The 57,200-nt window shown below is 64.1% G+C and carries 51 protein-coding genes, 2 tRNA genes and 1 other RNA gene (1 of these 54 only partly in view); 30 read left to right on the forward strand and 24 right to left on the reverse strand.

Going from position 1 to position 57,200, the window contains the following annotated elements; all coding sequences use genetic code 11:
- On the forward strand, positions 1–714 hold a 714-nt coding region (locus tag BUA41_RS11425; protein ID WP_072822918.1), incomplete at its 5' end, for a DUF6708 domain-containing protein.
- Positions 715–939: 225 nt separating this feature from the next.
- Here BUA41_RS11425 and ybiO read toward each other — a convergent pair.
- From ybiO to smpB, 3 genes are all read right to left on the reverse strand, one after another.
- Positions 940–3,291: a mechanosensitive channel protein gene (ybiO, locus tag BUA41_RS11430; RefSeq protein WP_072823034.1), complete on the reverse strand. Its 2,352-nt coding sequence runs from the start codon at positions 3,289–3,291 to the stop codon at positions 940–942.
- Positions 3,292–3,955: 664 nt separating this feature from the next.
- Positions 3,956–4,335, reverse strand: a transfer-messenger RNA (tmRNA) gene (gene ssrA / locus BUA41_RS11435).
- A 57-nt stretch (positions 4,336–4,392) separates the two neighbouring features.
- Positions 4,393–4,872 carry an SsrA-binding protein SmpB gene (gene smpB / locus BUA41_RS11440; protein ID WP_072822919.1) on the reverse strand — a complete coding sequence of 160 codons (480 nt, stop codon included), beginning with the start codon at positions 4,870–4,872 and terminating at the stop codon, positions 4,393–4,395.
- A gap of 155 nt (positions 4,873–5,027) precedes the next feature.
- Between smpB and BUA41_RS11445 the strand changes: the two genes are divergently transcribed.
- Both BUA41_RS11445 and BUA41_RS11450 read left to right on the forward strand, forming a co-directional pair.
- Positions 5,028–5,465, forward strand: coding sequence for a type II toxin-antitoxin system RatA family toxin (locus BUA41_RS11445; RefSeq protein WP_072822921.1), 438 nt, complete (start codon positions 5,028–5,030; stop codon positions 5,463–5,465).
- Positions 5,452–5,787 (forward strand): RnfH family protein, encoded by a 336-nt coding sequence (locus tag BUA41_RS11450; RefSeq protein WP_072822923.1) that lies wholly within the window; start codon positions 5,452–5,454, stop codon positions 5,785–5,787. Before BUA41_RS11445 ends, BUA41_RS11450 begins: the two co-directional genes overlap by 14 nt.
- A gap of 29 nt (positions 5,788–5,816) precedes the next feature.
- Here BUA41_RS11450 and BUA41_RS11455 read toward each other — a convergent pair whose 3' ends face one another.
- The gene (locus BUA41_RS11455) at positions 5,817–6,272 is read right to left on the reverse strand and encodes an outer membrane protein assembly factor BamE (RefSeq protein WP_072822925.1); all 456 of its coding nucleotides are present in this window, start codon (positions 6,270–6,272) and stop codon (positions 5,817–5,819) included.
- Positions 6,273–6,344: 72 nt separating this feature from the next.
- Here BUA41_RS11455 and fur point away from each other — a divergent pair, with 72 nt between their 5' ends.
- Positions 6,345–6,791 carry a ferric iron uptake transcriptional regulator gene (gene fur, locus BUA41_RS11460; RefSeq protein WP_072822927.1) on the forward strand — a complete coding sequence of 149 codons (447 nt, stop codon included), beginning with the start codon at positions 6,345–6,347 and terminating at the stop codon, positions 6,789–6,791.
- A 79-nt stretch (positions 6,792–6,870) separates the two neighbouring features.
- Here the strand turns inward: fur and recN are convergent, their stop codons facing one another.
- Entirely contained in the window at positions 6,871–8,544 is a 1,674-nt protein-coding gene (recN, locus tag BUA41_RS11465; protein WP_072822929.1) for a DNA repair protein RecN, read from the reverse strand.
- A gap of 192 nt (positions 8,545–8,736) precedes the next feature.
- Here recN and grpE point away from each other — a divergent pair, with 192 nt between their 5' ends.
- From grpE to dnaJ, 3 genes are all read left to right on the forward strand, one after another.
- Positions 8,737–9,375 carry a nucleotide exchange factor GrpE gene (gene grpE / locus BUA41_RS11470; RefSeq protein WP_072822931.1) on the forward strand — a complete coding sequence of 213 codons (639 nt, stop codon included), beginning with the start codon at positions 8,737–8,739 and terminating at the stop codon, positions 9,373–9,375.
- A 146-nt stretch (positions 9,376–9,521) separates the two neighbouring features.
- Positions 9,522–11,444, forward strand: coding sequence for a molecular chaperone DnaK (gene dnaK / locus BUA41_RS11475; RefSeq protein WP_072822933.1), 1,923 nt, complete (start codon positions 9,522–9,524; stop codon positions 11,442–11,444).
- 89 nt (positions 11,445–11,533) lie between these two features.
- Positions 11,534–12,679, forward strand: a complete 1,146-nt coding sequence (dnaJ, locus tag BUA41_RS11480) for a molecular chaperone DnaJ (RefSeq protein WP_072822935.1) — start codon at positions 11,534–11,536, stop codon at positions 12,677–12,679.
- A gap of 80 nt (positions 12,680–12,759) precedes the next feature.
- Here the strand turns inward: dnaJ and lhpI are convergent, their stop codons facing one another.
- Positions 12,760–13,692 carry a bifunctional Delta(1)-pyrroline-2-carboxylate/Delta(1)-piperideine-2-carboxylate reductase gene (gene lhpI / locus BUA41_RS11485; RefSeq protein ID WP_072822937.1) on the reverse strand — a complete coding sequence of 311 codons (933 nt, stop codon included), beginning with the start codon at positions 13,690–13,692 and terminating at the stop codon, positions 12,760–12,762.
- 137 nt (positions 13,693–13,829) lie between these two features.
- Here lhpI and BUA41_RS11490 point away from each other — a divergent pair, with 137 nt between their 5' ends.
- Entirely contained in the window at positions 13,830–15,071 is a 1,242-nt protein-coding gene (locus BUA41_RS11490) for an NAD(P)/FAD-dependent oxidoreductase (protein WP_072822939.1), read from the forward strand.
- A 5-nt stretch (positions 15,072–15,076) separates the two neighbouring features.
- Here BUA41_RS11490 and BUA41_RS11495 read toward each other — a convergent pair whose 3' ends face one another.
- On the reverse strand, positions 15,077–16,042 hold the full coding sequence (locus BUA41_RS11495; RefSeq protein ID WP_072822941.1) for an esterase-like activity of phytase family protein: 966 nt from the start codon (positions 16,040–16,042) through the stop codon (positions 15,077–15,079).
- Between the two features lie 121 nt (positions 16,043–16,163).
- Here BUA41_RS11495 and dapB point away from each other — a divergent pair, with 121 nt between their 5' ends.
- The 4 genes from dapB to greA all read left to right on the forward strand — a co-directional run bounded on the left by dapB (position 16,164) and on the right by greA (position 22,078).
- Entirely contained in the window at positions 16,164–16,994 is an 831-nt protein-coding gene (gene dapB, locus BUA41_RS11500; RefSeq protein WP_072822943.1) for a 4-hydroxy-tetrahydrodipicolinate reductase, read from the forward strand.
- Positions 16,995–17,179: 185 nt separating this feature from the next.
- Positions 17,180–18,325: a glutamine-hydrolyzing carbamoyl-phosphate synthase small subunit gene (gene carA, locus BUA41_RS11505; RefSeq protein ID WP_072822945.1), complete on the forward strand. Its 1,146-nt coding sequence runs from the start codon at positions 17,180–17,182 to the stop codon at positions 18,323–18,325.
- A 49-nt stretch (positions 18,326–18,374) separates the two neighbouring features.
- Positions 18,375–21,605 (forward strand): carbamoyl-phosphate synthase large subunit, encoded by a 3,231-nt coding sequence (gene carB / locus BUA41_RS11510; RefSeq protein WP_072822947.1) that lies wholly within the window; start codon positions 18,375–18,377, stop codon positions 21,603–21,605.
- The gene (gene greA / locus BUA41_RS11515; RefSeq protein ID WP_072822949.1) at positions 21,602–22,078 is read left to right on the forward strand and encodes a transcription elongation factor GreA; all 477 of its coding nucleotides are present in this window, start codon (positions 21,602–21,604) and stop codon (positions 22,076–22,078) included. Before carB ends, greA begins: the two co-directional genes overlap by 4 nt.
- A 90-nt stretch (positions 22,079–22,168) precedes the next feature.
- Here the strand turns inward: greA and yhbY are convergent, their stop codons facing one another.
- Positions 22,169–22,495, reverse strand: a complete 327-nt coding sequence (gene yhbY / locus BUA41_RS11520; RefSeq protein ID WP_072822951.1) for a ribosome assembly RNA-binding protein YhbY — start codon at positions 22,493–22,495, stop codon at positions 22,169–22,171.
- A gap of 192 nt (positions 22,496–22,687) precedes the next feature.
- On the opposite strand from yhbY, the gene rlmE reads away from it, so the two are divergent.
- The 15 genes from rlmE to pnp all read left to right on the forward strand — a co-directional run bounded on the left by rlmE (position 22,688) and on the right by pnp (position 37,973).
- A complete protein-coding gene (gene rlmE / locus BUA41_RS11525) occupies positions 22,688–23,317 on the forward strand; it encodes a 23S rRNA (uridine(2552)-2'-O)-methyltransferase RlmE (protein WP_072822953.1) in 630 nt (209 codons plus the stop codon).
- A gap of 90 nt (positions 23,318–23,407) precedes the next feature.
- The gene (ftsH, locus tag BUA41_RS11530) at positions 23,408–25,387 is read left to right on the forward strand and encodes an ATP-dependent zinc metalloprotease FtsH (RefSeq protein WP_072822955.1); all 1,980 of its coding nucleotides are present in this window, start codon (positions 23,408–23,410) and stop codon (positions 25,385–25,387) included.
- A gap of 82 nt (positions 25,388–25,469) precedes the next feature.
- Positions 25,470–26,330: a dihydropteroate synthase gene (folP, locus tag BUA41_RS11535; RefSeq protein ID WP_444939606.1), complete on the forward strand. Its 861-nt coding sequence runs from the start codon at positions 25,470–25,472 to the stop codon at positions 26,328–26,330.
- On the forward strand, positions 26,327–27,673 hold the full coding sequence (gene glmM / locus BUA41_RS11540; RefSeq protein WP_072822959.1) for a phosphoglucosamine mutase: 1,347 nt from the start codon (positions 26,327–26,329) through the stop codon (positions 27,671–27,673). Before folP ends, glmM begins: the two co-directional genes overlap by 4 nt.
- Before the next feature lie 73 nt (positions 27,674–27,746).
- Entirely contained in the window at positions 27,747–28,496 is a 750-nt protein-coding gene (gene tpiA / locus BUA41_RS11545; protein WP_072822961.1) for a triose-phosphate isomerase, read from the forward strand.
- A 4-nt stretch (positions 28,497–28,500) separates the two neighbouring features.
- Positions 28,501–28,875, forward strand: coding sequence for a preprotein translocase subunit SecG (gene secG / locus BUA41_RS11550; protein WP_072822963.1), 375 nt, complete (start codon positions 28,501–28,503; stop codon positions 28,873–28,875).
- Between the two features lie 96 nt (positions 28,876–28,971).
- A tRNA-Leu gene (locus BUA41_RS11555) sits at positions 28,972–29,058 on the forward strand.
- Between the two features lie 109 nt (positions 29,059–29,167).
- A tRNA-Met gene (locus BUA41_RS11560) sits at positions 29,168–29,244 on the forward strand.
- A gap of 140 nt (positions 29,245–29,384) precedes the next feature.
- Positions 29,385–29,846, forward strand: coding sequence for a ribosome maturation factor RimP (rimP, locus tag BUA41_RS11565; RefSeq protein WP_072823037.1), 462 nt, complete (start codon positions 29,385–29,387; stop codon positions 29,844–29,846).
- A 26-nt stretch (positions 29,847–29,872) separates the two neighbouring features.
- A complete protein-coding gene (nusA, locus tag BUA41_RS11570; protein ID WP_072822966.1) occupies positions 29,873–31,366 on the forward strand; it encodes a transcription termination factor NusA in 1,494 nt (497 codons plus the stop codon).
- A 27-nt stretch (positions 31,367–31,393) separates the two neighbouring features.
- Positions 31,394–33,946 carry a translation initiation factor IF-2 gene (gene infB, locus BUA41_RS11575; protein ID WP_072822968.1) on the forward strand — a complete coding sequence of 851 codons (2,553 nt, stop codon included), beginning with the start codon at positions 31,394–31,396 and terminating at the stop codon, positions 33,944–33,946.
- A 20-nt stretch (positions 33,947–33,966) separates the two neighbouring features.
- The gene (rbfA, locus tag BUA41_RS11580) at positions 33,967–34,383 is read left to right on the forward strand and encodes a 30S ribosome-binding factor RbfA (protein WP_072822970.1); all 417 of its coding nucleotides are present in this window, start codon (positions 33,967–33,969) and stop codon (positions 34,381–34,383) included.
- On the forward strand, positions 34,383–35,297 hold the full coding sequence (truB, locus tag BUA41_RS11585) for a tRNA pseudouridine(55) synthase TruB (protein WP_072822972.1): 915 nt from the start codon (positions 34,383–34,385) through the stop codon (positions 35,295–35,297). The genes rbfA and truB overlap by 1 nt, the downstream gene beginning before the upstream one ends.
- A gap of 106 nt (positions 35,298–35,403) precedes the next feature.
- On the forward strand, positions 35,404–35,673 hold the full coding sequence (gene rpsO / locus BUA41_RS11590; protein WP_072822974.1) for a 30S ribosomal protein S15: 270 nt from the start codon (positions 35,404–35,406) through the stop codon (positions 35,671–35,673).
- Between the two features lie 176 nt (positions 35,674–35,849).
- The gene (gene pnp, locus BUA41_RS11595) at positions 35,850–37,973 is read left to right on the forward strand and encodes a polyribonucleotide nucleotidyltransferase (RefSeq protein ID WP_072822976.1); all 2,124 of its coding nucleotides are present in this window, start codon (positions 35,850–35,852) and stop codon (positions 37,971–37,973) included.
- Between the two features lie 114 nt (positions 37,974–38,087).
- Here the strand turns inward: pnp and BUA41_RS11600 are convergent, their stop codons facing one another.
- From BUA41_RS11600 to dksA, 10 genes are all read right to left on the reverse strand, one after another.
- Positions 38,088–39,266 carry an acetyl-CoA C-acetyltransferase gene (locus BUA41_RS11600; RefSeq protein ID WP_072822978.1) on the reverse strand — a complete coding sequence of 393 codons (1,179 nt, stop codon included), beginning with the start codon at positions 39,264–39,266 and terminating at the stop codon, positions 38,088–38,090.
- Positions 39,267–39,430: 164 nt separating this feature from the next.
- On the reverse strand, positions 39,431–40,282 hold the full coding sequence (gene panC, locus BUA41_RS11605; protein WP_072822980.1) for a pantoate--beta-alanine ligase: 852 nt from the start codon (positions 40,280–40,282) through the stop codon (positions 39,431–39,433).
- Positions 40,282–41,073, reverse strand: a complete 792-nt coding sequence (gene panB, locus BUA41_RS11610) for a 3-methyl-2-oxobutanoate hydroxymethyltransferase (RefSeq protein WP_072822982.1) — start codon at positions 41,071–41,073, stop codon at positions 40,282–40,284. The genes panC and panB overlap by 1 nt, the downstream gene beginning before the upstream one ends.
- Positions 41,074–41,197: 124 nt before the next feature.
- Positions 41,198–41,695, reverse strand: a complete 498-nt coding sequence (gene folK, locus BUA41_RS11615; RefSeq protein WP_072822984.1) for a 2-amino-4-hydroxy-6-hydroxymethyldihydropteridine diphosphokinase — start codon at positions 41,693–41,695, stop codon at positions 41,198–41,200.
- Positions 41,688–43,100, reverse strand: a complete 1,413-nt coding sequence (pcnB, locus tag BUA41_RS11620) for a polynucleotide adenylyltransferase PcnB (RefSeq protein ID WP_072822986.1) — start codon at positions 43,098–43,100, stop codon at positions 41,688–41,690. Before pcnB ends, folK begins: the two co-directional genes overlap by 8 nt.
- Positions 43,101–43,973: 873 nt before the next feature.
- Positions 43,974–45,347, reverse strand: a complete 1,374-nt coding sequence (locus BUA41_RS11625) for a sigma-54-dependent transcriptional regulator (protein ID WP_072822988.1) — start codon at positions 45,345–45,347, stop codon at positions 43,974–43,976.
- Entirely contained in the window at positions 45,325–48,282 is a 2,958-nt protein-coding gene (locus BUA41_RS11630) for an ATP-binding protein (RefSeq protein ID WP_072822990.1), read from the reverse strand. The genes BUA41_RS11625 and BUA41_RS11630 overlap by 23 nt, the downstream gene beginning before the upstream one ends.
- Complete coding sequence (locus tag BUA41_RS19270) at positions 48,272–48,448, reverse strand: hypothetical protein (RefSeq protein ID WP_175546961.1); 177 nt, start codon at positions 48,446–48,448, stop codon at positions 48,272–48,274. The genes BUA41_RS11630 and BUA41_RS19270 overlap by 11 nt, the downstream gene beginning before the upstream one ends.
- Positions 48,449–48,515: 67 nt before the next feature.
- Positions 48,516–49,418, reverse strand: coding sequence for a tRNA glutamyl-Q(34) synthetase GluQRS (gene gluQRS, locus BUA41_RS11635; RefSeq protein WP_072822992.1), 903 nt, complete (start codon positions 49,416–49,418; stop codon positions 48,516–48,518).
- 154 nt (positions 49,419–49,572) lie between these two features.
- Positions 49,573–50,010, reverse strand: a complete 438-nt coding sequence (dksA, locus tag BUA41_RS11640) for an RNA polymerase-binding protein DksA (protein ID WP_072822994.1) — start codon at positions 50,008–50,010, stop codon at positions 49,573–49,575.
- A gap of 237 nt (positions 50,011–50,247) precedes the next feature.
- Between dksA and BUA41_RS11645 the strand changes: the two genes are divergently transcribed.
- From BUA41_RS11645 to BUA41_RS11655, 3 genes are all read left to right on the forward strand, one after another.
- Positions 50,248–51,408 carry an aminotransferase class I/II-fold pyridoxal phosphate-dependent enzyme gene (locus tag BUA41_RS11645; protein ID WP_072822996.1) on the forward strand — a complete coding sequence of 387 codons (1,161 nt, stop codon included), beginning with the start codon at positions 50,248–50,250 and terminating at the stop codon, positions 51,406–51,408.
- Between the two features lie 7 nt (positions 51,409–51,415).
- Positions 51,416–52,165 (forward strand): DNA/RNA nuclease SfsA, encoded by a 750-nt coding sequence (gene sfsA, locus BUA41_RS11650; protein WP_072822998.1) that lies wholly within the window; start codon positions 51,416–51,418, stop codon positions 52,163–52,165.
- 109 nt (positions 52,166–52,274) lie between these two features.
- A complete protein-coding gene (locus BUA41_RS11655; protein ID WP_072823000.1) occupies positions 52,275–53,162 on the forward strand; it encodes a ChaN family lipoprotein in 888 nt (295 codons plus the stop codon).
- A gap of 11 nt (positions 53,163–53,173) precedes the next feature.
- Here the strand turns inward: BUA41_RS11655 and BUA41_RS11660 are convergent, their stop codons facing one another.
- The 6 genes in view from BUA41_RS11660 to BUA41_RS11685 are tightly spaced (at most 48 nt apart) and all read right to left on the reverse strand, a layout consistent with a single transcriptional unit that may run on beyond the window.
- Entirely contained in the window at positions 53,174–53,620 is a 447-nt protein-coding gene (locus BUA41_RS11660) for a DUF4426 domain-containing protein (RefSeq protein WP_072823038.1), read from the reverse strand.
- Between the two features lie 24 nt (positions 53,621–53,644).
- Positions 53,645–54,256 carry a methionine biosynthesis protein MetW gene (metW, locus tag BUA41_RS11665; RefSeq protein ID WP_072823002.1) on the reverse strand — a complete coding sequence of 204 codons (612 nt, stop codon included), beginning with the start codon at positions 54,254–54,256 and terminating at the stop codon, positions 53,645–53,647.
- Positions 54,256–55,413, reverse strand: coding sequence for a homoserine O-succinyltransferase MetX (gene metX, locus BUA41_RS11670; RefSeq protein ID WP_139249112.1), 1,158 nt, complete (start codon positions 55,411–55,413; stop codon positions 54,256–54,258). Before metX ends, metW begins: the two co-directional genes overlap by 1 nt.
- Positions 55,414–55,461: 48 nt before the next feature.
- Positions 55,462–56,052 carry a YggT family protein gene (locus BUA41_RS11675; protein WP_072823006.1) on the reverse strand — a complete coding sequence of 197 codons (591 nt, stop codon included), beginning with the start codon at positions 56,050–56,052 and terminating at the stop codon, positions 55,462–55,464.
- A gap of 27 nt (positions 56,053–56,079) precedes the next feature.
- Entirely contained in the window at positions 56,080–56,907 is an 828-nt protein-coding gene (gene proC / locus BUA41_RS11680; protein WP_072823040.1) for a pyrroline-5-carboxylate reductase, read from the reverse strand.
- A gap of 46 nt (positions 56,908–56,953) precedes the next feature.
- Positions 56,954–57,200, reverse strand: partial view of a YggS family pyridoxal phosphate-dependent enzyme gene (locus BUA41_RS11685; protein ID WP_072823008.1) — the end only. The gene runs 461 nt beyond the window's last position; the window shows 247 of its 708 coding nt (coding positions 462–708); the start codon falls outside the window, past its right edge — the gene reads right to left on this strand; its stop codon occupies positions 56,954–56,956.

The raw sequence follows: 57,200 nt of genomic DNA on the forward strand, positions 1-57,200 counted from the left end.
GGTGCCCTATACGGGATCGCCTTTGTCACCTTCTTGATCGAGGTGTTTTTACCCTTTCCCCTGCCGGTGCGCTTCAACCGGCGTACCCGGGAGGTCTACTTCCAGGACAAGGGCAAGCTCTACCACGTGCCCTGGGACGAGGCGGTGGCCTGGCTGCAGCAGACCCGCCAGGTGACCCAGTACACCGGCAGCACCCGCATGACCTTCTTGCAATTGGCGCTGCAGCGCTTTCGCCAGCCGGAGGAAGTGATCGCCCTGCAATTGTCGCTGCCGATGGGCAAGACCCCGGAGATCCAGGGCATGCTCTGGGAATACCTGCGCTGCTACATGGAGAAGGGGCCCTGGTTCGACGAGCACGGCGAACCGCTGGCAGATTCCAATCGCGCCGAGGTGCTCGCCCGGCGTCGGGGGAAAAAGGCGAATCTCAGAGGCATGTGGCGTAATTATCGGGATGGCATAAGAAAGGGGATCGACAGCAAAGGGTCCGTCGCGGTCATGATGGCTGTGCTTATTCTTTTTCAATCCGCCTCCCTCGTCCAGGACTGGACCACCGCCGTCGCCCGCCGCCGCGCCCACAGAAACCAGTGGGACACGTTGGTGCTCGAGCGCAGCCGCCCGGACGGGCCGACGACCCGGCTCTACGACCTGGAAGTGGCGGAAGGGCTGCACGAGGCGACGGAAGTCCAGACTGCGCCGACCGAGGGCTCCGCCTGATCATGCACGGCATCCGCAGTTTCTTCGACAAAGTGGCCTGGAAAGCGGGCCTTGCCGACTTCACCAAGGTGGAGCTGAGGGCACCATGGTGATGATCTTTTCCTATATGGCATTGTCGGTTCTGCTGTAGGTCGAACAGCGCGGTAGCTGCCTCATGCAAAAGGGCCTCTCCTCCTCGGAGGCGGCCCTTCGTGCTGGTGTGTCCTTCTGAAAGAACATGGAGCGTCAGGTGTTTTCGTCGTTGTCGCGGTCCGGCTGGGTATGCTCCTTGGGAGGCATCGACGACGCGGGACGCGAGGGCTGCTCTGAAGAGGAGGGCAGCGAATCCTGCGTCGGCTGGCCCGCCGGGGTGCCGTCCACGGAGAAGTCCTGCTGCATGATGCGCAGGTTGGCGGGCGGAGCCGAGCCGTTCTTGTCCTGTCCGAAGTACAGGGTGGTGTGGGGAAACGGGATCTCGATGCCCGCCGCGTCGAAGTACTTCTTGACCAGCCGGTTGTAGGCGCGTCCCACGGCCCACTGATCCCCCGGGGTCGTCTTGATGATCACGCGGATGTTGACCGAGCTGTCGGCCAGGGCGATGACGCCGGCGACGCTCAGCGGCTCCAGCAGCTTGTGGCCATGCTCCTCGCTGGCCTTGAGTTCCTCGAAGGCCTGTTCGAGCTGGACGATGGCGTCATCGATGCTCTCGCGATAGGCGATGCCGTACTCGCCGACATGATTGCCGAACTCGCGCATGTAGTTGGACACGGTGTCCACGCTCGAGAAGGGCACGATGTGATAGGTGCCGGAGAGGTCACGGATGCCCACCGAACGGATGCTCAAGCGCTCCGCGGTACCGGTGATGCCGCCCACGGTGACCACGTCGCCGGTGTTCATGGCATTCTCCACCTGGATGAACACCCCGGTGATGATGTCCTGGACGAGCTTCTGGGCACCGAAGCCGATGGCCAGGCCCAGCACGCCGGCGCCGGCGATCAGCGGACCGATGTTGATGCCGATCTCTGCCAGCACGATCATGCCGGTCATGGTGATCAGGGCGATGGCCAGGGCGTTGCGGAAGAGGCTCAGCAGCGTCTTCGCGCGGGCGGTGGGCTCGCCCCGCCCTGTCTCGGCATTCAGGCGATGCTCGATGAGGCTGGCCAGGACGATCCACAGGGCGGCCGCCACGACGAGAATGACGATCACGTCGATCAGCTTGCTGATCGTGCTGTAGCCGGCTTCGGTGGCATACCAGGCCGCCAGGTCGAACACGCTCCAGGCGTTGAGCACCAGCATCACCACGGCGATCAGGATGAGGGTGCGGATCACCTTGAGGAAGGTGGGGATGTAGGCGTTGAGGCGCGACTCCAGCTTGGGCAGCTTGCGCCGCCAGTCGCCGGAGAGGGTGATGCGCTTGCCGATGATCTGGGTCAGCATTCCCGAAAGCAGCAACCCCACGCCGACAATGGCTAGGGTCTGCAGGGTGGCCAGCATGACGCTGGGCAGGGCATCCTCGGGCCGCAGGATGCTGATCAGCAGGACCACCAGGAAGTAGGCGATGGCCAGCCAGTGCCAGACTCTGGCAATCAGTCGGAGCATGAATTGGGAAGCGCCCATTGAGGCGTTTGCCGCCTTGTTTTCCAGTGCCCCACGCAGCTTGAGCCGGTTCCTCAGTACGAAGGCGGTCGCATAGAAGAAGGCCAGCAGCATGATGATCAGCCCGGTGCCACGTCCCAGGGCCGGCGACACGTTGGCATTGATCAGCGGGACCGCGACCAGCATGCCATAGCCCACGAAGCCGGTCAGTATTGCCAGCCAGCGATTCCAGTGGGCGGCCTCCTGGGCATCGATGGGCAGTAGGCGCAACCCCTCGTGACGCGAGGCAAAGAGCACGCGAATGGCGGCCTTGACCAGCTCGATGACCAGGAAGGCATTCAGGAACAGGGAGGCCTGGGTCGAAAGCTCGCCGCTCTTGCCGATGGCGAAGGTGGCGATCAGGTTGCCACCGGTGTAGGAGAGGGCGACGACGACGACATCCACGATCGCCGCCATTGCTACCGCCGCCGTCGTTCTGATCAAGGTGCTGCGATCTCCCCCGTGTCGGGTCCAGCTGCTCACCCGGTTGAACACGGGGTGGGCCAGGCCGCGCAGGAGGAAAAACAGCGCGAAGGTCGCCACGATCACCAGCGCCATGTTCATGGCCGTGCGGGTGATATCCGCGATGTCGATGCCCGACACCAGACTCGCTCCTCCGGGCGTAAACAGACCGCCGAGAGCGGCGGTGAGGCTCTTGAGCTGGCCGCTCAGCTCCCCGGCAATCGCACTGGTGGTGTCGGCGAGTCGGCGTGCCAGCGAAAGGTCCCGGGCACTTTGCTGATCGGGTGCCTCCTCGGCGGTTCCCGTCGGGGAGGGCTCCCCGGCAGGCCCCGCCTCGTCTGGCTGGGCCGAGGCCAGGGAGCGCAGCTCCTCGATCAGACGTTGACGGGACTGCTCGTTCTCGAGCATATCGGCGAGGGTGGCATAGGCTGGCCCTCGACTATTGGTCTCCTGGGGAGCGGGCTCGCCCTGCTGGGCGAAGGCGGGTAACACGATCAGCATCAGCGCGGCGGCAAGCCAGCGCACCAAGCGGACGTTCAAGCGAGGTATCGACACGCTAAAAGCCTCCTTCCATGGCTGCGGCACGCGCTTGTCCCGGACAGCGCGCGTTGAAGATGGGATGAAGCAATGATTCGGTGGGTCAGTGCCTGGCAGTGCAACACTGGCTACACTGACGGCTTGGGAGTGTATCAACCCCCTTCGGGCTCTGGCGATAGCTGGCCCTGCATGAGGGCTGAAATTGTACTTTTATTGTACGCCTACTGGTTTTGTGACAACTTGTTCGTGTATCTGCCGCGAGCGGAGGGAGCGGGGAGGTGCCCGGCCGGTCTCTTGCGTGGCTCTGATGATCAAAGTGACTTGAAAATCCCTTGAACCGAAACAGGTATCAGGATGAGCACACGACAGCACGCGTTGTACAAGTGCCTTCACTGCAACCTGATGGTCTATATCCAGGCAGCCTCGCCAGACAAGCCACCCTGCCCCCAGTGCCTGCACACGGATTACGAACGTGTGGAGGTGCCCTCTCCGGCTCCTCGAGACGAGCCCGTTGACGGGGTCAGTATCCGGTACCTGCCTCCGAAGGAGGACAAGTGAGGGAGCGGTCCAGCCGGCCTTGTTCGCAAAACGAAAAACCCCAACCGACAAGGGGTTGGGGTTCGGGTATTGGTGGAGGCGGGGGGAATTGAACCCCCGTCCGCCGATACTCGCTCTTCGGCTCTACATGCTTAGGTCCGTCTTTTAATTTAGCACCATGAACTCCGACGGGCAGGATTCCATGGCGCGATTCTTCTGAAGTTTAACGATTGACGAGAAGACGCCGCCAATCGCGATCCTGTCAGCTTTAGCTCGTATCCCCGCAGCGATGAACAGGCACATCGCCTTGGGGCCAGGCTAACAACTAGCAGTTTTTACGCTGCCAGTGCACCTTGAGCATAGTTTTCGTCGTTTGCGACTATTTAGTCGTGATGTTGGATTTACGAGATACATCACGCTCTCGGCATGCACCTAGGAGGTTGTCATCGGCGTCGAAGCCATGTCGCCCCCGGAACGTTGTCATCTTAACAGGTGGGGATGCGCCGAGGCTAGTTCAAGCCCCAGCGCCTATCTATTTTCGCGCATGATACGGGCCTTCTGCCGGTCCCAGTCCCGAGCCTTCTCGGTGGCGCGCTTGTCATGCAGCTTCTTGCCGGTCACCAGCGCCAGCTCGCACTTGATCAGGTTCTTCTTCCAGTAGAGCCGGAGCGGCACGCAGGTGTGCCCCTTGTCCTGGGTGCGCGAGAAGATCCTGGCGATTTCCTTGCGATGCAACAGCAGCTTGCGAGTACGCGTGGGGTCGGCGACGACATGCGTACTGGCCGTATTGAGCGGCATGACATGACTGCCCAGCAACCAGGCCTCGCCATCCTTGACCAGGATGTAGGTGTCGGTGAGCTGTGCCTTGCCCGCGCGCATGCTCTTGACCTCCCAGCCAGCCAGGGCCAGGCCGGCTTCGAAGGTCTCTTCGATATGGTATTCGAAGCGGGCCTTCTTGTTCAGCGCGATGACATTGTCGCCTGCCTTCTTGGCTTTCTTCGTGGCCATGAATCCTCGTGTCTCGATAATGCCGTGTTCGCCAGCCCTCCGATATGGGGCAAAGCGTGATACCATTCAAGGTCTTGGCGTGATGAGTGTCATGATACGCCCTGGCGGGGATTCATGCAGCATTGCCCAGTCCAGTGACGTCAGCGGAGAGGTATATGCCTACGGTCAATCGATCTGCTTTGGTGCGGCATTCACCGCAAGCCATGTTCGATCTGGTCAACGATTTCGAACGCTATCCCGAGTTCCTGCCCGGGTGTCGTCGCGCGCGGCTGATCGAGTACGACAAGGATCACCTGATCGGCGAGCTGACCCTGGCCAAGGCCGGTGTCGAGCAGAGCTTCACCACACGCAACGATCTCTACGAACCCGAACGCATCGAGCTGTCCCTGGTCAATGGCCCCTTCAAGCATCTGCGAGGGCGCTGGCTCTTCACGCCGGTGGGACAGGAGGCGTGCAAGGTCAGTCTGGAAATGAACTTCGAATTCTCCAATCGACTGCTGAGCATGGCCTTCGGCAAGCTGTTCAGCCAGATGGCCAAGCAGCAGGTCGAGGCGTTCACGCGCCGTGCCGATGTCGTCTATGGACGCCGCTAGACCCGCGCCCGACACCCCGGGTGAGGCAGCGCATCTGACCGTCGAGGTCGCCTTCGCGCTTCCCGAACGCCAGAAGATCGTCACGCTTTCCGTGCCTCCCGGCACCACCGCCCGGGGAGCTGTCGAGCTCGCGAACCTGCCGCACTATTTTCCGGAGGTACCGGCGACGACCTTTACTCAGGGTGAACTGGGTATCTTCGGCAAGTTGCTGCGCGATCCCGAGCGGCATGTCCTGCAGGCCGGCGATCGGGTCGAGATCTACCGGCCACTACTCATCGATCCCAAGCAGGCCCGCGCGAAGCGGGCGGCACGGGCAAGGTAGCTCGTCCCGGGCCGGAAACATGCATGTCGCTATATCTGCTCGCCACTGGCGTCCGGCTCGCTGCCTGGGGCTGGGGTGGGCGAGACGCCCGGTAGCGTCTCGGCGCCGGCGGGCTCGACCCCGGGACCAGGATCGAGGTCCGGCGACAGCTCCATGTCGGCCTCCATGTCCCCTGACGCTTCGATATTCACGAGGCGGTCGTTGGCGAAGGTCAAGGTTACCCGACGCTGCTTCACGCCGGCGTAGGCCTCGTCCAGGCGAAACACGTAGTCCCACTGATCGTCGTCGAAGGGGCCCCTGAGCAGCGGGTTGCCCATGACATACTGTACCTGGTCGCGACTCATGCCGGGCCGAAGTTGCTCGACCATCTCCTGAGTGACCAGGTTGCCCTGAGGCAGATCGCGCTTGTAGACACTGAAGTAGCTGCAGCCCCCGACCAGGGTGAGGGCGAGGGAAAAGGTGACTGTTTTGATCAGGTTTTGCATTTGGCCCCATTCTTCACTATCGTTGCTTTGGCCGATCATACCCGACCCACCACGATACTGCGAAGAGCTGCCATGGCCGATCAGAACCACGAACTACGCAGGGCGGGACTCAAGGTCACGTTGCCCCGTGTCAAGATCCTGCAAATTCTCGAGAGTTCCGCAGGCGAGCACCTCAGTGCCGAAGATGTCTACAAGGCGCTGCTGGATGCCGGCGAGGACGTAGGGCTGGCGACCGTCTATCGTGTCCTGACCCAGTTTGAATCGGCCGGCCTGGTGATGCGCCACAACTTCGACGGTGGTCACGCGGTCTTCGAGATGTCCCACGACGAGCACCACGATCACATGGTGTGTCTGGAGAGTGGTCAGATCATCGAATTCTATGACGAGCAGATCGAGCGCCGTCAGCAGGAAATCGTCGAGGAACATGGCTACGAACTCGTCGACCATGCCCTGGTACTGTATGTGCGCCCCAAGGGCTCCCGGGCGACGCGTCAGGAAGGCATCAAGAAATCATCGTAGCGATCTTCAGGATGCTTCTTCGCCACGAATAGCGAAACGCCAGCCCCTGCTCGGGCTGGCGTTTCGCTGTCAGACCACGTCAATGGCGGGCATGCTGGCTGGCGTCCAGCATCTCCCGGGCGTGGGCCAGGGTGCGATCCGACAGATGCACGCCGCCCAGCATGCGCGCCAGCTCCTTGACGCGGCCGGCCTCGTCGAGCAGTGCCATCCGGGTCAGGGTCATCTCCTCGCCGGCCTGTTTCTCGATATGCAGGTGCTGGTGGGCCTGGGCTGCTACCTGGGGCAGGTGCGTCACGGTCATCACCTGACCGGACTGGCCGAGGCGCCGCAGCAACTGGCCGACGATCTCGGCGGTCGCACCGGAGACCCCCACGTCCACTTCATCGAAGACCAGGGTGGCGATGGTACTGTGGCTGGCGGCAACCACCTGGATCGCCAGGCTGATGCGCGACAGCTCGCCGCCCGAGGCGACCTTGGCCAGCGGGCGCGCCGGCTGGCCCGGGTTGGCACTGATCAAGAAGCGTACGGTGTCCAGGCCATTGGGTTGCGGCGTGTCGCGATCCGCCACCTCCACCTCGAACCGGGCCTTGCCCATGGCCAGAAAGCCCAGCTGGTCCTGCACTTCCCTGCCGAAGGCGGTGGCCGCCTTGCGGCGCTTGTCGCTGATGGCCCGGGCCCGGGAGCGATAGCGTTCCCGGGTCGCCTCGACCTCGGTGGCAAGCGCTTCCAGGTCGTGCTCGTCCCCCTCCAGGGAGTCGAGCTCGTCACGCAGTCGCTGGTGCAGCCCGGCCAGTTCCTCGGGCATGACATGGTGCTTGCGCGCGATGCGATGCACTTCGCCAAGACGCGCCTCGACCTGGGCGAGCCTCTCGGGATCGAGCTCGGTGTGATCGATGAAATGGTGCAGCTCCCGGGCGGCTTCCTCTATCTGTATCTGGGCATCGCCCAGCATGCCGCGCGCTTCGGCCAGAGGCCCGCGTTCTGCACCGGGCAGGCTGCCGAGGCGTGACAGGGCCTGGTGGAGCAACGTCAGGGCGCCGCTCTCATCATGATCGCAGCACTCCACGGCGAACTGGGTCTCGCGCAGGGTCTCCTCGACATGAGCCAGGGCCTCCTGTTCCTGTTCCAGGGTGTCGAGCTCGCCCTCGGCCAGTGCCAGCTGGTCAAGTTCCTCGACCTGGTAGCGCAGGAGTTGACGGCGTGCCTGTATCTCGTCGCCGCCGTCGGTCAGGCGCTTGAGCCGGCGGCGCAGCTCCTGCCAGTGCTGGAAGGTGGTACCGAGCTCGGTCACGGCGTCGGCCTGATCGGCGAAATCGTCGAGCAGGCGCAGATGGGTCTCTTCGCGCAACAGCGCCTGGTGAGCATGCTGACCATGAATCTCGATCAGATGCTCGCCCAGCGCCTTGAGATCCCCCACGGTGCACGGCTGGCCATTGATCCAGGCCTTGGAGCGGCCGTTGGCGGCGACGACCCGGCGCAGCAGGCAGTCGTCCGTGGACAGCTCGCGGGATTCCAGCCACGCCTGGGCGGCGGGGAGCTGCACGATGTCGAAGCGTGCACTGAGATCGGCCCGCTTGGTGCCGTGGCGCACGCTGGCAGCATCGCCGCGTTCTCCCAGGCAGAGGCCCAGGGCATCGAGCAGGATCGACTTGCCGGCGCCGGTCTCGCCGGTGATGGCGGTCATGCCGCCGTGCAGGTCGAGATCGAGACGATCGACAATGGCGAAATCGCGGATCGCAAGCTGTACAAGCATGGCCACCTCCGGGCGCAACGAGACGTCGTCTGGCTAGGTTCTGTGTGTTTATACAGTAGTCGGGGTCTCGACTTCAATCCTTCGGGTCAACGTGCTACCCATGCCTTGAGATCGCGTGTGACACCCCCATATAGGGGGCAAATCGTCAACCATCACGGCCGCAGGGCCGTTCAATGATGTCAGGAGAGGGACATGGCCAAAGATCCGCAGACGCCCATCGATGAAGAGATGCAACGAGCCGAACGCGATGCCGAGCCTCAGGACGATCCCGTGGAGGGACAGCTCGACGACGCCGACGCCGGCGAGGAAGTCCTGGCGGAAGACGAGTCGTTGAGTGGCACCGATTTCATCGAGGATCCTGAAGCCGATGTCCTGGCGGCCCGGGTCGAGGAACTCGAGCAGTCTCTTGCCGAGGCCAAGGATCAGGCACTGCGTGCCGCGGCCGAGGCCCAGAATGTGCGGCGCCGCGCCGACCAGGATGTGGAAAAGGCGCGCAAGTTCGCCCTCGAGAAATTCGTCAAGGAGCTGCTGCCGGTGGTCGACAGCCTGGAGAAGGCGCTCGATGCCATGAACGAGGGGGCCAGTGAAGCCCATCGTGAAGGGGTCTCGATGACCCTGAAGCTGCAGCTCGACGTGCTGGCCAAGTTCGGTGTCGAGGCCGTCGACCCAGCGGGCGAACCCTTCGACCCCCAGTACCACGAGGCTATGACCATGGTGCCCAGTGGCGAGGTCGAGCCCAACACCGTCATGGATGTGGTCCAGAAAGGTTATCTGCTCAACGGTCGGCTGGTACGCCCGGCCATGGTCGTGGTCAGCAAGTCGGCGGAATGAACTAAATGGCGGCGAATGGCAGTGCAAGCCCTTGAAAGGCGCATTCGAGCCCCCAAATAGACGACAAAGACAGATCGGCTAGGCAGTCAAGAATCGCCGGAAGCCACAATGCAAATAGTCAAGCAACGATTTTTCGAGGTATTGATATGGGACGCATAATCGGTATTGACCTGGGGACCACCAACTCCTGCGTGGCCGTGCTCGACGGCGACAAGCCCAAGGTGATCGAGAACGCCGAAGGCGCTCGCACCACGCCCTCCATCATCGCCTACACCGATGACGGTGAAACCCTGGTGGGCCAGGCAGCCAAGCGTCAGGCGGTCACCAACCCGAGCAACACGCTATATGCGATCAAGCGTCTGATCGGGCGGCGTTTCCAGGACGATGTCGTGCAGAAGGACATCAAGATGGTGCCCTACACCATCACCAGTGCCGACAACGGCGATGCCTGGGTGGAGGTCAAGGGCAAGAAGATGGCGCCGCCGCAGGTCAGCGCCGAAGTGCTGAAGAAGATGAAGAAGACCGCCGAGGACTATCTCGGTGAAACCGTCACCGAGGCGGTCATCACCGTGCCGGCCTACTTCAACGATTCTCAGCGCCAGGCGACCAAGGATGCCGGCCGCATCGCCGGGCTGGATGTCAAGCGCATCATCAACGAACCCACCGCGGCGGCCCTGGCCTACGGCATGGACAAGTCGCGCGGCGACAAGACCATCGCGGTCTACGACCTGGGCGGCGGCACCTTCGACATCTCGATCATCGAGGTGGCGGATGTCGATGGCGAAACCCAGTTCGAGGTGCTGGCCACCAATGGCGACACCTTCCTGGGCGGCGAGGACTTCGATCTCAAGCTGATCGACTACCTGGTCAGCCAGTTCAAGTCCGACAGCGGTATCGACCTGTCCGGCGACTCCCTGGCCATGCAGCGCCTCAAGGAAGCCGCCGAGAAGGCCAAGATCGAGCTGTCCAGCGCCCAGCAGACCGAAGTCAACCTGCCGTACATCACGGCAGACAACACCGGGCCCAAGCACCTCAATGTCAAGATCACCCGCGCCAAGCTCGAGTCGCTGGTCGAGGACCTGGTCAAGCAGTCGCTGGGTCCGTGCAAGACGGCCCTGGCCGATGCCGGTCTCTCCAGCTCCGAGATCGACGACGTGATCCTGGTCGGTGGTCAGACACGCATGCCGCTGGTGCAGGCCAAGGTGGCCGAGTTCTTCGGCAAGGACGCGCGCAAGGACGTCAACCCGGATGAAGCCGTGGCCGTGGGTGCCGCGATCCAGGGCGGCGTGCTGGGCGGTGACGTCAAGGACGTGCTGCTGCTCGATGTCACCCCGCTGACGCTGGGCATCGAGACCCTGGGCGGCGTGATGACGCCGCTGATCGAGAAGAACACCACCATCCCGACCAAGAAGACCCAGACCTTCTCGACCGCGGATGACAACCAGACCGCCGTGACCATTCACGTGCTGCAGGGCGAGCGCAAGCAGTCCAGCCAGAACAAGTCCCTGGGACGCTTCGACCTGGCCGACATTCCGCCGGCGCCGCGCGGGGTACCGCAGATCGAGGTCGCCTTCGATCTCGATGCCAACGGCATCCTCAACGTGTCCGCCAAGGACAAGGCTACCGGCAAGGAGCAGTCCATCGTCATCAAGGCCTCCAGCGGCCTGACTGACGAAGAGATCGAGCAGATGGTCCGTGACGCCGAGGCACATGCCGACGAGGACAAGAAGTTCGAGGAACTGGTGCAGTTGCGCAACCAGGCGGACGGCATGATCCATGCGGCTCGCAAGACCCTCGAGGAGGCAGGCGACAAGGCCTCCGAGGACGAGAAGCAGAAGATCGAGAGTGCCATCGGCGAGCTCGAGGAAGCGCTCAAGGGCGACGACCAGCAGGCCATCCAGACCAAGCTGGATGCCCTGACGGAAGCCTCTGGCAGCCTCGCCCAGAAGATGTACGCCGAGCAGGCCGATGCCGCCCAGGGTGGCGAGCAGGCCGAAGGCACCAAGCAGGAAGACGATGTGGTTGACGCCGAATATGAAGAAGTCAACGACGACCAGAAGAAGCAGTAACCACGACGTCTGACACGGACGGCGGCGGCGCGGGGGCGTGACTCCCGCGTCGTTGTTTCCGTGGACCCGACACGGAGGCGGACAGATCCATGTCCAAGCGTGACTACTACGAAGTACTGGGCGTCGAGCGCGGGGCCGATCAGAAAGAGATCAAGAAGGCCTATCGTCGCCTTGCCCAGAAGTACCACCCGGATCGCAACCCGGACGACGCGTCCGCGGAAGCGAAATTTCGCGAGGTGTCAGAAGCCTACGAGATCCTGACCGACGACGAGAAGCGGGCGGCCTACGATCAGTTCGGCCACGCCGGTGTCGACGGCCAGGCTGGCGGGTTCGGCGGCGGTGGTTTCGGCGGTGCCGGAGCTGGCGGCTTCAGCGACATCTTCGGCGATGTCTTCGGCGACATCTTCGGTGGCGGTGGCGCCCGGCGCAATCCCAACGCCCCGCAGCGGGGCGCCGACCTGCGCTACAACCTCGAGCTCGACCTCGAGGATGCCGTGGCCGGCACCACCGTGGACATCCGCGTGCCGCGCCATGTGCCCTGCGGTCACTGTGACGGCAACGGTGCCGAGCCCGGTTCCAGCAAGGAGACCTGCCCGACCTGTCACGGCATGGGGCAGGTGCGCATGCAGCAGGGCTTCTTCGCCGTGCAGCAGACCTGCCCGACCTGTCATGGCCGGGGCGAGTCGATCAAGGTGCCCTGCCGGGAATGCCATGGCGAGGGCCGGGTGCGAGAGACCCGTACGTTGTCGGTGAAGATACCCGCCGGCGTGGATACCGGCGATCGCATTCGTCTCAACAACGAGGGCGAAACCGGCATCAATGGCGGCCCCCCGGGCGATCTGTACGTCCAGGTGGCCATCAAGCCGCACCCGATCTTCGAGCGCGACGGCCGCAACCTGCACTGCGAGATGCCGATCAATTTCATCGACGCGGCGCTGGGCGGCGAGCTGGAAGTGCCGACCCTGGAAGGCCGGGTGAAGCTCAAGATCCCCGCCGAGACCCAGACCGGCAAGCTCTTCCGGCTGCGTGGCAAGGGTGTCAAGCCGGTGCGTGGCGGCCCGGCCGGTGACCTGCTGTGCAAGGTGGTGGTGGAGACGCCGGTCCATCTGACCGAACAGCAGAAGGATCTGCTGCGTCAGTTCGAGGCCAGCCTGGGCAACAGCAACCACCATTCGCCGAAGAAGGATGGCTGGTTCGACGGCGTGAAGCGCTTCTTCGAGGACATGAAGCCGTAAGCAGGCCTTCTGGCGCGCTCAGGCAAGACCCCGGCATGGTCGACATGCCGGGGTCTCTGTCGTCTGGCGGGTGACGGGCATTACCCGAGGCGTTCCCACACCTCGATGGCGGCGGCCAGGTCCTCGAGCGATGCCCCCACCGACTTGAAGACGGTAATCGCGGAGACGTCGCTGCGGCCGGGCTTCTCGCCCCTCAAGAGCTCGGCCAGATCGGCCCGGAGGGCGTCGAAGACGAAGGCGCCTTCGTCGATGGCCTGCAGGATGTCGCCGGCCTCGCCCTTCGCGCCGGCATAGGTGTCCACGAACACCTCGCCTCGGGAGAGGCATTCGCCGTCGCTCTCGCGCATGTTGGGGCGAAAGGCGCCGACCAGGTCCAGGTGCGTCCCCGGCTTGAGCCAGGCGCCATGCACGAGCGGCTGGGTGGCCAGGGTCGCACAGCTGACGATGTCCGCCTCGCCGACGGCGGTTTCGAGATCATCCACGGCTGTGCAGTCGAAGCGCTCGGCGTATTCGGTGGCCAGCCGTGCTGCCTTGTCGGCATGGCGCCCCCAGACGCGCACCTTCTCGATCGGTCGCACTGTGGCATGGGCCTCGATCAGCATCGGTGCCAGCTTGCCGGTGCCCACCACCAGCAGCGAACCGGCATCCTCCCGGGCCAGCTCCCGGGCGGCCAGGCCTGACGCGGCGGCGGTGCGGCGGCGCGTCAGTTCGCTGCCGTCCAGGCAGGCCAGGGGGCGGCCGTGATCGCCCTCGCACAGCAGGTAGACGCCGGAGATGGCCGGCAGGCCATGCTCGGCGTTCTGTGGGAAGACGTTGACCATCTTCATGCCGATATAGCCCTCGGGCTGCCAGGCCGGCATCAGCAGCATGGTGGCCTCGCCGTCCTGTCGATGCATGGCGTGGTGATGGCGTGGCGGTGCCTCGACGCCTTCGCGGAAGGCGTGGGCCAGTCGCTCTATCAAGGCGTCCCAGGCCAGGGAGCGGGCAACATCTTCCGGGCTGATCATGCGCATGGTGGGTCTCCAGAGGGGCGTTGACGATGAGCGCGACCTGCGCGCTTGGCGCTCATCCGACGGGATGCCTTAGACTGTAGGATATTTTGCCGCGGGTCGGGCAGCGCTCGGGCGAGTCACAACGAAGAGGGGTCAGGATGCCACGCGAAACCATCGTTCTGGGCGCCGGTATGGTCGGCGTCTGCATTGCCTATCATCTGGCCCGGCGCGGGCGCTCGGTGGTGCTGGTGGATCGTCAGCCGCCGGGGCGTGAAACCTCCTTCGGCAATGCCGGGCTCATCCAGCGCGAGGCGGTGCGTCCGCACCCTTTCCCCCGCGACCTGGCCAGCCTGTGGCGTGTGCTTCCCAACCGTAGCATCGACATTCGCTATCACCTGCGCGGGATGCTGGCTGCCGCCGGGCCGCTCTGGCAGTTCTGGCGTCACTCCGCCCCTGGCAACTACGCGCGTATCGTGCCGGAATACGCCTCCTTGATCATGCACTGTACCGATGAGCATGCGAAGATGATCGAGGCGGCCGATGCCGAGTCCCTGGTGAAGAGGGAAGGGTGGCTTGATGCCTATCGCTCGCCTCGGGTGTTCGGCGAGCAGATCGCGATGGCTGCCGACATGAAGGAGCGTTTCGGCGTGGCGTTCGAGGTGCTCGATCGTACGCTGCTGCAGGCCCGCGAACCCTCGATATCCGGTGTCCTCACCGGTGCCATCCACTGGGCCAACACCTGGTCGGTGATCGAGCCCGGGGCGTTGGTGCAGGCCTATGCCCGGGCGTTCGAGAAGCTGGGCGGGCGCATCGAGCAGGCCGAGGCGAAGAGTTTTTCACATATCCGCAAAAGCTGGAATGTGGCGACCAACAAGGGCAATCTCGAGGCGGAAGAGCTGGTGGTGGCCATGGGGCCCTGGTCGGCCGGATGGCTGCAGCAGCTGGACTATCGGCTGCCGATGTTTCCCATGCGCGGCTACCACATGCACTACGCCACCCAGGACGATGCCAAGCTCCATCACTGGTTGATGGACCACGAGACGGGCTACCTGCTGACACCGATGCGCGCCGGTATTCGCCTGACCACCGGCGCGGAGCTGGACCTGCTCGAGGCGCCGCCGCATTCTGCTCAGCTTGACGCCGCGGAGGCCGAGGCACGCAAGGTCTTCCCGCTCGGCGAACGCCTCGATCCAGCGCCCTGGAAGGGTGCTCGCCCCTGCATGCCGGACATGAAGCCGGTCATCGGCCCGGCGCCGGCACACCCGGGATTGTGGTTCGCCTTCGGGCACGGCCACCAGGGCTTCACGCTGGGGGCGATCACCGGACGCCTGCTGGGCGAGATGATGGACGGCGAGACACCGGCGGTGGACATGCGGCCGTTCAGCGCCGACAGGTTCTGACCCTGTCAATCGCCGGTCGAAGGCGGCAGCTCGAAGCAGCTCAGCAGTGTTTCCTGCACCAGGCTGAAATTGTCGTCGCTGACCATCAGGTAGCGATTGCCGGCGAGCCGCGTCAGGCCCTCGAAGTTGTCAAGCCGCCAGCCATCGCCGCTGGAGAGCTGGGCCAGGGTCTCTACCTCGATTCGGGCGTTGCTGTCGAGGGTCACCCGGCGCAGGCTGATGACCAGCGGTGCCGGCGGGGCGAAGGCGCGCTCCAGCGCAAGCAGGCCGTCTCCGTAGGCCTCCAGGGCGGTCAGGGCGCTGCCGGGAATGTCGATCAGCGGGTAGCGCCACTCGGCTTCGGTGTCCAGGGAAAACAGCCGGGTGGTGCCCTCGGGGGTACCGATGGGGGCGCTTTCCAGGCCGACGATGACGCCTTCCCGGGCATGGCGGGCCATGGCCTCGGCCCCGGCATTGGGCCTGGCGTCGCGCAGCCCATTGGGTTTGAGCGGCTTGCCCACGGATCTGCCATTGGGATAGAAGCGCTGGAGGCGATGGTCGCGTTCGAAGCCGATCAGCAAGGTGGTGTCGCCACGCACGCCGTTGGCACTGCGTTGCAGGATCAGCGACTCCGCGTCGGCGGCGTCCTCGTCCAGCGCCTCACCCTGACGATTGCGCAGTACATAGGTCTTGAGGGGGTCGAGCCCGACCAGTTCGCCAGCCGAGAAGCGCAGCCGCACCCGGTGCAGCCAGCCCCGATCCGAGATCAGGTAGAGCAGGGATTCGTCCGCATCCCAGGCCAGGTCGGAGAGCCCGCCAGTCGGTGTGTCGTCCTGCCATTTCCCGGGCAGGCGCAGCGTGCCGCACCAGGAGACGTCAGCGGGAATGTTGACCGTGTTGGGTGTCGTCAACTGGGTCTGACGAGCTTCCCGGGCGCAGCCGCCCGCCAACGCAAGCACCCCCAGCAGGCATGACAGGATCAATCGGGACATGATGTCTCCTTCGCAGCGGGCGCTCCTGTGAGCCTACGCCATTGCGGCCTCGTCTGCATGACAGACGTGCCCGAAGCGCTTTGCTATGCTGGCGCCATTCGATCATCACGCAGGAGTCGCCATGTCTTCCAATGCTCCCCGCATCGCCATCGTCGGCGTGGCCGGCCGAATGGGTCGCAACCTGGTCGCCGCCGTGGAACAGGACGCCCAGGCCCAGCTTGCCGCCGGGATCGTCACGCCGGGCAGTTCGCTGAAGGGCGCGGACATCGGCGAGCTGGCCGGGCTGGGCAGGCTGGGCATCCCGGCCGCAGACTCGCTGGCCAGCGTGGCCGATGAGTTCGATGTGCTGATCGACTTCACCATGCCTCGCGCCACCCTCGACAACCTGGCCTTCTGCGCCGAGCACGGCAAGCGCGTGGTGATCGGCACCACCGGCCTCTCCGACGACGAACTGGCCGAGCTCGACGGCTATCGCGACCGGGTGCCCTTCGTCTTCGCCCCCAACATGAGCGTGGGGGTGAACCTGACCCTCAGGCTCCTGGAAACCGCGGCCCGGGCGCTGGGCGACGAAGGCTACGACATCGAGGTGATCGAGGCGCACCATCGCCACAAGGTCGACGCGCCCTCCGGCACCGCCCTGAGGATGGGTGAGGTGGTTGCCGGTGTCCTGGGACGCAGCCTCAAGGAGCATGGCGTGTTCGAGCGCGTCGGCCAGTGCGGCCCACGCTCGGCGAGCGAGATCGGTTTCGCCACGCTGCGCGCCGGCGACATCGTCGGTGAGCATACGGTGCTGTTCGCCACCGAGGGCGAGCGCATCGAGATCACCCACAAGGCCTCGAGCCGCATGACCTTCGCCAAGGGGGCGGTACGCGCGGCGCGCTGGGTCAGCGAACGACCGGCGGGGCGCTATGACATGCAGGATGTGTTGGGCCTCACTGAACAGGGAGGGTAGTCCTGTTCCGGCGAATCCTGTAATATCCCGTCGATTTGGCCGGACATCGGGAGTCGGCTCTTAAGGAGTTCGGTGGGGCCATGGTGCCGAGTGAACACAATCAAGCGGGGTGAAACCGGGCTTCATCGGGTTTCGTCCCGCTTTTTTACGACCCCACTGCTTGACGAATAGCGGAGGAGATTGCGTTGAACAGACCCGCAATACTGGCCCTGGAAGACGGCAGCCTGTTTCGTGGCAGCGCCATCGGCGCCGATGGGCAGACCCGTGGCGAAGTGGTGTTCAACACCGCCATGACAGGCTATCAGGAGATCCTCACCGACCCTTCCTATACCCGTCAGATCGTCACCCTGACCTACCCGCATATCGGCAATACCGGCGTCAACGACGAGGACATCGAGTCCGAGCAGATCCGCGCCGCGGGCCTGGTGATCCGTGACCTCCCCTTGCTGGCCAGCAGCTTTCGCAGCCAGCAGCGCCTGGACGACTATCTGCGGGAAAACGGCGTGCTGGGGATCGCCGATATCGATACCCGTCGCCTGACCCGTATCCTGCGCGACAAGGGCGCCCAGAACGGCGCCATCCTGGCCGGGCCCGAGGCGGAAGGAGAAGACGTCGCCGAGCGGGCACTGGCAGCAGCTCGTGGTTTTCCCGGTCTTGCCGGCATGGACCTGGCCAAGGTCGTCTCCTGCGAGCACGCCTATGCATGGAATCAAGGGGATTGGACCCTGGGGGCGGGCTACGGGAACGCCGCCGCGGGCGACACCGCCTTTCACGTGGTCGCCTACGACTACGGGGTCAAGTACAACATCCTGCGTCTGCTGGCCTCGCGGGGTTGCCGGCTGACGGTGGTGCCGGCCCAGACGCCTGCCGCCGAGGTGCTGGCCCTGAGGCCGGACGGCATCTTCCTCTCCAACGGCCCCGGCGACCCGGAACCCTGCGACTATGCCATCACCGCGGTTCGCGAACTGCTCGAAAGCGATATTCCGCTGTTCGGCATCTGCCTGGGACACCAGTTGCTGGCCCTGGCCTCCGGTGCCCGCACGGTAAAGATGAACCACGGCCACCACGGCGCCAACCACCCGGTACAGGATCTCGACACGAACCAGGTGATGATCACCAGTCAGAATCACGGCTTCGCCGTCGACGAGACCAGCCTGCCGACGACGCTGCGTGCCACCCATCGCTCGCTGTTCGACGGCACCCTGCAAGGGGTCGAGCGTACCGACTGTCCGGCCTTCAGCTTCCAGGGGCATCCCGAGGCGAGCCCCGGGCCACGCGACGTGGCGCCACTGTTCGATCGCTTTGTCAGGATGATGCAGGAACGTCGCTGAGCCGAGCCCGTTTGCATCACCCTCCGTCACTTTTCTAGCGGGAACCGTCATGCCTAAACGTACCGACATCCAGAGCATCCTGATCATCGGCGCCGGCCCCATCGTCATCGGACAGGCTTGCGAGTTCGACTACTCCGGCGCCCAGGCCTGCAAGGCGCTGCGCGAGGAGGGGTATCGGGTCATTCTGGTCAATTCCAACCCGGCGACCATCATGACCGACCCGGTGATGGCGGACGCCACCTACATCGAGCCGATCACCTGGCAGGTGGTGGAGAAGATCATCGAGGCCGAGCGTCCCGACGCCATCCTGCCTACCATGGGGGGCCAGACGGCGCTGAACTGTGCACTGAATCTCGACAAGCACGGGGTGCTGGCCAGGTATGGCGTGGAGATGATCGGTGCCAATGCCGACGCCATCAACAAGGCCGAGGATCGCGACCTGTTCGACAAGGCCATGAGAAACATCGGCCTGGAGTGCCCCAGGGCCAAGGTGGCTCATGGCTTGGACGAGGCCTGGGCGATCCAGCGCGAGCTGGGCTTCCCGGTGATCATTCGTCCCTCCTATACCATGGGGGGCTCCGGCGGTGGCGTGGCCTACAACAAGGAAGAATTCGAGGAGATCTGCCTGCGTGGCTTCGAGCTTTCCAGCAATCATGAGCTCTTGATCGACGAGTCGCTGCTGGGCTGGAAGGAGTACGAGATGGAGGTCGTTCGCGACAGGAACGACAACTGCATCATCGTCTGCGCCATCGAAAACTTCGACCCCATGGGCATTCACACCGGCGACTCCATCACCGTGGCGCCGGCCCAGACGCTGACCGACAAGGAGTACCAGATCATGCGCGACGCCTCCCTGGCGGTGTTGCGCGAGATCGGCGTCGAGACCGGCGGCTCCAACGTGCAGTTCGGCGTCGATCCGGATACCGGGCGCATGGTGGTCATCGAGATGAACCCGCGGGTGTCGCGCTCGTCGGCACTGGCCTCCAAGGCGACCGGCTTTCCGATCGCCAAGATCGCCGCCAAGCTGGCGGTGGGCTACACCCTCGACGAGCTCACCAACGACATCACCGGCGGCAAGACCCCGGCGTCCTTCGAGCCGGCCATCGATTACGTGGTCACCAAGATCCCGCGCTTTACCTTCGAGAAGTTCCCCCAGGCCAACGATCGCCTGACCACCCAGATGAAGTCGGTGGGCGAGGTGATGGCCATCGGGCGGACCTTCCAGGAGTCGCTGCAGAAGGCGCTGCGGGGCATGGAGACCGGCAACGACGGGCTCGACCCCAAGGTCAGCGAGTTCAATGAAGCCAACCTGGCGCTGATCCAGGGCGAGCTGCAGGCCGCGGGTGCCGAGCGCGTCTTCTTCATCGCCGATGCCTTCCGGGCCGGGATGGGCGTCGATGAGGTCTTTGCGCTGACCAATATCGACCGCTGGTACCTGGTGCAGATCGAGGAGCTGGTGAGCATCGAGCAGGACCTCGCCCGGCGTTCCCTGGGCGAGCTTGACGCGCGGGAACTGTTCGCGCTGAAGCGCAAGGGGTTCGGCGATGCACGACTGGCCACGCTGCTGGGCGTCTCCGAGCAGGAATTTCGCCAGACCCGCCAGAAGCACGGCATTCGACCGGTGTACAAGCGTGTCGATACCTGTGCCGCGGAGTTCGTCTCGCATACCGCCTACATGTACTCCACCTACGAGGAGGAGTGCGAGGCCGAGGTCAGCGAGCGCCGCAAGATCATGGTGCTGGGCGGCGGGCCCAACCGCATCGGCCAGGGCATCGAGTTCGACTACTGCTGCGTGCATGCGGCGCTGGCGATGCGTGACGACGGGTTCGAGACCATCATGGTCAACTGCAACCCGGAAACCGTCTCCACCGATTACGACACCTCGGATCGCCTCTACTTCGAGCCGGTGACCCTGGAGGATGTGCTGGAGATCGCCGATAAAGAGAAGCCCGCCGGGGTGATCGTGCAGTTCGGCGGTCAGACGCCGCTGAAACTGGCCCGTGCCCTGGAGGCCGCCGGTGTGCCGATCATCGGCACCACGCCGGATGCCATCGATCGGGCCGAGGATCGCGAGCGCTTCCAGCAGATGATCGACAAGCTGGGGCTGAAGCAGCCGCCCAACGCCACCGCGCGCAGCTTCGACGAGGCCTTCGTCAAGGCCGAGGCGATCGGCTATCCGCTGGTGGTGCGTCCCTCCTACGTGCTGGGGGGGCGGGCCATGGAGATCGTCTACGACGCCTCGGAGCTCGAGAACTACATGACCCATGCGGTCAAGGTCTCCAATGACTCGCCGGTGCTGCTCGACCATTTCCTCAACGCCGCCATCGAGGTCGACATCGATGCCGTCTCGGACGGCCGGCAGGTAGTGATCGGTGGCATCATGCAGCACATCGAGCAGGCCGGCGTACACTCCGGCGACTCCGCCTGCTCGCTGCCGCCCTACTCGCTGCCCGCCGGGGTGCAGGACGCCATGCGCGAGCAGGTCAAGCGCATGGCGGTGGAACTCAACGTGGTCGGACTGATGAACGTGCAGCTGGCCTGGCAGGACGACGAGATCTACGTCATCGAGGTCAATCCGCGCGCCTCGCGTACCGTGCCCTTCGTCTCCAAGTGCATCGGCACCTCGCTGGCCCAGATCGCCGCTCGCTGCATGGCAGGCAGAACGCTGGCCGAGCAGGGTTTCACCCGAGAGCTGATCCCGGAGCACTACAGCGTCAAGGAGGCGGTCTTCCCGTTCAACAAGTTCCCCAGCGTCGACCCGATCCTGTCGCCGGAGATGAAGTCCACCGGCGAGGTAATGGGGAGCGGCACCACCTTCGCCGAGGCCTTCTACAAGGCCCAGCTGGGCGGTGGTGACGCGATCCCGCCGCTGACCGGCGAGCGCCGGGCGTTCCTCTCCGTGCGGGAGCCGGACAAGAGCGGCATTATCGAGGTGGCGGAATCTTTGCTAGCATTAGGCTTTACCCTATGTGCCACGCGTGGCACCGCTCGTGCCCTCGAAACCGCCGGACTCCCCGTGGAGACCGTCAACAAGGTCTTCGAGGGACGGCCGCATATCGTCGACATGCTCAAGAACGACGACGTGGCCTATATCGTCAATACCACCGAGGGGCGCCAAGCCATCAACGACTCCTCGGTGATCCGCCGCACCGCCCTCATTCACAAGGTGCCCTACGCCACGACGCTGGCGGGGGCGCGCGCCGTCTGTATGGCGCTCGAGTATGGCAATGCAATCACGGTGCGGCGGCTTCAGGAACTGCATGCAGGAGCAACACCATGAACAAGGTCCCGATGACCGTGCAAGGCGAGCAGCGTCTGCGAGAAGAGCTGAACCAGCTCAAGAGTGAGGAGCGCCCCCGGGTGATCAACGCCATCGCCGAGGCGCGCGAGCATGGCGATCTGAAGGAAAATGCCGAATACCATGCCGCTCGCGAGCAGCAGGGCTTCATCGAGGGGCGCATCAAGGAGATCGAGGCGAAGCTTTCCGCGGCTCAGGTCATCGATGTGACCAAGATGCCCAGGACCGGCAAGGTCATCTTCGGTGTGACCGTGGAGCTGATCAACCTCGATAGCGACGAAGAGGTGCGCTACCAGATCGTCGGCGAGGATGAGGCGGATATCAAGTCGGGCAAGATATCGGTGACCTCTCCCATCGCCCGGGCGCTGATCGGCAAGGAGGAGAGCGATGTGGTTCTGGTGCGCACGCCGGGCGGCGAGGTCGAATACGAGATCGGCGACGTCCAGTACATCTGATCTTCCTGTTGCGAACGATCGAACGCCCCTGGCTGGCCTGCCAGGGGCGTCATCTTTTGGCCGCCCCTCTTTTGGTCCCCTCGTTGCCGTTCAATGCCGACCGTGATGCTCCTTGGCCCGGGCGATATTGGAGAGCCTGGGATTGGCCCTGGGATTGTGGCGATAGAGCAGGGCCATCTTGCCGATGACCTGAACGACCTCGGCGCGGGTGTCCCGGGCTAGTTCGTCGACGAGTTCGCGGCGCTGCTCCCGTTCGCCCAGGGCCAGCTTGATCTTGACCAGCTCGTGATCGTTCAGGGCACGCTCGAGCTCGGCGATCACGTTTTCGGTGAGGCCGCTATCCGCGATCGTGACCACGGGGTCGAGGTGATGGCCGATGCTGCGAAATGCTTTCTTTTGTGCCTGTGACAAGCTCATGGTATCGTGGCCTCTGTCGGCTGGGGCGTGCTGGAAACGTTCATTCGTCCGTGCTTCGACGGGTGGCACGCCATGGTACGGTTAAAGCCCTTGCGTGCAAAGCATCCACGACAGCCAGCGCGCAAGCCCTGCCGAATCACCGCTCCACGCTTGCCCAATCATGACTCCCATCGCGACGACTCAGGTGACTTAGTGGCCCGATCCACGTCCAGCAAGAGCAGTGCCGGCTGGCTCAAGGAACATTTCGACGATCCCTACGTACGACGCGCCTGGCACGACGGTTATCGCTCGCGCGCCAGCTACAAGCTGCTGGAGATCGATGCCAAGGATCGTCTCTTCCGGCCGGGCATGACGGTGATCGACCTGGGGGCGGCGCCCGGCGGCTGGAGCCAGATTGCCGCCGAGAAGGTCGGACCGCGGGGCGTGGTGATCGCCTCGGACATCCTCGAGATGGATGCCCTGGCGGGCGTCGACTTCATTCACGGCGACTTCACCGAAGATCATGTGCTGGACGCCCTGCTGGAAGTGGTCGCCGGGCGGCCGGTGGATTTGATCATTTCCGATATGGCGCCCAACATGAGTGGCATGGCAGCAATCGACCAGCCCCAGGCGATGTACCTGGTCGAACTGGCGCTGGATCTGGCTCGCCAGGTGCTTTCGCCGGGAGGAAGCTTCTTGGCCAAGGTATTTCAGGGAGAGGGGTTCGACGACTTCCTGAAGGAACTGCGCGGCAGTTTCGCGAAAGTGGTCACCCGCAAGCCAGGCTCCTCCCGCGCACGGTCGCGGGAAGTCTATCTGCTGGCGGAAGGATACAAGGGCTAAGCTTGCAATGTCGGGGGAACGACTCCATCTAATGGAGTGTCACAAGACAGACATGCTTGGCAGACGGATTGATGCAATGAGGGTATTGCCTTGAACGACATGGCGAAGAACCTGGTGCTGTGGTTGGTCATCGCGGCGGTGCTGCTGACGGTGTTCAACAACTTCAGTGTCGACACCGCACCCCAGACGATGAACTACTCGCAGTTCGTCCAGCAGGTGCAGAACGGCCAGATCCGCTCGGTGACCATCGACGGCTACACCGTCACTGGCGAGCGCGAGGACGGGTCGCAATTCCAGACCATCCGACCGGCGGCTCAGGACCCCAAGCTGATGGACGACCTGCTGGCCAACGACGTCAGCGTCATCGGCAAGAAGCCCGAGGAGCAGAGCCTGTGGACGCGCCTGCTCATCGCCAGTTTCCCGATCCTGATCATCCTGGCCATCTTCCTGTTCTTCATGCGCCAGATGCAGGGTGGCGGCGGTGGCAAGGGCGGGCCGATGAGTTTCGGCAAGTCCAAGGCCAAGCTGCTGACCCAGGACCAGATCAAGACCACCTTCACCGACGTGGCAGGCTGTGACGAGGCCAAGGAGGAGGTCGAGGAACTGGTCGACTTCCTCAAGGACCCCAGCAAGTTTCAGCGCCTGGGTGGTCAGATTCCGCGTGGCGTGCTGATGGTGGGTCCGCCGGGTACCGGCAAGACGCTATTGGCCAAGGCCATCGCCGGCGAGGCCAAGGTACCGTTCTTCACCATTTCCGGTTCGGACTTCGTCGAGATGTTCGTCGGTGTCGGCGCCTCCCGGGTGCGCGACATGTTCGAACAGGCCAAGAAACAGGCGCCCTGCATCATCTTCATCGACGAGATCGATGCCGTCGGCCGTCATCGCGGTTCCGGCATGGGCGGTGGCCACGACGAACGCGAGCAGACCCTCAACCAGCTGCTGGTCGAGATGGACGGGTTCGAAGCCAACGATGGCATCATCGTCATCGCCGCGACCAACCGCCCCGACGTGCTCGACCCGGCCCTGCTGCGTCCTGGCCGCTTCGACCGCCAGGTCACCGTGCCGTTGCCGGACATCCGGGGCCGCGAGCATATCCTCGGGGTTCACCTGCGCAAGGTGCCGCTGGGTGAGGATGTCAAGCCGAGCCTGATCGCGCGTGGCACGCCGGGCTTCTCCGGGGCCGATCTGGCCAACCTGGTCAACGAGGCCGCCCTGTTCGCCGCACGACGCAACCGTCGTCTGGTAGGCATGGAGGAGCTGGAGCTGGCCAAGGACAAGATCATGATGGGCGCCGAGCGCAAGTCCATGGTCATGACCGAGAAGGAGAAGCTCAACACGGCCTATCACGAGTCGGGTCATGCCATCATCGGCTTGCTGATGCCCGAGCACGACCCTGTCTACAAGGTCACCATCATCCCGCGTGGCCGCGCCCTGGGGGTTACCATGTTCCTGCCCGAGGAGGATCGCTACAGCTTCTCCCGGCAGCAGATCATCAGCCAGATCTGCTCGCTGTTCGGGGGGCGCATCGCCGAAGAGATGACCCTGGGTCCGAATGGCGTGACCACCGGTGCCTCCAACGACATCAAGCGTGCCACCGAACTCGCGCACAGCATGGTGGCCAAGTGGGGGCTGTCCGCAGAGATGGGGCCGCTGATGTACGACGAGGACGAATCGCATCAGTTCCTGGGCGGGCCCGGGGCTGGGGGCGGCAAGTTCACGTCACCGGAAACCACCACCAAGCTCGACAAGGAAGTGCGGCGCATCATCGACGAATGCTACGCCCAGGCCAAGCGACTTCTCGAGGAAAACCGTGACAAGCTCGACGTCATGGCCGAGGCCCTGATGCAGTACGAGACCATCGATGCCGAGCAGCTCAAGGACATCATCGAGGGGCGCAAGCCGCGTCCACCCAAGGACTGGGACGGTGATGGCCCCGGCAGCGGCTCGACCCTGGTCGGCGAGCAGGCCCACTCGGGAAGCAAGAGCAATGATTCCGATGTCGACGAGGACGAAGACGACGAGCCGAGGCGGCGGCCCTCCGATCCGCTGGGTGGGCCGGCAGGCCACTGACATCCCTGCAGCCGAAGGCTTTGGTCGAGGCGCCCGCGGGCGCCTCGTGGCATTTTGACATGATATGGCATGGACCTGCCTGATGAAGCACCCCTCCGACAGCTTCCTGCAGTGCGGCCGTCACCGCCTGGATCTTTCCTATCCCCGGGTGATGGGGATCCTCAATGTAACGCCGGACTCCTTTTCCGATGGCGGGCACCACGCCACTTTGGACGATGCCCTGCGTCATGCCGAAACGATGCTCGCCGAGGGCGCGGCGGTCATCGACGTGGGCGGCGAATCCACCCGGCCGGGCGCCGCGGCGGTCCCGGTCGAGCAGGAACTGGACCGGGTGATCCCGGTGGTCGAGCGTCTGGTGCGCGAGCTGGATGCCCTGGTGTCGGTGGACACCAGCTCGCCCGAGGTGATGCAGGAGGCGAGCGCCAGAGGGGCGGGAATGCTCAATGACGTGCGTGCCCTGCGTCGTCCCGGTGCGTTGCAGGTGGCTGCCGGCAGCGGGCTTCCCGTCTGTCTGATGCACATGCTGGGCGAGCCGGATGCCATGCAGCGCTCGCCACGCTACGATGAACCCGTGGAGCTGGCGGTGGCATGCTTCCTCGAGGAGCGTGTGGCTGCCTGTGAAGCCGCCGGGCTGCGCCGGGAGCGATTGCTGCTGGACCCGGGGTTCGGCTTCGCCAAGACCGTCGAGCACAATCTCCGGCTGCTCAATCGGATGACGGCATTGAAGAAGCTCGGCTTACCGTTGATGGTCGGCATGTCGCGCAAGAGTATGATAGGCAAGGTGCTTGGGCGCGCCGTCGAGGAGCGTTTGCCGGGGGGGCTGGCGCTGGTCTCGCTCGCGGTGGAGCGCGGCGCGCGTCTGTTGCGTGTCCACGATGTCGGCCCCAGCGTGGATGCGGCGAACATGACCTGGGCCGTGCTACAGGAAGGCGAAGAGCCATGACAAGACGTTATTTTGGTACCGATGGCATACGTGGTGCCGTCGGCGAGTATCCGATCACCGCGGATTTCATGCTCAAGCTGGGCTGGGCCATGGGGCGTGTTCTGAACAAGCCACATGGCAGGGCCAAGGTGCTGATCGGCAAGGATACCCGCATTTCCGGCTACATGTTCGAGTCGGCGCTGGAGGCCGGCCTCTCGGCGGCGGGGGTGGATGTCTCGCTGCTGGGACCCATGCCCACGCCGGGGATCGCCTATCTGACCCGCACCCTGCGGGCCGATGCGGGCATCGTCATCTCGGCCTCGCACAACGCCTTTCAGGACAACGGCATCAAGTTCTTTTCCGCCGAGGGGACAAAGTTGGCCGACGCGATCGAGGCCCGCATCGAGGAGGAGATCGAGAAGCCGCTGGAAACGGTGCCCGCCGACCAACTGGGCAAGGCCACTCGCATCGACGATGCGGCCGGCCGCTACATCGAATTCTGCAAATCCACCGTCCCGCACCGTTTGACCTTGCACGGGCTCAAGATCGTGCTGGATTGCGCCCACGGTGCCACCTATCACATTGCCCCCAGCGTGTTCCGCGAGCTGGGTGCCAAGGTCAGCCTGCTGGGGGCGGAACCCGACGGGCTGAACATCAACCAGCGGGTAGGCTCGACTCACCCGGCCTCGCTGCGGGCCGCGGTGATCGAGCGAGGCGCCGACCTGGGCATCGCCTTCGACGGTGACGGCGATCGTGTCGTACTGGTGGATGCCGATGGCCAGGAGATCGACGGCGACGACATCCTGTTCATGATCGCCAAGGACCGGCACGATCGCGGTAAGCTGGACGGGGGTGTCGTCGGTACCCTGATGAGCAACTTTGGCCTGGCGGCGGCCCTGGAGGTCCTGAACATTCCCTTCGAGCGGGCCAAGGTCGGCGATCGCTACGTGATGGAGCGGCTGGCTGCCAACGGCTGGCATCTGGGCGGTGAATCCTCGGGGCACATCGTCTGTGGCCATGTGCAGACCACCGGTGACGGCATCGTGTCGGCACTGCAGGTGCTGGCCATCATGGTCAGTCAGGATCGTACTCTCACGGAGCTCAAGGGCTTCGAAAAGGCCCCTCAGGCCCTGGTCAACGTGCGCCTGGTGCCGGGGTCCGACAAGCGGGCGCTGCTCGAGCACCCCGCCCTGCTCGACACGGTGGCGGCGGTGGAGTCCGAGCTCGGGGACGAAGGCCGCGTGCTGTTGCGTGCCTCGGGAACCGAGCCGTTGATCCGGGTGATGGTCGAGGGGCGCCCGCACTTCGACGTCGTCGCCCTGGCACGGCGCATCGCTGCCGATGTCGAGTCGCTGATGACGTGAGGTCAAGCGCCGCCGGTTGTCTTGGCCGGGCCACTCCTATACCATTTCGCACCACTTCGTGAAGGGGGTGTCTATGCGCAAGCCGTTGATCGCCGGCAACTGGAAAATGAACGGTTCGCTGGCGCTGGTCGAGCAGTTCGGTCGAGCCCTTGCCGACGCCAGGCTATCATCCTCGGTAGAAGTGGCGGTGATTCCCCCGTCGCCTTATCTGGCTGCGGCCCAGGCTGCGTTCGACGGCACTACGGTGGTTCTGGGGGCACAAACCGTGAATCCAGAGGCGGCAGGCGCCTACACCGGCGAGGTCAGCGCCCCCATGCTGGCGGAATTCGGCGTACATTACGTGCTGGTGGGGCATTCGGAACGCCGTTCGCTCTATCAAGAAGACGACATGGCGGTGCTGGCTCGGGCGCGAGCTGCTCTCGAGGCCGGGCTGATGCCGATTCTTTGCGTGGGCGAAACCCTCGACGAACGCGATGCCGGACGCACCGAAGTGGTGGTGTTGCAGCAGGTGAAGGCCGTGTTCGACGCACTCGACGCCCGGCAGCGCAGGCGTCTGGTCATCGCCTACGAGCCGGTGTGGGCGATCGGTACCGGCAGGACCGCCACGCCGGAGCAGGCCCAGGCGGTCCACGCGGCCATTCGTGCCTGTCTCGTTGCGTATGACGAGAAGCTGGCCGCCTCGTCGCGGTTGATCTACGGGGGCAGCATGAAACGCGAGAATGCCGCTGAGCTGCTCGCTCAGCCGGACATCGACGGCGGCCTGATAGGCGGTGCTTCGCTCAAGGTCGACGATTTTATAGCCATTTGTCAGTCAGCAGGTTGAAAACATGCAAGTTGCCATTCTCATCGTTCATGTCTCGATCGCCATTGCGCTGGTCGTCCTCATCCTGCTGCAGCAGGGCAAGGGCGCTGAGGCCGGAGCCTCCTTTGGCGGCGGTGCCTCCCAGACCGTATTCGGCTCCCGGGGCAGCGGAAGCTTCCTGGCCAAGTTGACCGGTCTGCTGGCCGCGAGCTTCTTCGCCACCTCCCTGGCGCTTGCCTATTTTGCCTCCGAGGCAGGCGAGGTGCCGGAGCAGGGGATCCCCGACGCGGAGCTGATCGAGCAACGCAATGCGGCACCGACGCTTGACGACGGGCCGCAAAGCACGGATAATGCTGCGCCAGCGCTAGAGGACGGCAGCGAGCAGCAAGCGCCGCAATAGTCCGTCGGTACTGGCGCCGCAGCGAGATGAAACGGTTTCGCTGCGAAGGAGCAGACAGGCTCTGCACGATATTCGCCTGAGAAGCTCGCCCCTGTTGCCGAAGTGGTGGAATTGGTAGACACGCTATCTTGAGGGGGTAGTGACCTTACGGTCGTGGGGGTTCAAGTCCCCCCTTCGGCACCAATTGGAAGTTGGCAAGTGAGCAAGCGACGGCAAGAACTTGCTGTTGTCAGGTGAATACGCTCTCCCTTGACCTGAGGGTAAGCAGGTTTTTATACTTGCAAGGTTATGATGCGGGGTGGAGCAGTCTGGTAGCTCGTCGGGCTCATAACCCGAAGGTCGTCGGTTCAAATCCGGCCCCCGCTACCAAGTTTCTTGTGAAAGGCCCCTTCCTTCGAAGGGGCTTTTTGTTAGCAGTTCGTTTTTTGGCACTAACGCCAGTCAGCCACCTAGCTTTTCTCTCACTCCTGGTCAGGTGCCTGATGCAACTGTTGTAGGGGCTTTTGTTTGTGGCAATCAAGGACGCCGCGCTGAATGCGCTTCTCGAACCGGCAATAGCGGCCATGGGTTTCGAGCTATGGGGAGTCGAGCGCGTTTCCCAAGGCAAGCACTCACGCCTGGTGGTGTATATCGACAGTCCTGAAGGGGTCACCGTCGACCATTGTGCCGAGGTCAGTCGCCAGGTCAGCGCGATTCTCGACGTGGAAGATCCGATCCCGGGGCAGTATCGGCTGGAAGTATCGTCACCCGGCATGGATCGACCGCTTTTCACCCTCGAGCAGTTCGAGCGCTACAGGGGGCATGTCGTGACCCTGAGGTTGCGAGCACCCTTCGACGGTCGCCGCAAGTTCAAGGGGCTGCTGGCGGGTATCGACAATGACGAGGTGCTGCTGCATCTCGATGGCGAAGAGTACTGCTTTCCCATCGACGGGATCGAGCAGGCGCGGGTCGTACCGCAGTTCGATACCTGAGACTGGTTTTCTGGCGAGGCTAAAGCATGAGTAAAGAGATTCTGCTGGTCGTGGATGCGATCTCGAACGAGAAGGGCGTGCCCCGCGAGGTGATCTTCGAGGCGGTCGAGGCGGCGCTGGCGAGTGCGTCGCGCAAGCGTTTCGAAGGTGAGGAGGCAAGCGTTCGCGTCAAGATCGATCGTGCCACCGGGGATTACGAGACATTTCGCCGCTGGGTGGTCGTCGAGGACGACGAGTTCGAGAACCCCGATGCCGAGATCAAGCAGTCCTACGCGGAGCGCCGCGATCCGCCGCTGACCCTGGGCGATGTGGTCGAGGAGCGTATCGAGAACGCCGCCTTCGGGCGTATTGCCGCCCAGACCGCCAAGCAGGTGATCGTGCAGAAGGTGCGCGAGGCGGAGCGTGCGCAGATCGTCCGGCAGTATGCCGAGCGCGAAGGCGAACTGGTCGCGGGCATCGTCAAGAAGACGACCCGGGATGGGTTGATCATCGATCTTGGTGACAACGCCGAGGCCTTCCTGCCCCGCAGCGAGATGATCCCGGGCGAGCGTTACCGCATGAACGAGCGGGTGCGGGCCCTGCTCTGGAAGGTGGAGCCGGAAGCGCGCGGCTCCCAGTTGATTCTCACCCGGACACGCCCGGAACTGATCATCGAACTGTTCAAGATCGAGGTGCCGGAGATCGCCGAGCAGCTCATCGAGATCAAGGGCGCGGCGCGGGATCCCGGGTCGCGGGCCAAGATTGCGGTCAAGACCAACGATCGGCGCATCGATCCGGTGGGCGCGTGTGTCGGCATGCGAGGCTCTCGAGTCCAGGCGGTCTCCAACGAACTGCAGAACGAACGCGTGGATATCATCCTCTGGGACGACAATCCCGCGCAGCTGGTCATCAATGCCATGGCACCGGCGGACGTGGCCTCCATCCTTGTCGACGAGGACGCCCATTCCATGGATGTCGCCGTGGCCGAGGACAATCTCGCCCAGGCCATCGGCCGCAGCGGTCAGAACGTGCGACTGGCCAGTGAACTCACGGGCTGGGCGCTCAACGTGATGACCGAAGAGGAAGCCGAAGGCAAGCGCGAGCAGGAAGTCGACAGCCTGGTGGAATACTTCATCAACCACCTCGAGATCGACGAGGAGCTGGCGCGCATATTGGTCGAGGAGGGTTTCACCTCCCTTGAGGAACTGGCCTACGTGCCCCTCGAGGAAATGCTGGAAATCGAAGAATTCGATGAAGACCTGGTAGAAGAACTGCGCTCGCGGGCCAAGGACGAGCTGCTGAATCTGGCAATCGCCTCCGAGGAGGTTCTCGACGGTGCCCAGCCCGCCGACGACCTGCTGGAAATGGAGGGGATGGATCGCCATCTGGCCTTCATCCTGGCCAGCCGTGGTGTCGTCACGATGGAAGATCTGGCCGAGCAGGCCATCGACGATCTCAAGGACATCGAGGGCATGGACGAAGAGCGCGCCGCGGCACTGATAATGACCGCCCGTGCGCCCTGGTTCGAGAGCGAACAGTAACTAGGTCACGGGCTCAGGAGGGTCGTAATGTCAGAAATGACAGTGAAAGATTTTGCAGTCAAAGTGGGCCGTGACACGTCCCGCCTGCTGGAACAGATGAAGGAAGCGGGTCTGCCCCACAAGGCCGAAGGCGATGCCGTGTCCGAAGAGGACAAGCAGCGCCTGCTGGATCATCTGACCAAGAGTCACGGTGGCGGGCGTGGTCCCAAGAACCGTATCACCCTGACGCGCAAGACGAAAAGTCGTATCCGGACCGGTGAGGGTCGCGGCAAGACCATCGAAGTCCAGGTGCGCAAGAAGCGGACCTACGTCAAGCGTGCGGAAGAAGAGGCAGCCGAGCAGCCCGAAGAGCAGGACCAGGGGCCACGCCAGCTGGTCGGCGACATGGCGAGCGAGACTCAGGCGCGTGCCGAGGCCGAGCAGGCGGAGCGCGCTCAGGCCGAGCAGGCGAGGGAGGCGCAGGCCACCCAAGCCGCTCAGGAACCGGAGCCGTCCTCCGACAAGGCCTCTGACGAGAAGGCCGTCGGCCACAAGACGCCCGAAGAGCCGAACGTCGAGATTCCGACCGAACCGCAGCCTGCCGAGGATGAAGGGCCCGTCGTCGAGGCCCCGCCCAAGGAGCCGCGGAGCGACAATCGTCGTGGTCAGAAGAAGGCACCTGCCAAGAAGGGGCGTGATACCAGCCGTGACGAGGAGCGCGAGGAGCGTAGCGAGCGTCGTCGCGGCAGTGGCAAGAAGGTCAAGCGCGCCGAGCGCCGTGGCAGCCGGCGTGGTGGCCGCGAGAGTGGTGGCGGACAGCACTCCTTCCAGAAGCCGACCCAGCCGATCGTGCGCGAGGTGGCGATACCGGAGTCGATCAGCGTCGCCGAACTGGCCGACAAGATGGCGATCAAGGCCAACGAAGTCATCAAGGCCATGTTTACCATGGGGGCCGCGGTCACCATCAACCAGACCATCGATCAGGATACCGCGGCGATCGTGGTCGAGGAGATGGGGCACAAGCCCAAGCTGGTGAAGGATGACGCACTGGAGACCGAGGTGCTCGAGGGCATTTCCTACGAAGGTGAGGAAATCACCCGTTCACCGGTAGTCACGGTCATGGGGCACGTCGACCACGGCAAGACCTCGCTTCTCGACTTCATCCGGCGCACCAAGGTGGCGACCGGGGAAGCCGGTGGCATCACCCAGCATATCGGCGCCTATCACGTCGAGGACCAGCATGGCGGTGTCACCTTCCTGGACACGCCGGGTCACGCGGCGTTCACCGCAATGCGTGCCCGTGGCGCCCAGGCGACCGACGTGGTCATCCTGGTGGTCGCGGCAGACGACGGCGTGATGCCCCAGACCGTCGAGGCGATCGATCACGCCAAGGCGGCGGAAGTGCCCCTGGTGGTGGCGGTCAACAAGATCGACAAGCCGGGTGCCGACCCGGATCGGGTCAAGAACGAACTGTCCCAGCGCGGCGTCATCTCCGAGGAGTGGGGCGGTGATACCCAGTTCGTGCATGTCTCGGCGAAGACCGGCGAAGGCATCGATGCCCTGCTCGAGGCCGTGCTGCTGGTCTCCGAGGTGCTGGAGCTCAAGGCCGTGCCGGAGGCGCCGGGCAAGGGTGTGGTGGTCGAGTCGCGGCTCGACAAGGGGCGCGGTCCCGTGGCCACCGTACTGGTCCAGAACGGCACGCTGCGGCGTGGCGACATCGTGCTGGCCGGCCTGCATTACGGTCGCGTACGTGCGCTGAGCAACGAACTCGGTCAGCAGGTCGAGTCCGTGGGGCCGGCCATGCCGGTGGAGATCCAGGGGCTCGACGGCACGCCGGAAGCCGGCGAAGACTTCATGGTGCTGGCCGACGAGAAGAAGGCGCGGGAGATCGCCAACTTCCGCCAGGGCAAGTACCGCGAAGTGCGCCTGGCACGCCAGCAGAAGGCCAAGCTGGAGAACATGTTCAGCCAGATGGGCCAGGACGAGGTGGCCAAGGTCAATATCGTCCTCAAGGCCGATGTGCAGGGCTCGCTGGAGGCGATCCGCGGGGCGCTCGAAGAGCTTTCCACCGATGAGGTCCAGGTGGCCGTGGTCTCCTCGGGGGTGGGTGGCATCACCGGCACCGATGCCAACCTGGCGCTGGCCAGCGATGCCATCGTGGTCGGCTTCAACGTTCGCGCCGATGCCGCCGCCCGCGAGATCATCGAACGCGAAGGGCTGGATCTGCGCTACTACAGTGTCATCTATCAGCTCATCGACGAGGTCAAGCAGGCCATGAGCGGCATGCTCGCGCCGGAATGGCGCGAGGACATCGTCGGCATCGCCGAGGTGCGGGATGTCTTCAAGGCGCCCAAGATCGGTGCCGTGGCGGGCTGCATGGTCGTCGAGGGTACCGTGCATCGCCACAAGAAGATCCGCGTGCTGCGCGAGAACGTGGTGATCTACGAAGGCGAGCTGGAGTCGCTGCGGCGCTTCAAGGACGATGTCAACGAAGTGCGCAACGGCATGGAGTGCGGCATCGGCGTCAAGAACTACAATGACGTCCAAGTCGGCGACAAGATCGAGGTCTTCGATCAGGTGAAGGTCGAACGTAGCCTGTAAGATGGCGAAGGAGTCGCAGGATGCGTGAGTTCAAGCGTACCGATCGGGTGGCCGACCAGCTCCAGCAGGAGCTGGCGGTGCTCATCCAGCGCGAGGTCAAGGACCCGCGTCTGGGCATGGTCACCGTGAGTGGCGTCGAGGTCAGTCGCGATCTGGGCTATGCCGAGGTCTACATCACTCTGCTCGGTGACAACGATCCCGAGCGCATCCGGGAGAACCTGGCGGTGCTCAGGCATGCCGCCGGCTTCCTGTGCAGTCAGATTGCCCGACGTATCAAGCTGCGCCATGTCCCGGAGTTGCGTTTTCATTACGATGAAAGCGTGGTCCGCGGTCATGCGCTCTCATCGCTGATCGACCGGGCCGTCGAATCCGATCGTGTTCGTCACGCGGACGATCCCGCAGGTGAAGAAGGCTCGTCCGAACCAGAGGGGCGCTGATGGCACGCCGCCGTCGAGGCTTGCCGGTCGATGGGGTGCTGCTGCTGGACAAGCCTCGAGCCATGTCGAGCAACCATGCCCTGCAGCGCGTGCGGCGCCTGTTCCAGGCCCAGAAGGCGGGACACACCGGAACCCTCGACCCGATGGCGACCGGTCTGTTGCCGGTGTGCTTCGGCGAGGCGACCAAGTTTTCCTCCTATCTGCTGGATGCCGACAAGCGCTATCGCGCGCGTGTTCGCCTGGGAGAGGTCACCGATACCGGTGACGCGGACGGCGAGGTGGTCGAGCGACATCCGGTAGCGATGTTCAGCGATGCCGATATCGAAAGGGTGCTGGCGGCATTCCGGGGCGAGATCGACCAGGTGCCGCCCATGTATTCGGCGCTCAAGCATCAGGGGCGTCCGCTTTACGAACTGGCTCGCCAGGGCAAGACGATCGAGCGTGCAGCGCGTCGCGTAACGGTTTATGATATGCGGCTTCTCGGGCGGGACGCGGCCGGGTTCGACCTCGACGTGGCCTGCAGCAAGGGGACCTACATCCGTACCCTGGCCGAGGATATCGGCCGCAGGCTGGGATGCGGGGCACATATCACCGCGCTGCGGCGGCTCGGGACCGGGCCATTCGGCGCCGACGGCCTGATCTCGGTGGAAGCGCTGGAGTCGATGCCGGATCAGGCGGCTCTCGAGTCGCGGCTGTTGCCGATGGATGCCCTCGTGGCGCACCTGCCGGCACTGCGAGTCGACGACGATGCGGCCCGGCGCCTGATGCTCGGCCAGCGCGTGGCAACGGACACCGCCGGGCTGTCGACAGATGGCCTGGCTCGCTTGTATCGTGGCAGGGTCTTTCTAGGCCTGGTCACGATCAGCGCGGCGGGGGAAGTGACGCCCCGTCGATTGGTGGCTTCTCGGCAATGAGCCGGGCAGCCCTGCCGCTAACCGATAGCGGCACAACCTGGAGACTGCAAATATGCGTGGTCTCCGACATTTATCATCTCAGGCATATTGCTTACTGGAGACACAGATGGCATTGACCGCTGAAAAGAAGGCCGAAATCGTCAACGAATACGGCCGTGGTGAGAACGACACCGGCTCACCGGAAGTTCAGGTGGCCCTGCTGAGCGCCAACATCGACGGCCTGCAGTCCCACTTCAAGTCCAACAAGCAGGATCACCACTCGCGTCGTGGTCTGATCCGCATGGTCAACCAGCGCCGCAAGCTGCTCGACTATCTGAAGCGCAAGGACCTCGAGCGTTACCAGTCGCTGATCCAGCGCCTCGGCCTGCGTCGCTGAGGGAAAAGGTAATTCTTTTTCTGCGCAAGCAAGACACGGTGAACGGGCAGCCTTTCGGGCTGCCCGTTTCGCATTTTTGGGCGGCAAATGGCGCTAACCAGTGGTCCTGCCAGCCTGCTAGAATAGTCGCCGAGTCAAAACGACCCCAATGAAATCGACAAGGTAAGGATGTCAACGTGAATCCGGTCAAGAAAACATTTCAGTACGGTCAGAGTACCGTCACCCTCGAAACCGGGCGTATCGCCCGCCAGGCTACCGGCGCCGTTCAGGTCACCATGGACGGTACCGTGGTGTTGTGTACCGTGGTTGCCAAAAAAGAGATCAAGCCGGGCCAGGACTTCTTCCCGCTCTCCGTCCACTATCAGGAAAAGACCTACGCGGTGGGCAAGATCCCCGGTGGTTTCTTCAAGCGTGAAGGGCGTCCCACCGAGAAGGAGACATTGACCTCGCGGCTGATCGATCGACCGATCCGGCCGCTGTTTCCCAAGGGCTTCATGAATGAGGTCCAGGTCATCTGCAATGTGCTGTCCGCCGATCGCAACCAGGATCCGGACATCGCGGCGATGATCGGTACATCCGCGGCACTGGCGATCTCCGGCATCCCCTTCAACGGTCCGATCGGCGCCGCCCGGGTGGCCTTCACCGAGGAGCGCGGTTATTTCCTCAATCCCAGCGTCGAGGAGCTGACCACTTCCGAACTCAACATGGTCGTCGCCGGCACCGAGAAGGCCGTGCTGATGGTCGAATCCGAAGCCCAGGAGCTGCTCGAGGACGAGATGCTCGGCGCGGTGCTCTTCGCCCACCAGGAGATGCAGGGGGCGATCCAGGCGATCAACGCGTTCACCGCCGAGGCTGGCAAGCCCAAGTGGGAGTGGCAGCCGGTCGAGGAAGACGCTGCCTTGAAGGACGCTCTGGCCAGCGGTTTCGAAGCCAAGATCGGTGATGCCTATCGGGTGACCGACAAGATGGCGCGCCAGGATGCACTGTCCGCCCTGAAGGCAGAGGCCGTCGAGCAACTCGCCGGTGGCGACGATGCCCGGTTCAGCGTCGACGATGTCAGCAGCGCTTTCGCCAGTCTCGAGAAGCGTGTGGTACGCAGCCGCGTGCTCAGTGGTGAGCCACGCATCGACGGCCGCGATCACAAGACCGTGCGTCCGCTGGACATCCAGGTTGGTGTGCTGCCGCGCACCCATGGCTCCGCGCTGTTCACCCGGGGCGAGACCCAGGCGGTGGTCATTGCCACCCTCGGCACACTGCGCGATGCCCAGCTGATCGAATCCCTGGAAGGTGAGCGCAAGGACCGCTTCCTGCTGCACTACAACTTCCCCCCGTACTGCGTGGGCGAAGCCGGCTTCATGGGCGGCCCCAAGCGTCGCGAGATCGGCCACGGTCGTCTGGCACGTCGTGGTGTCCAGGCCGTGTTGCCCAGCGACGAGGAGTTTCCCTACACCATCCGCGTGGTCTCGGAGATCACCGAATCCAACGGCTCCAGTTCCATGGCCTCGGTGTGCGGTACCTCCCTGGCGCTGATGGATGCCGGGGTACCCCTCAAGGCGCCGGTAGCGGGAATCGCCATGGGGCTGGTCAAGGATGACGACAGGTTCGCCGTGCTGACGGATATCCTGGGCGACGAAGATCATCTCGGCGACATGGACTTCAAGGTCGCCGGTTCGGCCAAGGGCGTGACCGCCCTGCAGATGGACATCAAGATCGAGGGCATCAACGAGGAGATCATGGAGACCGCGCTGCAGCAGGCCCATGAGGCTCGTCAGAGCATTCTCGCCCAGATGAATCAGGTGCTGGGCCAGAGCCGTTCCGAGGTTTCCGAGAACGCCCCATCGATGGCGACCATCAAGATCGACCCGGACAAGATCCGCGACGTCATCGGCAAGGGCGGCGCCACCATCCGCAAGATCTGCGAGGACACCGGCGCCTCCATCGACCTCGACGACGACGGCACCGTGCGCATCTACGCCGAGGACAAGGCCGCCGCCAAGCGGGCCATCGACACCGTGCTCGGTATCACTGCCGAGGCCGAGATCGGCAAGCTCTATCGTGGCAAGGTGGTGCGTATCGCCGACTTCGGCGCCTTCGTCAACTTCATGCCGGGAACCGATGGGCTGGTACACATCTCCCAGATCGTGCCGGAGCGTGTCAACGACGTGCGCGATTTCCTCAACGAGGGGGACGAGGTGACGGTCAAGGTGCTCGACATCGACAACCGCAATCGCGTGAAGCTGTCGATCAAGGAGATCACCGCCGACGAGAAGGCCGCCTTCGAGGCCGAACTGGTCGAGTAAAGCCGGTCGACTTTCCTGCGCCCAAAGAGACGCCCCAGCAGCTAGGCTGCTGGGGCGTTTTTCAATTGAACCACTCGGGGCGCGTAAGCCGGCGAGGGCAGCGGCTTTACCGGATCACCGCTCGATGGCCAGGGCGACGCCTTGTCCCCCGCCGATGCACAAGGTCGCCAGGCCCTTCTTGGCATCCCGGGCGATCATCTCATGCAGCAGGGTGACCAGCACCCGGCAGCCCGAGGCCCCGATGGGGTGGCCCAACGCGATGGCACCGCCATTGACGTTGATCTTGCTGGTATCCCAGCCGAGCTCCTTGTTCACCGACAGCGCCTGGGCCGCGAAGGCTTCGTTGGCTTCGACCAGATCAAGCTCATCGATGCTCCAGCCGGCCTTCTCGAGACAGCGGCGGGTCGCGGGGGCCGGGCCGATACCCATGATGGCCGGATCGACCCCGGCATTGGCGTAGGCCTTGATGCGCGCCAAGGGCTCGAGTCCAAGCTCCTTGGCCTTGGACTCGGAGCACAGCATGGTGACGGCAGCGCCGTCGTTGAGCGAGGAGGCGTTGCCGGCGGTAACGCTGCCCTCCTTCTTGAAGGCGGGCTTCATGCCGCCGAGTTTCTCGGCGGTGACACCGGCGCGCGGGCCTTCGTCCTTGTCGAATACCACCGGGTCGCCCTTGCGCTGGGGGATCTCGATGGGCACGATCTGGCTGTCGAAGCGTCCGGATTCGATGGCGGCACTGGCCTTCTGCTGGGAGGCGGCGGCGAATTCGTCCATCTGGTCGCGGGTGATGCCGTATTTCTCGGCCAGGTTCTCGGCAGTGATGCCCATGTGGTACTGGTTGAAGGCGTCCCACAGGCCATCATGGACCATGGTATCGATGGCCTTCCAGTCGCCCATGCGCTGGCCGGTACGGGAATGGGGAAGCACGTGGGGCGACAGCGACATGCTCTCCTGACCGCCTGCCAGGATCAGGTCGGCGTCGCCGAGACGGATGGCCTGGGTCGCCAGGTGCAATGCCTTGAGACCCGAGCCGCAGACCTTGTTGATGGTCATGGCGGGCACCGCGTCCGGAAGGCCGGCGAGAATGGAGGACTGGCGCGCGGGATTCTGGCCGCAGCCCGCGGCCAACACCTGACCGAGCAGCACTTCGTCGACCTGCTCGGGCGAGACGCCGGTGTTGGCAAGAATGTCCTTGATGACGTGGGCCCCCAGCTGCATGGCGGGGACCGTGGCGAGGGAGCCGCCAAAGGTGCCGATGGCGGTACGGCGGGCAGCAACGATGACCACATCTTGCATGAGAAACTCCTTTTTATCGAACACGGACGATTCCCTATCAGCATAGGAGACCCCTATGCGCTGCGGCAATCGCTAATGGGCAGTATGCCCGGTGATGGCGCGCTGCCTAGGGTAGCAGAACCGCGACTGTCTGGGGCCTGTCTTCTGCCAAGGTAGCGGTATCGTCATCGCGGCAGCGCGACCCGGATATTGTCGATCAGCCGCGCCGGCCCCAGATGGGCCGCAACCAGCAGGATGGCCTCATGGCTGGCGTCGGTCACCGGGCCAAGATCGTCGGTCCGTCGCAGCTCGAGGTAGTCGGGCTTGAAGTTGGCGGCGGCGAGGCGGGCAAGCGCCTCGCGCAGCACGCGGTCTGCCGGCGCGCCGCCCTCGAGTGAATCCCTCGCCTGGCGCAGGGTGCGATAAAGCTCCGGGGCCTGGGCGCGCTGGCCGGCATCGAGATAGCCGTTGCGTGACGAGAGGGCCAGGCCATCCTCCGCGCGGACGGTGGGGGTGCCGACGATCTCGATGGGCAGATGCAGGTCGTTGACCAGTTTGCGGATCACCGCCAGCTGCTGGTAGTCCTTTTCGCCGAAGCAGGCCAGATCGGGTTGCACCAGATTGAACAGTATGTTGACGATCGTCGCGACGCCCTCGAAATGCCCGGGGCGACTGGCGCCACAAAGCCCCTCCGAGACCTCGGGTACGCGAATCTTGGTATGCGCCTCGAGGCCGTGAGGGTAGAGCATCTCGTTGGTCGGGGTGAACAGCAGGTCACAGCCGGCGGCCTCGAGCTTCGCCTGGTCCTGCTCGAGGGTCCTTGGGTAGGCCTCGAGGTCCTCGCCCGCGCCGAATTGCAGGGGATTGATGAAGATCGTGGCTATCACGATGTCGGCGCACTCGCTGGCCGCCTCGACCAGCGCAACATGACCCTCGTGCAGGTTGCCCATGGTCGGCACCAAGGCCACCGTCGAGCCCTGGCGGCGACATGTCTCTCGCGCCTGGCGTAACGCCTCGATGGTGCTCAGGGTCTGCATCAGAAACTGTGCTCCTCGGTGGGAAAACGGCGTGTCTTGACGGCCTCATGATAGGCGCGGAAGGCGGCTTCTATCGAGCCGCCCTCGGCAAGAAAATTCTTGGCGAAACGCGGGATGCGCCCGAGACTCGTTCCCAGCACGTCATGCATCACCAGGATCTGGCCATCGACATGGGGGCCGGCACCGATGCCGATCACCGGCACGTCGAGGGCATCACGCATGGTGTTCCCGAGGCTCGCGGGTACGCATTCGAGCAGGATGACCGAGGCACCGGCATCGACCAGTTCGCGCGCCTCGGCCACCATGCGTTGGGCCTGGGCGGCGTCGCGTCCCTGTACCTTGTAGCCGCCGAACTGGTGCACCGATTGCGGCGTCAGCCCCATGTGCGCGCAGACCGGCACGCCACGCCGGGTCAGTTCGCTGATGCCCTCGGCCAGCCAGGCCTCGCCCTCGATCTTGACCATCTCGGCACCGGCCCGCATCAATGCGCCGGCGTCCTGCAGCAGGCGGTCCAGGCTGGCATTGCTCATGAACGGCAGGTCAGCCATCAACAGGCTCTTTTCCTTGCCGCGAGCGACACAGCGGGTGTGGTAACAGAGGTCGTCGATGGTGACCGGCAGGGTAGTGGCGTGACCTTGCAGGACCATGCCCAGAGAGTCGCCGACCAGCAGCACCTCAATGCCGGCCTGGCTTGCCGAGCGGGCAAAGGAGGCGTCGTAGGCGGTCAGGCAACTGAACGGTTCACCGGCGTGCTTGGCCGCGTGCAGCGTGCTCGTGGTGACGGTCTTCATGGCATGCGGTCTCGTCTGTTCATGATGGCGGGGCCAGGAGATGGCTCGGGAGCGAGTGAATGTTACTGTTATTGTTACCCTGGGCTTGCCTGAAGTGTGAAATGGTAACAATAGCCGTGCAACTCTACCTTCGGGGTGACAATCGTCGCAAGTCGTTACCCTTCAGGTGTAGCAGAAGATCGTCCACCGAGTCGTTGCCGATCATCAACTCCGGGGCGATGTCGGCCAGCGGAACGAGGACGAACGCCCGTTCGAACATGGCGGGATGAGGAATCTTCAAGCGCGGAAGGTCGAGCACCCGGTCGTCGTATAGCAGCAGGTCCATGTCCAGGGTTCGCGGGCCCCAGCGACGCAGACGTCGGCGTCGATGCCGTTGCTCAAGGGCCTGCAGCTGGTCGAGCAAGGCCAAGGGGGAAAGGCGGGTGGCCACCTGGGCCACCGCATTGACGAAATCGGGCTGATCCTGGGGCCCCACGGGTTTGCTGGCATAACAGGACGAGGCGGCCAGCAGTCGGGTCACGGGCAGGCGGTCGAGGGCCTCGAGGGCCTGTTCGACGTGCCGGAGCGGCTCATCGAGATTGCTGCCCAGGCCGATGCAGGCGTGATGCGTGAGCTCACTCATGACCCGAGGAGGCGGGCCCTGAAGGCTTGCCACGACGACGCTTGCGGGGCCGCCGCTTGCGGCCATCGTTACTCCCGGCGGGGTCGGCATCTATCTTGTTCAGCAGGCGACGTTGCTCGTGTTCGTCGCCGGTCTGGAAGGCGTCCCACCAGGCGCCCAGGCCAGCCGGGACCTCGCCGGCCGTCTCCCGTAGCAAGAGGAAGTCGTAGGCGGCACGAAAGCGGGGATGCTCCAAGGTCTGGATGGCGCGTTTGCCGCGGCGCTTGGGCAGGCGCTGCTGCAGGTCCCAGATATCCCGCATCGGCAGGCCGAAGCGCTTGGGGATGGAGGTATGCTGCAACTGGCGCGATACGGCCTGCTGGGAGGCGGCCTGTTGCGCGGGAATCGGTGCGAAGCCGTCGACCTGCAACTGCTGGCTGCGTTGCTGTACGCCGGGCCAGAGCAGGGCGGCGAACAGGAACGCCGGGGTCACCGGACGCTCTTGCTGGATGCGTGCATCGGTATTGGCCAAGGCTTGCACGATCAGCGGTTCCGCCCAGGCAAGTTCTTCCATGGCCTCTTCCGCTTCGGGGAAGAGCATGGCGAACAGGCCGTAGTGGCGCAGCAGATGGAAGGTGGCGACGGCATGACCCGACAGAAAGAGCTTGAGCACCTCTTCGAACAGCCTTGCCGGGGGGATCTGCAGGAGCAGAGGCGCCAAGCCATGGATGGGGGCCTCGGTGGCAGACGCGATGGTGAAGTCCAGCTTGGCGGCAAAGCGAACGGCACGCAGCATGCGCACGGGGTCTTCCCGGTAACGAGTCTCGGGGTCGCCGATCAGGCGCAGGACGCGCTCTTCGATATCCGCGACACCCCCGGCCCAGTCGTGCAGCGAGAAATCGGCGATGTTGTAGTAGAGCGCATTGACGGTGAAGTCGCGGCGCAACGCATCCTCTTCGATGTTGCCCCAGACATTGTCTCGCAGCAGCAGCCCATGCTCGGATTGCTGGGCCAGATGTTCGCCGTGATCGTCGTTGGGACGGCCACGGAAGGTGGTGACCTCGATGACCTCGCGGCCGAAACGCACGTGCACGATACGAAAGCGGCGTCCGATGATGCGCGAGTTGCGAAACAGGTCGCGAAGTTCCTCCGGCGTGGCGTTGGTGGCGACATCGAAGTCCTTGGGCGACTTTCCCAGCAGGGCATCGCGCAGGCACCCACCGACCAGATAGGCCTCGAAGCCGGCATTGTGCAGCCGATAGAGCACTTTCAGGGCGCTATCGCTGAACAGTTGACGAGAGATGGAGTGCTCTTCCCGCGGGATGATATGCGGTCGGGTGGCTTCGCCCGCGCCGTCTTGGGTGCCGAACAGGGTCTTCAAACGTTCACCGGGGCGTTGGAGAAAGCGAGTAAATCCTTTGAACATGCCGCGACGTTGACTCGCAGTTTACGAAACGGCCAGTGTAGCCGAGCCCAAGGGGCTTGCAAAGCATTCACCGGCAGGCTGCGGTTGCCGATATTGGCCACAAAGCAGAAAGGGGAGACCCGGTGGCCTCCCCTCGAAGCAATTTGCTTAGCATCCATGCTATTGGTTCTTCTTCGTGATGGCGCATCGCCTTGAATACGCACCACGGTCACGAATGGAATCTATCAGGTAAGCAGTGTTCTTGTTGTTGGTTTCCCGATGGCGACCGTCTCGTATTCAAAACAATAATCCAACCACGACGGTAGGCTATCTACCTTCCCTCGGCGACTTGTTGTTATTGCCGAAGGTGTGCCTCTGACGGACGAATTGTTGTTGTTGAGTCTGTTCTCGGCACGTCGCGTCCCGATATCAAGTACCGGGTGACCAACCTCGTTATGCTTGTTCTGGTCGGCACGCTCTTCTTGACGATAGTTATTGTTGGATCAAGACAAGCGAGTCGTTTCCCGACGATTGTTCTTGTTGGTGTGTCGGTTGTGGCTTCGTCTGCGTTCTTGTTGTTGTTCGCAGCGGTAGCGCCCGGTTCTTGTTTTTCTTGCCATGTATAGGAGCACGCGTTATGCCACCGCGTTTTTTATCCTTTAAAATCAATAGATTGAGTTTTCAAAGGGCCTGTTGCCGGGATGATTGCCGGCGTGTGTTACCGGTGTTGGTGCATTGTGAGGCTGGGGATGGGTGAGATGGTAACAAATGGTGCATTCTGGGAGTCGCTGCCATGAAAGCTTTTCGCAAGCTATTGAATTTGGCGGATTAGACCATGGTCGTGTTGCCCGGCCAGGGTCTCAGGCCTGTCCCTGGGCGGCCGTGCTTCCCTGGCTAGGCAGTGCGGCTGCGGGGGCCTTTCTTGCGCGGTATCCCCAGGCGCTGACGACGCTCCCACAGGCACTTGCGACTGATGCCCAGCTTCTGCGCCAGCTCGGTCTCGCTCATCTGATCCTGGTGCTCGAGCACGAAATGCTGAAAGTAATCCTCCAGGGAGAGGTCGTCTTCCAACTCCCGGGGTTCGCCCGGGACGTTCGAGGGCGCCGGCTTGGGGACGCTGCGGCTGTCACTGGGCGGGTTGAGGCCAAGGTCGTCGGTGTGGATGAGATGGCCTTCGGCCAGTATCACGCCTCGCTCGAGCGCATTTTCAAGCTCGCGGACATTGCCCGGCCAGGGGTAGTCGCGGATGTCGCGGCGTGCCGTGCGCGAGAGCTTCAGGCCTTCTCGGGCGTGACGGCGACAGGCGCTCTCCAGCAGCACATCGGCGATCTTCAGGATATCGTCTTCGCGATCGCGCAGCGGCGGCAGGTCGATCTGCATGACATTGAGGCGATAGTAGAGGTCGAGGCGGAATTCGCCGCTCTTCGACAGGGCGTGCAGGTCGCGGTGGGTAGCCGCGATCAGGCGGACATCGACATGGCGTGTTTCCACCGAACCGATCTTGCGGATCTCGCCTTCCTGGAGCACGCGCAGCAGGCGTGCCTGGGCGTCCAGAGGCAGTTCGCCGATCTCGTCGAGGAACAGCGTGCCACCGTCGGCGGCCTCGACCAGGCCGGTGCGGGCCGCACTGGCACCGGTGAAGGCGCCCTTCTCGTGGCCGAACAGCTCGGACTCGATCAGGGTCTCGGGGATGGCGGCGCAGTTGACGCAGATCAGCGGTGCCTGGACCCTGCGGCTCTGACGGTGAAGGGCGCGGGCGACCAGCTCCTTGCCAGTGCCGGATTCGCCCTGGATGAGTACCGTGACGTCCGCCGGGGCTGTCTTGCGGATACGGTTGTAGACGATCTGCATGGGCTGGCAATCGCCGATCATCTCCTGGGGGGCGGCAGTTTCGGCAGGGGCAGCAGGCGTCGAAGGCCTCGAATGACTGTTCAGGGTGCGAGCGACGGTGTCCAGCAGTTCGTCGTGATCGAAGGGCTTGGCGACATAGTCCACCGCTCCCTGTTTCAGGGCATCCACGGCGGAGCGCATGCTGGCATAGCTGGTCATGATCAGCACCGGTACGGGCGCGGCCACCTCTATGAGCGCGGTGCCGGGTTCGCCGGGCAGGCGCAGGTCGCTGATGATCAGGTCGAAGCGCTGGGGATCGAGCTCCAGGGCTTCCGCCACGGAGCCCGCCTCGCTGATCTGGTAGTCATGGCGCTCCAGCAGGCGGCGCAGAGCCGCGCGGATGATGGCTTCGTCTTCAACGATCAGAATCCGGCTCATCGGCGTTTGAATCGTCCTGTAGTGTGCGGGGCAGCCATAGTGTGATGCGCGTGCCAAATGTCTGGTCCGGAGGAGGCGAGCTGATCTGTATGTCGCCGTGATGCTCGCGGAGAATGCTGTAGACCAGCGGCAACCCGAGTCCTGTTCCCTCCCCGGGTGGCTTGGTGGTGGTGAAGGGCTCGAAGAGACGGTCGCGAATCGACTCGTCGATGCCATGCCCCTCGTCGGTGACGCTCAATAGAACCCACTCCTCCCGGGCACTGGCGTCAAGCGTTACACGGGAACCCGGTGCACTGGCATCCCGGGCGTTGCCGATCAGGTTGATCAGCACCTGGAGCAATCGTTGCGCGTCCCCCATCACCTTCAGCCCCGGAGGACAGAAGTTATCGTAGATTATATCCTCGCCCGAGCGAGCCAGGCGGATCAAGTGCAATGCTTCATCGCTCAACCGACGCAGCTCGACCGGGACGAATCGCGTGCCCTGCACGTGCCGCCCACCATGGGCGAAGCCGACCAGTGACCCGACGATGCGCGAGACCCGCTGCGTCAGTTGCTGAATCTGCTCGGCGGATTCCAGCACCTGTGGGTCTTCGGTGTCGTAGCGCAGATTCTGGACCAGCGACGAGATGCCGGTGATCGGATTGCCGATCTCGTGGGCGACGCCTGCCGCCAGGCGGCCGATGGAGGCGAGCCGCTCGCTGTGAAGCAGTTCGTCCTCGAGCCATTTCAGTTCACTGTGGTCCTCGACCAGGATCACCACGGCACCACGATCCCCTTCCTCGGGATCCAGCACCGCCTTGTGCAGGGTCAGGTAGCGCAGTTCCGATGCCAGGGCGACGGCCTGCTTGTAGAGATAGGCGTGGGGTTCGTCGTGCATGCGTGCGAGCAACTCGGCCCAGGGGGCGGGCAGGTCGTCGCGATGGGAGCCGATGATGCTCTCGCCGTCGACCGCCGATAGCCGAGACAAGGCTTCGTTCCACATCAGCAATTCGCCATCGTCGTCGAAGATGCACAGGCCGATGGGGAGTCGGGCCAGTGTGCGACGGTGATGGCGACGCAGTCCGTCGAGCTCGCGAGCCAGGCCGGTGAACCGGGAGCGGTAGGCCTCGAGGCGGCTTTCGACGAAGTGGATGTCGTCGGTGGCCTGGCTGCGTGACTGGTAGGGCAAGAAGCGATCGACGATGTCCTGAGCGACCGAGGGGCCCATCAGGCCCGACAGGTTGGCCTGGATGCGATCGCGGAGCCGGCGCAAGGCATAGGGGCGGCCGTCCCGGGACGAGAGATTGAGGGCGGCCAGGGCGCTCTCGACCTCGCGCTCGGCGACTTCGGAGCCCAGCGCCTCGGCCAGCAGCGGTTTGAAGTCCTCGCCGGTCCGTGCCGTCAACGGTAGCCGTTTGGGACGAATCACCGCGTCCACCGAACAGGCCTCCGCGGCGGCGCGTTCTCCTTCCGAGGTGCGTGTGACCAGAGACACCAGGATGAAGATCAGGATGTTGGCGTAGAGCGCGATCAGGGTGACCGCATACCAGGGTGGCTCGTCCCTGAGCCAATCGAGCCCGGGGGGAACCAGCACGAGCGGCGAGTAATCTGCCACCAGAGGCAGCCAGAGCCCCAGTAGCCATAGGGTGCTACCCGCGACGAGTCCGCAGACCATGCCCTTGCGGTTGGCACCGGGCCAGTAGAGGATCGCCAGAAGACCGGGCAGGCATTGCGCGATCCCTACGAAGGCGGTCAGTCCCAGGTCGGCAAGATCGTGCTTGATGCCTACGGTGCGGTAGAAGAGCCAGGCCCCCAGGATCACCGCCACGATCAGACCGCGCCGCAGCCAGAGCAGCCAGCGATAGAGATTGGGACGATTGCCCGGGGGGTGAGCCACCAGCACCAGGTGGTTGAGTACCATGCCGGCCAGTGCCAGGGCGACGATGATCAGTGTGCCGCTGGCGGCGGCCAGACCGGCGATGAATGCCAGGCCGTCCACCCAAGGACTGGTCGAGATATCGAAGGCCAGGTAGGCCGCGCCCGATGCCGAAGTGTCGATCCCCAGGCGCTGGGCAGCCCAGAGAATCAGCGGAACGGGCAGCGCCATCAGCAGCAGGTAGAGCGGGAAGCTCCAGCCGGTCTGAAGCAGCGCCCGGCGGGAAGGCGTCTCGGTGAAGGTCATGTGGAACATGTGGGGCATGAGGAAGGCGGCCGCGAAGAACAGCATCAGCAGGGTGCGCCATTGCCCGGTCTCGAGACGCGCGACGCGAGCCTGCAGGTCCAGTCCGGGGCCGGTCAGCCACTGCTGAAGGTCGTTGGGTCCATCGAATACCCCGTATAACGCCACTCCCCCCAGTGCGAGCATGGCTGCCAGCTTGACCAGGGATTCCACGGCGATGGCGGCCAGCAACGTATCATGACGCACCGGCAGGTGGCTGTGGCGGGCGCCGAACATGATGGCCAGAAGGGCGATGGGGAGGCACAGGATCAGCGCCAGCATGATCGGTGAGCCGGCCCCGGTCAGGCGATGGATCGCGTCGCCGAAGGTCTTTAGCTGCAGCGCCAGGAGCGGCAGGATCGCCAGCAGCGTGATCAGGGTGATCAACGTTCCGACCCAGCGGCTGCGAAAGCGAAAGGCGAACAGGTCGGCCAGGGAGGCCAGTTGATAGGTACGTGCCAGGCGCTGAATGGGCACCAGCATCACCGGAACCAGCAGGAAGGCGCCCGAGACCCCCAGATAGTAGGCGAGATAGCCATAACCGATCCGGGAGGCCAGCTCGACACTGCCGTAGACGGCCCAGGCACTGGCATAGACGCCCAGCGAGAGGGAGTAGACCCCGGGATGACGAATCAGACGCGGCGGCACCCAGCCCCTCTCCACGGCCAGGGCACAGAGAAAAACCATCGCCAGGTAGCCGGCCCCGAGCGCGAGAATGCCGCCCAGGCTAACGCTCATCGAGCTTTCTCTTCTGTTCCAGCCAAACGGAAAGCGCGATCAGGCCGCCCCAGATCAGGAAGGGCCGATACCAGGCCGCACCCGGCTCCACCCAGCCGCTCATCAACTGTGGCGAGAGCAGATAGCCACCAAAGACCAGAAACAGCATGATGCGATAGATGTACATGGTGACGATCCACTCGTGTGCCTGCACCAGTCTAGGTGTCGGGCCCTAGGCACTCAATCCGGAGGTGTCATTTGTCCTGCCCGAGGGCGCCGGGCAAGGCGCGACACCGCCTGGGTTGAAGTCGGGCGCTGTCCCAGGCGGCAATGGCCTCGCCGAGCTGTTCCTCCACCGGCGCCCGGGCCAGGGAACTGTCCGGCACTTGGTCGAGCGTCGTCAGCGCCTGGTGCAACAACGGCCTGACGCGTGTCTCGTCGGTGGGCAGGGCCGGCGCCAGGTTCTGCTTGGAGAGCTTCTGGCCGTTGTCGGCAACGATCAGCGGCAGGTGCAGGTAGCGGGGCGCCGGCAGATCCAGGGCCTGCCGCAGCTGGCATTGCCAGGGGGTGTTGTCGAGCAGGTCGATGCCGCGCACGATCTCGTTGATGCGCTGGTCACCATCGTCGACGACGACCGCCAGCTGATAGGCCCACAGGCCATCCTTGCGCTTGAGCACGACGTCGCCGAGCTCTGCCGGATCGAAGCACTGCCGGGCGTAGAGTCGATCCTGCCAGACGATCGGACGCTGGCCGAGGTCGCTGCGCAGGCGCCAGGCGACAGGCCGCTCCGGGTGCCGCACGCCACCGCGACACCAGCCGGGATACACCGCGTAGTCACGCCACTCCTTGCGCGAGCAGCTACAGGGATAGACCAGGCCCTGCCCAGCAAGCTGCTCCAGGGCGGCCTGATAGGCCTCGTGACGCGAACTCTGGTAGCGCACCTCTTCGTCCCAATGCAGGCCGAAGGCCTCGAGCTGGCGCAGTATCTCGGCGTCCGTTCCGGGTGGGCAACGCGGTGGGTCGATATCCTCGATACGCACCAGCCAGGTACCGCCGGCGTGGCGCGCATCGAGATAGCTCGCCAGGGCGGTGACCAGAGAGCCGAAATGCAAGGGGCCGGAGGGGGTGGGCGCGAAGCGGCCGCGATAACCGGACATGACGGACTTCCTTGAAACGCAAATGGGCACCGTCGCGGCGCCCATGGCTCTCATCGGGAAAGTGGAGTCTGCCTGCACCCTGGCGAATCGGCATCAACAAGGCGAGCCCGGGCTTGGCACCGCAGGAGCGACACGCAGCGGATCGACGCGGGCTTTAGCCGCCGAGCTGCTTCTCCTTGAGTTCCGCCAGGGTCTTGCAGTCCACGCAGAGCGTGGCCGTGGGCCGAGCTTCCAGGCGACGAATGCCGATCTCGACGCCGCACGCCTCACAGAAACCGTAATCGTCCTCGTCGATCTTCTCGATCGTCTCGTTGATCTTCTTGAGCAGCTTGCGTTCGCGATCGCGAGTACGCAGTTCCAGGCTGAAACCCTCCTCCTGGGTGGCACGGTCCGCAGGGTCGGCGTAGTTGTTGGCCTCCTCCTGGAGGTGGCGCACGGTGCGGTCCACTTCCTCCATCAGTTCCATCTTCCAGCCAAGCAGAATCTGCCGGAAGTGCTCCAGCTGCTTCTCGTTCATGTACTCTTCACCCGGCGCCGGCTCGTACGGGGTGAATTTCTTGGGTGCTTCCGTTTTCTTTTCCGCTACTGGCATGGGGCTGCCTCATTACTCAAGTGACTTAGGCCGATGCCCGGCCGGTCAGGGCGCGCCTGGACCCTCGCGCGACCTGCGGGGGTGGAGTATACCCACCCGAAGCCTTGCTTATTTAGCGAAAAAGCCGGTGTTTTGCAACCACTCGGCGCCTTTATCGCTGACGATGTTGAGCCGAGTCGGCTAATATGGCCCGTTCGAACGCTAGCAGCCGAGTTGTCCACCGAGTAAGGAGTCGCCATGAGCTGGAGTGCACGGGTCGACGGCGTGCAGCCCTTTCGCGTGATGCGCCTGCTGGAACAGGCCCAGGCCCGGGAGGCGGCAGGCCATGATGTCATCCACCTGGAGATCGGAGAGCCGGACTTTCCGACGCCGGCGCCGATCGTTGCTGCCGGCCAGCAGGCATTGGCCAAAGGCTTCACGCGCTATACGCCGGCCACGGGGCTGCCGGCGCTGCGCGAGGCGATCGCGGGCCATTACGCCGACCGTTTCGGGGCCCGGATCGACCCGGCAAGGATCCTGGTCACGCCCGGTGCCTCGGGAGCGCTGCTATTGGCCAGCCAACTGCTGGTACAACGGGGCGATCGTGTCCTGATGGCCGATCCGACGTATCCGTGCAATCGGCATTTCATGGCGCTGGCCGAGGCCCGGGTCGATGCGATACCCGTGGGGCCGGAGAGTGGCTGGCAGCTTGACGCATCCCTGGTCGACAGACACTGGCACCCGGCGACGCGCCTGGCGATGCTGGCGACGCCTTCCAATCCAACCGGGCATACTCTCGATGCCCCTGGGCTCGGTGCCGTGGCCGAGACGGTCGCGGCTCGGGACGGGGTACTGCTGGTCGACGAGATCTACCAGGGGTTGACCTTCGATGCGTCGCCGGTGTCTGCCGTGGCCTGCGCGCCGAACGCCTTCGTGGTCAACAGCTTCTCGAAATACTTCGGGATGACCGGCTGGCGCCTGGGCTGGCTGGTGGCGCCGGATGCCGCCATCGACCCCTTGACCCGTCTGGCCCAGAACGTCTTTCTCGCGTCATCGACACCGGCCCAGCATGCGGCCCTGGCGGCCTTCTCGCCGGAATGCCGCGAGGAACTGGAGCGTCGCCGTCACGAACTGCACCGGCGCCGCGACGTGCTGCTGGCAGGGCTGGAACGCCTGGGGCTGGCCCCCTCGCTCCCGCCCCAGGGGGCGTTTTACGTGTGGCTCGATGTGTCTCGCCACACCCGCGACAGCCAGGCTTTCTGCCAGCGCCTGCTGGAAGAGGAAAATGTCGCCATCACGCCGGGGGTCGATTTCGCCCTCCAGGGCGGGGAACGCCATGTGCGCATTGCCTTTACCAACGATATCTCGAGGCTCGAGGAGGCACTGATGCGTCTCGAGCGCTTCATCGCCCGGCAGTGAGTCGGCAATGAAGTATCCTCCGCTGACCCCGGGCCGCCTGATTCGTCGTTACAAGCGCTTTCTTGCCGATGTCGAATTGGTTGGAGGCGAGGTCGTGATGGCGCATTGCCCCAACACCGGCTCGATGCGCTCGGTCGACGTGCCAGGCTGCCGTGTCTGGCTCTCGCCAAGCACCAATCCGGCTCGCAAGCTGGGCTGGACCTGGGAGCTGATCGAACTGCCCCAGCCCGATGGCTCGATGGCTTTCGCTTCGGTCAATACCGGGCGCACCAATGCCATCGTCGAAGAGGCCCTCGCAGCCCAGCGAATTCCCGAGTTGTCAGGTCATGCCTCGTTGCGACGCGAAGTCCCGGTAGACGGTGGCCGGCTGGACTTTCGCCTGGACGATGCCAGCCAAGGCGCCGCCTTCGTCGAGGTCAAGCAGGTCACGCTCAAGGAGATCGATGGCCACGGCTATTTCCCGGCCTCCGTGACGGTGCGAGGCGCTCGACATCTCGAGACGCTGGGGGAACTTGTCGCAGCGGGGCAGCGGGCACTCCTGCTGTTCTGCGTCACCCATGGCGGCATCCATGACGTGGCTCCGGCAGCGCATATCGATCCGCGCTATGCCGAGACGTTGCGACGCGTCGTCGAACGCGGGGTCGAGGTGCTGGCCTACGGCTGCGAGATCGAGGTTGCCGCGGGTGAGCCTCGCGACATACGGCTTGGCCGGCCCTTGCCCGTATCGCTCCGGCGCAAGTTGGCGCTGCCGATGTGACGGATTGACGCGTCCAGGCACTACCGAAGCCGGCACCGATAGTACAATCGGCTCAGCCGGTCGTGGCAAAGCGATCGGCCCTTCCATTATTCGAGCCGAAGAGGGCCGTATGCAGCGACGGGACTTTCTGAAGATGCTGGTGGCATTGGCGGCCATTGCCGGCGTGCCGAGTCTGGCGGCGGGAGAGATGTCCCGTGCCGTCAACCGCATTCGTGATCTGCGGCGGGGCACATGGCTTAGCAGCAGCGAATTGCTGGCTCGCCTGGTCACGACACCGGCCCTGGTGATCGGTGAGACCCACGACAACCCCGAGCATCATCGCCTGGAGCGCTGGTTGATCGCGCAGCTGGCCGAGCGCCGGGCCCTGGGCGGGGTCGCCATGGAGATGCTGGACAGTGAACAGCAGACGCTGCTTCGAGAGCTTCCCGACGGGGCACTGGGCGAGCTGTCCGACGCTCAATGGCAGGAGGCCCTGGACTGGCAGCGTGGCTGGGCGTGGTCCGCCTATGGCCCGACGCTCAAGCTGGCCCTGGGGCTTGGCGTGCCGGTGCGCGGGGCCAATCTCCCCGCGGCCGAGCTTCGCGAGATCGTCGAGCTCAACCTGGCGCCGGAGCTGCCGTTGGTGGTGGCCCGCAATCAGCGGCGGGCCTTGATCGAGGGGCATTGTGGGATGCTGCCCGACGACATGCTCGATGGCATGCTGGCGGCCCAGGTCGCTCGTGACCAGGCCATGGCGGCGGCGCTGGATGCCCTGCCGCCGACCTCCGTGCTGGTGTGCGGGAACGGGCACGCGCGCCGGGATGTCGGGGTGGCCCTGCACGCGCGGCAGACGCCGCTGTGCCTGGGGCTGATGGAGCTGAGCCCCGGGCGATCCTGGACAGAGGCCCTGCCGGAGAGCGTCGATGACGAGCCACCTTTCGACCTGGTCTGGTTCACCCTGCCGGTAGCCGACCGCGAGGACCCTTGTGCCTCGTTGCGGGAGCGCTTCTCGAAATAATCGCCGGGTCATTACTCCACGAAGAAACGCTGGATGAAGGCGACCTGGGCGGGCTCCTCGTTGCGGTCGTAGCGCACATCGAGCTCGAAGCGCATGGGTTCGTCGCGTTGGATGCGGAACACCGCCAGCTGATAGATGGCCCCATCCTCGCGGACGCTGCGAAAGGATAGCGGTGTGGTCTGGCCCGCCAGGTTGCCCACCTGGCCGTCGACGCTCGCCTGCACAGGCCGCATCGTCCCGTCGGGCTGGTGCTCGAGCACGCTGACGCTCAGCAGCGCCATCATCTTGCTGCGCTGTATGTCGTAGGCGGCGGCGACCTCCGGTGTCAGGAAGCTGGTGTTCACCGCGCTGTAATGGATCTGGTAGTCGCCTATCCGTTCGAGCTGTTCCGCCCCGGCCGGCAGGCTCGCCAGCAGCAACAGCCAGAGCAGTGTCGTCCTGCGCAAGACGCTTTGCATGGTGGTTCCTCCGGTATCGTTCATTTATTTTGCCTGCCGCCCTGTCCCCCGGCTGACGCGAAAGATGGCCGTTTCACCGAACAGATTGGGCCACAAGCGCGAGCTCCAGTGGCCTTCGTGATCGCCGTTGCCCACCGCGCGGTCGCTTATGATCAGACCTTTCTCCCGGCAAAGATGTTCAAAGTCGTTGAAGGTGGACAGGTGGATGTTGGGGGTGTCGTACCAGGCATAAGGCAGCGATTTGGATACCGGCATGTAGCCCTTGAAGCCCAGGTAGACGCGATGGCGCCAGTAGGCGAAGTTGGGAAAGGTGATGATGCACTCGCTGGCTACCCGCAGCATTTCGTCGAGCATGCGATCGGGGCGCCGCAACGCTTGCAGCGCCTGGGTCATGATGACCACATCACAGGCGTCGTCATCGAAGTTGGCCAGCCCCTGGTTGAGATCCTGCTCGATGACGTTGACCCCCTTCTCGAGGCAAGCGGTGATGCCCTCGGGATCGATCTCCAGGCCGTACCCCGTCACCCCCCTGTCTCTTGCCAGGGCGTCGAGCAGGGTACCGTCGCCGCACGCCAGGTCGAGTACCCGAGCACCCTGGGGTATCCAGCCATGGATCAGTTCGAGATCGGCACGCATCAGTTCCCCTCCAGGCCAAGCTCGCGGGCCGCCCGCTTCATGAAGCCACCGAATACGGCCTGATAGCGTGCATCGGGCAACAGGAAGGCGTCGTGCCCGTGGGATGAGTCGATTTCGACATAGCTCACGCGTTTCCCGGCCCGCACCAAGGCATCGACCAGTTCGCGGGAACGTGCCGGAGCGAACCGCCAGTCGGTGGAAAAGCTCACCACCAGGAACGGGCAGGTCGCCGGGGCGAGGGCCGCAGCCAGATCGCCGGCATGCGCTGCTGCCGGATCGAAATAGTCCAGGGCTTTGGTCATCAACAGGTAGGTGTTGGCGTCGAAGGCCGTGGAAAAGGTGTCACCCTGATAGCGCAGATAGGACTCGACCTGGAATTCCACGTCGTAGCCGAAGTTGAGCTCCTCGCTGCGCAGGTCACGGCCGAACTTGGCTCCCATGGAGTGCTCGGACAGATAGGTGATGTGGCCGACCATGCGGGCCAGCTTCAGGCCGCGCTTGGGGAGCGCGCCGTGTTCGGCATACCAGCCGTCATGGAAGTCGGGATCCGAGCGAATGGCCTGACGTGCCACCTCGTTGAAGGCGATGTTCTGGGCCGACAGGCGTGGCGTCGCGGCGATGACCACGGCATTGGCAATACGCTCGGGGTAGGTCAGGGTCCATTGTAGGACCTGCATGCCGCCCAGGCTGCCGCCGATGACCGCGGCGAAGCGTTCGATGCCCAGGCGGTCGGCCAGCCGCGCTTGACTGTGTACCCAGTCGCTCACCGTCACCACCGGAAAGGTCGGTCCCCAGGACCGGCCCGTCTCGGGGTCGATGCTGCAGGGACCGGTGCTGCCGTGGCATCCCCCCAGATTGTTCAGCGCGATGACGAAGAAGCGACGGGTATCGATGGTCTTGCCGGGGCCAATGTGCGCATCCCACCAACCGGGTTTCTGGTCGTCCATGTCGTGATAGCCGGCCGCGTGGTGATTGCCCGACAGGGCATGACAGACCAGCACGGCGTTATCGCGAGCCGCATTGAGTTCGCCATAGGTTTCATAGACCACCTCGTAAGTGGACAGCGTCTTGCCGCAGGCCAGCGCCAAGGGCTCGTCGAAGTAGGCCCTGAGGGGCTTCACCAGGCCGACCGAGTCGGGGGGTAGCATTGCGGGCATGATCGTTTGGCTATCCAATATCCTGCATGAGTCTTGTGTCGAGGCGCTCTACAGCCCCACCAGCGCGCCAGAAACCCCCGCGGCGCGCGTCAGCGCCCCGACCACGATACCATCGATCAGATTGATCGCGATGAAGACCACGATCGGCGACAGGTCGATCATCCCCAGCGGCGGTATGACCTTGCGTACCGGCGCCATGATCGGTTCGACCAGTTGAAAGATCAGGATGGCACCGGGATGACTCGCCTGGGGGGCGACCCAGCTCAGGATGATCATACCGATCAGTGCGAAGAAGTAGATCTTGAGGATCGCGCTGGCCAGGGCGGCCACCGAGGCGATGGCGACACCGCCCAAAGGCGGCATGCCGTAGCCGGCGATCTGCATGATGAGGAGGATGCTGATCGCCTTGATGATGAGGCCGGCGCCCAGGGTGGCCAGATCGAAACGCCCGATGGGGCGCAAGAAGCCCTGCAACGGCCGGACCACCGGCTGGGTTACCTTGACCACCGACTGGCTGAGCGGATTGTAGTAGTCGGCACGCGATGCCTGTAGCAGGAAGCGCAGCATCAGCAGGAACAAGTAGATGTTGATCAGGGTGTTGACCAGCATCAGGCCGGCGCTTCCCAGTTGGCTGCCCATAGGGCTCCTCCGTCGTGAATTAAACTTTTAGCGTTTCTCGCCGATTTCTTCGGATAGTTCCCTGGCGCGTGCCGCGCAGGCCTGGGTGGCGTTCTCGAACAGCTCGCGTAGCCCGCCGTCTTCGAGGACGTGAATGGCACGTTCGGTGGTGCCGCCGGGCGACATGACGTTGCGCTTGAGCCGCGCCGGATCATGTTCGCTCTGCTGGGCCATCTTGGCTGCGCCGAAGCCGGTCTGCAACGCCAGGCGGTGTGCGCTATCGGCCGGCAGGCCGAGTTGCTTGCCGGCCTCGATCAGCGCCTCGAACATCAGGAAGAAGTAGGCCGGCCCGCTGCCTGAAATGGCGGTAACGGCCTCCAGCAGCGCCTCGTCGTCGACCCATTCGACCAGGCCGATGGCTTCCAGCAGCGTGGTCGTGAGCTGGCGCTGATCATCGCTGACCCGGGGGTTGGCGTACAGTCCCGAAGCGCCGGCGCCCACCAGCGAGGGGGTGTTGGGCATGCAGCGAATGATCGGCAGCCCCCCTCCCAGCCATTCATCCAGGGTATCGGCGGTGAGTCCGGCGGCTACCGAGACGATGAGCGGCTGGCGCGCCTGGATGCTGTCACGCAGGTCCAGGCAGACATCGCGCATGATGTCGGGCTTGACGGCGAGTACCACGACATTGGCCTCAGCCACGGCCGCGTTGTTGTCGCTGCTGGCATGAATGCCGTAACGGTCGCGCAGCTGGACGAGGGCATCGTCGTTCGGAGAGGTGGCCGTGATCGCGTCGGCCGGATAACCGCCGTCGATCATGCCGCCGAAGATGGCGCTGGCCATGTTGCCGGCACCGATGAAGGTGACCTTGCTTGTCATGATGAGACCTCTGCGGTGGTGAGCGGGAAGCATGAACGATACAGCATCAGCGATGAGGCCCACGAGCACCGAAGATGGCGGTACCCAGGCGAACCAGGGTGGCTCCTTCGAGGACGGCGGCTTCCAGATCATCGCTCATGCCCATGGAAAGGGTGTCCAGCGGTGCCTGGGGTAGGCGTCGCTTGAGCCCCTCCTGCAGTTGGCGCAAGCGGGCCAGCGGTTCACGTTGAGTCTCGAGCCCGATGGCGAGTGCGGGTATGGCCATCAGGCCGCGCAGACGCAGGTTGGATAAT

The sequence above is a fragment of the Modicisalibacter ilicicola DSM 19980 genome (assembly GCF_900128925.1).
GTDB lineage: Bacteria > Pseudomonadota > Gammaproteobacteria > Pseudomonadales > Halomonadaceae > Modicisalibacter > Modicisalibacter ilicicola.

Coding starts and splice junctions, on each gene's coding strand:
- ybiO (WP_072823034.1), bottom strand. CDS start 3,291: ATGCTGATCGTGTTACCCGCCTTCGCCCAGCAGGGCGAGCCCGCTCCC.
- smpB (WP_072822919.1), bottom strand. CDS start 4,872: ATGGCCACGAAGAAAGCCAAGAAGGCAGGCGACAATGTCATCGCGCTG.
- BUA41_RS11445 (WP_072822921.1), top strand. CDS start 5,028: ATGCCTACGGTCAATCGATCTGCTTTGGTGCGGCATTCACCGCAAGCC.
- BUA41_RS11450 (WP_072822923.1), top strand. CDS start 5,452: ATGGACGCCGCTAGACCCGCGCCCGACACCCCGGGTGAGGCAGCGCAT.
- BUA41_RS11455 (WP_072822925.1), bottom strand. CDS start 6,272: ATGCAAAACCTGATCAAAACAGTCACCTTTTCCCTCGCCCTCACCCTG.
- fur (WP_072822927.1), top strand. CDS start 6,345: ATGGCCGATCAGAACCACGAACTACGCAGGGCGGGACTCAAGGTCACG.
- recN (WP_072822929.1), bottom strand. CDS start 8,544: ATGCTTGTACAGCTTGCGATCCGCGATTTCGCCATTGTCGATCGTCTC.
- grpE (WP_072822931.1), top strand. CDS start 8,737: ATGGCCAAAGATCCGCAGACGCCCATCGATGAAGAGATGCAACGAGCC.
- dnaK (WP_072822933.1), top strand. CDS start 9,522: ATGGGACGCATAATCGGTATTGACCTGGGGACCACCAACTCCTGCGTG.
- dnaJ (WP_072822935.1), top strand. CDS start 11,534: ATGTCCAAGCGTGACTACTACGAAGTACTGGGCGTCGAGCGCGGGGCC.
- lhpI (WP_072822937.1), bottom strand. CDS start 13,692: ATGCGCATGATCAGCCCGGAAGATGTTGCCCGCTCCCTGGCCTGGGAC.
- BUA41_RS11490 (WP_072822939.1), top strand. CDS start 13,830: ATGCCACGCGAAACCATCGTTCTGGGCGCCGGTATGGTCGGCGTCTGC.
- BUA41_RS11495 (WP_072822941.1), bottom strand. CDS start 16,042: ATGTCCCGATTGATCCTGTCATGCCTGCTGGGGGTGCTTGCGTTGGCG.
- dapB (WP_072822943.1), top strand. CDS start 16,164: ATGTCTTCCAATGCTCCCCGCATCGCCATCGTCGGCGTGGCCGGCCGA.
- carB (WP_072822947.1), top strand. CDS start 18,375: ATGCCTAAACGTACCGACATCCAGAGCATCCTGATCATCGGCGCCGGC.
- greA (WP_072822949.1), top strand. CDS start 21,602: ATGAACAAGGTCCCGATGACCGTGCAAGGCGAGCAGCGTCTGCGAGAA.
- yhbY (WP_072822951.1), bottom strand. CDS start 22,495: ATGAGCTTGTCACAGGCACAAAAGAAAGCATTTCGCAGCATCGGCCAT.
- folP (WP_444939606.1), top strand. CDS start 25,470: ATGAAGCACCCCTCCGACAGCTTCCTGCAGTGCGGCCGTCACCGCCTG.
- glmM (WP_072822959.1), top strand. CDS start 26,327: ATGACAAGACGTTATTTTGGTACCGATGGCATACGTGGTGCCGTCGGC.
- tpiA (WP_072822961.1), top strand. CDS start 27,747: ATGCGCAAGCCGTTGATCGCCGGCAACTGGAAAATGAACGGTTCGCTG.
- secG (WP_072822963.1), top strand. CDS start 28,501: ATGCAAGTTGCCATTCTCATCGTTCATGTCTCGATCGCCATTGCGCTG.
- nusA (WP_072822966.1), top strand. CDS start 29,873: ATGAGTAAAGAGATTCTGCTGGTCGTGGATGCGATCTCGAACGAGAAG.
- infB (WP_072822968.1), top strand. CDS start 31,394: ATGTCAGAAATGACAGTGAAAGATTTTGCAGTCAAAGTGGGCCGTGAC.
- rbfA (WP_072822970.1), top strand. CDS start 33,967: ATGCGTGAGTTCAAGCGTACCGATCGGGTGGCCGACCAGCTCCAGCAG.
- truB (WP_072822972.1), top strand. CDS start 34,383: ATGGCACGCCGCCGTCGAGGCTTGCCGGTCGATGGGGTGCTGCTGCTG.
- rpsO (WP_072822974.1), top strand. CDS start 35,404: ATGGCATTGACCGCTGAAAAGAAGGCCGAAATCGTCAACGAATACGGC.
- BUA41_RS11600 (WP_072822978.1), bottom strand. CDS start 39,266: ATGCAAGATGTGGTCATCGTTGCTGCCCGCCGTACCGCCATCGGCACC.
- panC (WP_072822980.1), bottom strand. CDS start 40,282: ATGCAGACCCTGAGCACCATCGAGGCGTTACGCCAGGCGCGAGAGACA.
- panB (WP_072822982.1), bottom strand. CDS start 41,073: ATGAAGACCGTCACCACGAGCACGCTGCACGCGGCCAAGCACGCCGGT.
- folK (WP_072822984.1), bottom strand. CDS start 41,695: ATGAGTGAGCTCACGCATCACGCCTGCATCGGCCTGGGCAGCAATCTC.
- pcnB (WP_072822986.1), bottom strand. CDS start 43,100: ATGTTCAAAGGATTTACTCGCTTTCTCCAACGCCCCGGTGAACGTTTG.
- BUA41_RS11625 (WP_072822988.1), bottom strand. CDS start 45,347: ATGAGCCGGATTCTGATCGTTGAAGACGAAGCCATCATCCGCGCGGCT.
- BUA41_RS11630 (WP_072822990.1), bottom strand. CDS start 48,282: ATGAGCGTTAGCCTGGGCGGCATTCTCGCGCTCGGGGCCGGCTACCTG.
- BUA41_RS19270 (WP_175546961.1), bottom strand. CDS start 48,448: ATGTACATCTATCGCATCATGCTGTTTCTGGTCTTTGGTGGCTATCTG.
- gluQRS (WP_072822992.1), bottom strand. CDS start 49,418: ATGTCCGGTTATCGCGGCCGCTTCGCGCCCACCCCCTCCGGCCCCTTG.
- dksA (WP_072822994.1), bottom strand. CDS start 50,010: ATGCCAGTAGCGGAAAAGAAAACGGAAGCACCCAAGAAATTCACCCCG.
- BUA41_RS11645 (WP_072822996.1), top strand. CDS start 50,248: ATGAGCTGGAGTGCACGGGTCGACGGCGTGCAGCCCTTTCGCGTGATG.
- sfsA (WP_072822998.1), top strand. CDS start 51,416: ATGAAGTATCCTCCGCTGACCCCGGGCCGCCTGATTCGTCGTTACAAG.
- BUA41_RS11655 (WP_072823000.1), top strand. CDS start 52,275: ATGCAGCGACGGGACTTTCTGAAGATGCTGGTGGCATTGGCGGCCATT.
- BUA41_RS11660 (WP_072823038.1), bottom strand. CDS start 53,620: ATGCAAAGCGTCTTGCGCAGGACGACACTGCTCTGGCTGTTGCTGCTG.
- metW (WP_072823002.1), bottom strand. CDS start 54,256: ATGCGTGCCGATCTCGAACTGATCCATGGCTGGATACCCCAGGGTGCT.
- metX (WP_139249112.1), bottom strand. CDS start 55,413: ATGCCCGCAATGCTACCCCCCGACTCGGTCGGCCTGGTGAAGCCCCTC.
- BUA41_RS11675 (WP_072823006.1), bottom strand. CDS start 56,052: ATGGGCAGCCAACTGGGAAGCGCCGGCCTGATGCTGGTCAACACCCTG.
- proC (WP_072823040.1), bottom strand. CDS start 56,907: ATGACAAGCAAGGTCACCTTCATCGGTGCCGGCAACATGGCCAGCGCC.